Raw genomic sequence first — 57,671 nt, forward strand, 5'->3', positions numbered from 1 at the left:
GCATTACCGCGTCCGTAACCATATTAACGTACCCGTAGGGGCCGCATTAATGCGGCCCTGGCGCGTTCATTGGCCATCAGGGGGTTATACGCGGCCAGGGCGCCATAAATGGCGCCCCTACGGATAGATGGGCATATTCCGCCAATGCATTACCGTACTGCGAAAAACGAAAAAAGCGCCCATTAGGCGCTTTTTTCTGAATCTGGTGGGTCGTGCAGGATTCGAACCTGCGACCAATTGATTAAAAGTCAACTGCTCTACCAACTGAGCTAACGACCCGCTGTGGAAGCGGCTTACAACTTTAAACTTGATGGTGGGTCGTGCAGGATTCGAACCTGCGACCAATTGATTAAAAGTCAACTGCTCTACCAACTGAGCTAACGACCCATCAAGGTTGTGAAGCTAACTGAAGAACCCGCCTGAACCTGTGGTTAAGATGGTGGGTCGTGCAGGATTCGAACCTGCGACCAATTGATTAAAAGTCAACTGCTCTACCAACTGAGCTAACGACCCATCTTCAGCGTCGCCGATACGCATTTACATATGTCCCGGCAACGGCGGCATATATTACTGATTTAGCGGGAGGGCGCAACCCTTATTTTCCCGCAAATGGCTCAACTGCTTACCTTTCAGGCGGCAAGACCAGAAATCAGGCGAAATCTGGTCTTTTTCGTACAAATTACAATCCGGCCAGCCGCTTTTGCGCCTGCTTTGCTGACTCACTATCCGGGAACTGTTTGATCACCTGCTGATAAACCGCTTTGGCTTTTGCCGTGTCTTTTTTATCCTGCATGATCACGCCAACCTTAAACAGCGCTTCCGCCGCTTTCGGTGATTTGGGATAGTTCTTCACCACCGTGGCAAAATAGTAAGCCGCATCATCCTTCTTGCCTTTGTTGTAATGCAGCTGCCCCAGCCAGTAGTTAGCATTTGGCTGATAGGTAGAGTCAGGATACTTCTTCACCCATGCCTGCAGCGCAGAGATAGCCTGATCGTACTGCTTCTTCTCCAGAATCAGCGCGACGGCAGCGTTGTAATCGGTATTTGCATCGCCGGTTTGTGCGGGTGCGGCAGCCGTATTACTGCTACCCGCATCAGCGTTTCCCGCTGCGGCACCGGCAGCATCAGCGTTACCGCCGCTCTGTGCAGCGGACTGGCTGCTGCTTAACGTGTCGAGCTGCTGGTAAAGCTGCTTCTGACGCTCAACCGCCTGGTTAAGCTGATAGCTGTTCTGCTGGATCTGCCCGCGCAGGGAATCGATGTCGCTCTGATTATCGCTCATCTGCTGCTGTAACTGCTGCAGCAGCTGCGCCTGAGCATTGGAGATACGTTCAAGAGTGGTGACACGGTCTTCGACCGAGCCTGAGCCAACGCTACTGATTGACGCCTGGGCATTAGCGGCCCAGGGGGCCGCTACGCCAACCAGTAACGACAGACCCGCAAGGGATAGTCTGAAGTTACTAATCATATGATTCTCTTAGTAAACCAGTACGGCACGACGGTTTTTAGCGTACGCTGATTCGTCATGGCCCAGTACGGCTGGTTTCTCTTTACCGTAAGATACGATAGACATCTGATCGGCAGAGACGCCTTTGCCCTGCAGATACATTTTCACTGCGTTAGCACGACGCTCGCCCAGGGCGATGTTGTACTCTGGCGTGCCGCGCTCATCCGCATGACCTTCGATAGTCACTTTGTAAGACGGGTTGCCGCGCAGGAAAGCTGCGTGCTGATCCAGCATCTGAGCATAGTCAGACTGCACGTCATACTTGTCCAGACCGAAGTAAACGATGTTGTTCTGCTGCAGCTGCTGCATCTGCAGACGCGCCTGCTCGTCAGAAGACATGTTGCCGCCGTTCATGCCAGCGCCAGAGCCCGCACCATACGCACCATCAGCACCCATACCGGACTGATCGTTGTTGTTGTTTTTGTGTGAGCTACAAGCAGCGACTGCAATCACTGGCAGAGCCAGCATTAAACCCTTCAGCATTTTGTTCAGTTGCATTTCTTTATCCTATTATTTTGTTTGCCATACATTGACTCCCCCGCCTGCGAGGCAAGGGAGCGATGCATCACAGATACGGCGACCAGGCAGGTGATTTTACCTGTCCATCAGTTGCCGGAAGACGCGCTTTGAAACGCCCGTCAGTTGAAACCAGCTGCAGCACGGATCCCATCCCCTGAGTAGAGCTGTAGATAACCATGGTGCCGTTTGGTGCCAGACTTGGCGTTTCATCCAGGAACGTGTCCGTTAACGTCTGAACGGCTCCCGTTTCCAGATCCTGTTTGGCGACGTGCTGCGCGCCACCGGCGCTGCTGATCATCACCATGGTTTTACCGTCGGTCGACACATCCGCATCCTGGTTCTGTTTGCCTTCCCAGGTAATACGCTGTGGCGCGCCGCCGTTAATACCCACTTTATAAATCTGCGGTGCACCCGCCTGATCCGAGGTATACGCCAGGGTCTGGCTATCCGGGAACCAGGTTGGCTCAGTGCTGTTATAGCGGCCGTCTGTTACCTGACGGATCTGACCTGAGCCCAGGTCCATTACATAGAGATTCAGGCTGCCCGTTTTAGAGAGGGCGAAAGCCAGCTTAGAACCATCCGGTGAGAACGATGGTGCACCGTTGTGACGCGGGAAGGAGGCAACCTGACGAATAGCGCCATTTGCCAGCGTCTGGATCACCAGCGCTGATTTGCCACTCTCAAACGTAACGTAGGCCAGTTTGCTGCCGTCAGGTGACCAGGCCGGTGACATCAGCGGCTGCGGTGAACGGTGGACCACAAACTGGTTGTAACCATCGTAGTCAGACACGCGCAGCTCATACGGGAACTGGCCGCCGTTGGTCTGCACAACATAAGCGATACGGGTGCGGAACGCGCCTTTAATGCCGGTCAGCTTCTCAAAGACTTCGTCACTGGCAGTATGCGCCGCATAGCGCAGCCACTGTTTCGTTACTTTGAAGGAGTTTTGTGCCAGTACGCTGCCCGGTGCCCCACCGGTGTCGACCAGCTGATAGGCGACCTGATAGCTGCCATCGGCGTTAGGTGAGACCTGACCGACGACCACGGCATCGATGCCCAGCGCGCTCCATGCGGCAGGCTGAACTTCCTGCGCGCTGCCAGGCTGCTGCGGCAGACGTGAGCGATCCAGCGGATTGAATTTACCACTGTTGCGCACGTCAGCTGCCACAATGCCGCCGACATCTTCTGGCGCCGCGCCAGGGCCGGCCCATTTAAACGGTACTACGCCAATCGGACGGGCAGTGTTAACGCCCTGCGTAATTTCAATGCGTACTTCTGCGTGCAACATAGCGGCCCACAGCAGTACAAAAAAACCTAAGGTTACACGAAGTGCCTGCTTCATCTTATCTCCCTTACCTGAACCTGAGTTCACGATAATTCGCACAGTTCCTGAAAAAACACGAGTATTTTATAGAATACGGCAAGCTAACCTTAGTTCAACCTGCCGTACGTTACTGCATTATTGCGGCCTGAAACGCATTGGTGCGTTTTTAAACACTTCATATACCGCCTGCGAAGGTGGCTTAGGAATACGCGCCTGCTTCGCGGCGGCAATGGCAGCCTGGCATAGTGCCGGATCGCCCCCTTCCGATTTCACATCAATCAGCAGCCCATCGGGTGCCAGCTTAATACGTAAATCGCAGCTCTTACCGCGATAGAGATCGGCATCATAGAAGCGGCTTTGAATGGCGCTGGTGATCTGGCCCAGATAGGCATTGACCTCAGCACCCGATGCACCCGCTTTCTTCTGATTGCCCTGCCCTGCTGCACCACCGCCGCCGGCTGCAGCACCACTCTTCGGCGCGTTTTTACCGGAGGAGAGGCCGCCCAGCAGATCGTCAACGTCGCTTTCGCCCTGCGCGGCTTCAGCAGCCGCCTTTTTCTTCGCGTCCGCGGCTGCTTTGGCTTTCGCCGCTGCATCTGCTTTTGCTTTAGCGGCTGCATCCGCTTTCGCTTTGGCAGCGGCGTCTGCTTTCGCTTTCGCCTCAGCGGCCGCTTTCTCTTTAGCCGCTTCAGCTGCTTTCTCTTTAGCGGCTTCCGCAGCTTTTTCCTTTGCCGCCTCTGCTGCTTTCTCTTTGGCTTCCTGCGCAGCTTTGGCTTTCGCCTCTGCCGCTGCTTTAGCTTTGGCATCGGCCGCTGCCTGCGCTTTCGCTTCCGCCTGCGCTTTGGCTTTCGCTTCAGCTGCCGCTTTCGCCTGCTCTGCTGCTTTCTCTTTTGCAGCATCCGCTGCCGCTGCTTTCGCCTGCTCTTCCGCCTGTTTCTTCGCCTCGGCAGCAGCCTGCTTCGCTTCAGCCGCTGCGGTTGCTTTCGCTTCTGCTGCTGCTTTAGCGCGCGCGTCTGCTTCTGCTTTCGCATCTGCTTTCGCCTGTGCGGCAGCCGCTTCAGCCGCTTTTTGCTGCTCCTGAGCCTGCTTTGCAGCTGCTTCGGCCGCTTTCTGCTGCTCAGCCTGCTGTTTAGCCTGTTCTTTCGCTTCCTGCTGCGCCTGCAGCCGCTCTTTTTCCAGCGCTTTCAGACGCTGCTGTTCGGCGGCCTGCTTCTGCTGTAGCTCTTCCGCCTGCTGCTGCGCCTGCTTTTTCCGCTGCTGTTCTGCGCGCTGGCTGTCGCTCTGCTGATTTTGCTGACGATTATATTGTTCAACCACAGCCCCGGGATCGACCATGACGGCATCAATATCGCTACCGCCGCCGCCGCCGCTCGCTTCAATATGTTCGTTTAACGAGCTCCAGATCAGCAGCGCGATCAGCACGATGTGCAGCGCCACCGAAACGATAATTGCGCGTTTCAACTTCTGGTTCTGTTCGGTTGCCTTCGACACTCTCGGTTCCCAAAAACAAGTCGCGTTAAATCGGCTGCGTCATCAGACCGACTGATTTGACGCCAGCCTGATGAAGCAGGTTCAGCGCTTTAATGATTTCGTCGTAAGGCACATCTTTGGCCCCGCCAATCAGAAACACAGTTTTAGGATTGGCCTCAATACGACGCTGCGCTTCACTCACAACCTGCTCAGGCGGCAGCTGGGTCATACGATCGTGATCCACCACCAGGCTGTATTGTCCTACACCAGCTACTTCAACAATCACCGGCGGATTATCATCGCTGGCGACCGTTTTGGAGTCAGTGGCGTCCGGCAGATCAACTTCCACGCTCTGCGTAATGATTGGCGCGGTTGCCATAAAGATAAGCAGCAGCACCAGCAGCACATCGAGCAGCGGAACAATGTTGATTTCCGACTTAAGATCGCGGCGTCCGCGACCACGGGTTCTGGCCATCGTAAACCTCGACTTACTTCGTATTGTCGCTAGAGAAAGCCTGACGATGCAGGATAGCCGTGAACTCTTCCATAAAGTTATCGTAACCCTGCTCCAGCTTGTTGACGCGCTGGTTCAGACGGTTATAGGCCATGACCGCCGGGATCGCGGCAAACAGGCCGATTGCAGTGGCGATCAGCGCTTCTGCGATACCCGGTGCCACCATCTGCAGCGTGGCCTGCTTGACTGCGCCCAGCGCGATGAAAGCGTGCATGATCCCCCATACGGTACCAAACAGACCGATATAAGGGCTGATAGAACCCACGGTGCCGAGGAAAGGAATATGGGTCTCCAGCGCTTCCAGCTCGCGATTCATAGAGATACGCATGGCGCGGCTGGCGCCCTCAACCACCGCTTCCGGCGCATGGCTGTTTACGCGATGCAGGCGGGCAAACTCTTTAAAGCCAGCGTAGAAAATTTGTTCCGAACCGCCCAGCTCATCACGACGCCCCTGGCTCTCCTGATAGAGACGCGAGAGTTCGATACCGGACCAGAACTTATCTTCAAAGGCGTCCGCTTCGCGTCCTGCCGCATTCAGAATGCGCGTACGCTGGATGATGATTGCCCAGGAGGCAATAGAAAAGCCGATCAAAATCAACATGATAAGTTTGACCAGAAGGCTCGCCTTCAGGAACAAATCAAGAACATTCATGTCAGTCACTGCTTGAACTCCGCGACAATAGACTTGGGAAGCGCAATCGGCTTCATCAGGTGTGGGTTAATGCAGGCGATCAGGACATCCGCCTCGTTGAGCACCCTGCCTTCAGCATTGACGATACGCTGGGTAAAGGTCATGGTTGCGCGGGTCATTGAGGTCACTTCGGTCTGTATCTCCAGAAGGTCGTCAAGGCGAGCCGCGGCGATGAACTCCACCGTCATGCGCCGTACCACAAATGCGACCTGCTCTTCTAACAGGACGTGTTGATTGAAATGGCGCTGACGCAGCATTTCGGTACGTGCTCGTTCATAAAAAGCAAGATAGCTGGCGTGGTAAACCACACCTCCGGCATCGGTATCTTCATAGTAGACCCGCACCGGCCAGCGAAACAGCGTTGTACTCACTCTACATCCCGGTCTCATTTTTAAACGTTGCTACTATACGCAAGAGCGATCCGCTTGGGAATGGTCCGCCAGAGCCAGAAGAAAATAATTATCTGACGGTAACAACCAGAAGGAATTACTCAACATTTCCTGACCTGATGCTGACAAAAATCCTTGTCTGCAGTCAGGCATTTTTGCCGTTTACAGGCATAAAAAAGGGCCCGTCCGGACCCCTCTGTTACCGCATGCTAGCGGCCAGCACGCTGACCGTTCAGGCGTTATCATCCTCTGCACGGCTTGCGTCCCTCTGCTCCAGCGCCAGGGCGGTGATCACACCTAATGCGCAGGCCAGCAGCGTGCCGAGGATCCAGGCAAAATACCACATGCAAAAGCTCCTTAATCAGTAGAGAGAGTGCGTGTTGCGTTTAATATCATCTTTGGTAATGCGACCGAACATTTTGTAGTAGCACCAGCTGGTGTAGGCCAGAATGATCGGCACAAAGATGAGTGCGGCGATGGTCATAATCTTCAGCGTCAGCAGGCTGGAGGTGGCATCCCAGAGGGTCAGGCTGCTGCCCGGCACGGAGCTGGAGGGCATGATGAACGGGAACAGCGCGATACCGGCGGTCATGATGACGCAGGCCAGCGTCAGGGAAGAGAAGATGAATGCCCGGGCGCCCCGCTCACCGCGCGAGCAGAGTAGTGTAAGCAGCGGCAGAACAGCGCCCAGCAGCGGAAACGCCCACAGCAGCGGCATCTGCTCAAAATTACGCAGCCAGGCGCCCGCCTCGCGCACCACCTCTTTGCCCAGCGGATTAGAGGCTGCGTGGTGATCGATAACGCTTTTCACCACATAGCCGTCAAGGCCATATTTTACCCACAAGCCCGCCAGCACAAAGGCGATAAGCATCACCAGCGCCCCCGCCTGCGCCGCGCTGCGCGCGCGTAAATGCAGCTCACCGCAGGTGCGCATCTGCAGGTAGGTGGCGCCCTGGGTCAGGATCATCGCCACGCTGATGACTCCCACCAGCAGGCCAAATGGATTGAGCAGCTGGAAGAAATTGCCGGTATAGAACAGACGCAGATAGCTATCCGCATGAAACGGCACCCCCTGCAGCAGATTGCCAAAGGCGACGCCTATCACCAGCGGCGGGACAAAACTGCCGGCAAAGATGCCCCAGTCCCACACGGCACGCCAGCGCCTGTCTTCGATTTTGGAGCGATAATCAAAACCCACCGGGCGAAAAAAGAGCGAGGCGAGCACCAGAATCATGGCGACATAGAAACCAGAGAAGGCGGCGGCATAGACCATGGGCCAGGCGGCAAACAGCGCACCGCCAGCCGTGATCAGCCAGACCTGATTGCCGTCCCAGTGCGGTGCAATCGTGTTGATCATAATACGGCGCTCGGTGTCGCTGCGTCCGAGCACGGGCGTCAGCATCCCAACGCCCATATCAAAGCCGTCCGCCACGGCAAAGCCGATTAGCAGTATGCCAATCAGCAGCCACCAGACAAAACGTAACACTTCGTAGTCAAACATGGTTGCTCTCCTTTAGCCGCGCTCTGGCTGCGTAGCGATCTGCACTGATTCATTGTGATAGCGGCCGGTTTTCAGGCTGCCCGGCCCCAGGCGGGCAAACCGGAACATCAGATACATCTCTGCCACCAGAAACAGCGTGTAGAGTCCGCAAATCAGCGTCATCGAAAACAGCACGTCTCCCGCGGTCAGTGAAGAGTTCGCTACGGCGGTGGGTAACACTTCACCAATTGCCCACGGCTGACGCCCGTACTCCGCAACAAACCAGCCCGCCTCGATAGCGATCCACGGCAGCGGAATACCATACAGTGCGGCTTTCAGCAGCCAGCGCTGCTGACCAATCCGGTCGCGGATTACGCTCCAGAATGAGAGGGCGATAATCGCCAGCAACAGCGCGCCGCACAGCACCATGATACGGAAGGCAAAATAGAGCGGTGCCACGCGCGGAATGGCGTCTTTCACCGCCTGCTGTATCTGCGCTTCGCTGGCATCGGTGACCGTCGGGGTGTAGCGCTTAAGCAGCAGGCCGTAGCCAAGATCCTGCTTGCTGGCTTCAAACGCGCGGCGGACTTCCGGGTCCTGATTGCCATTGCGCAGCGCATTGAGCAGGCCATACGCTTTGATGCCGTTGCGGATCCGCACCTCATGCTGCGCCTGCAGTTCTTTCAGGCCGGTCACGGGTTTATCCACTGAGCGCGTGGCGATAAGGCCAAGCAGATACGGAATCTGAATCGCATATGTGTTATCCTGCGTCTCCTGATTCGGTATACCAAATAGCGTGAAGGCGGCGGGTGCCGGCTGGGTCTCCCACTCCGCCTCAATTGCGGCCAGTTTGGTTTTCTGGACATCCCCCATCTCGTAGCCCGACTCATCGCCGAGCACAATCACCGAGAGCACCGCCGCCATGCCGAAACTGGCCGCAATGGCAAAGGAGCGGCGGGCAAACGCCACATCGCGCCCTTTAAGCAGATACCAGCCACTTATCCCCAGCACAAACATAGCGCCAGCGGTATAGCCCGCCGCCACGGTATGCACAAATTTCACCTGTGCAACCGGGTTAAGCACCAGCTCTGAAAAGCTCAGCATTTCCATACGCATGGTTTCAGCGTTGAATGCTGCGGCGATGGGATTTTGCATCCAGCCATTCGCCACCAGGATCCAGAGCGCAGAAAGGTTGGATCCCAGGGCCACCAGCCAGGTGACCGCCAGATGCTGAACTTTGCCCAGCCGGTCCCAGCCAAAGAAAAACAGGCCGACAAAGGTGGATTCAAGAAAGAACGCCATTAATCCTTCAATGGCCAGCGGCGCCCCGAAAATATCGCCGACGTAGTGGGAGTAATAGGACCAGTTAGTGCCGAACTGAAACTCCATAGTAAGTCCGGTGGCCACGCCCAGCGCAAAGTTGATGCCAAACAACTTGCCCCAGAATTTGGTCATATCTTTATAAATCTGTTTGCCCGACAGCACGTAGACGGTTTCCATGATCGCCAGCAGAAACGCCATACCCAGCGTTAATGGTACGAACAGAAAGTGGTACATCGCCGTCAGGGCAAACTGTAAGCGCGACAGCTCGACAACATCTAACATAAGAACTCCTTGCTCTTCGCATGCCGCTATATTGCCGGACGGTAAACGGCGCAACAGCGTGCAGGAACGGCCGATTATTAATTCCGGTTTTATTATCCGCAGATAGCGCAATCTGCGGCCCGAAATGAGCGAGTAATAGTGGTGATAATTCCCTGAAAATATCGCTTCACATTTCTGTCATGCAGGCGTCAGCGTCAGATGCCACAATATTGATCCGGGGGCATACGACTCAGGCGACTGTTATCAGTGACAAAACTATGAATTGATGCAGCGCAATTTATACCGGCTGGGTTGTTTTTAGCCAGCAGTAAAGTTTGCTATAACACGCTATTATTTGATCTGGATTAAGATATAAAGTTTACGAATATGTAGTCTGAAAGAGTTGTTAAATCGATGTCAAAAGCTGCCGTGTTTAATTAAAATTACGATTACCTTTTCTGTGAGTTATTAACTTTAAAATCCGCCGCATCGGATAATAAATGAAAACAGCTGCGCTGCAGGCATAAAAAAAGCCACCCGCAGGTGGCTTATGCTTATTCAGTCAGCGCAATCAGTTAGCAGGCAGAACCGCTTTTACCGCATCACCGATATCGGCCAGGCTGCGGACGGTTTTCACACCTGCCGCTTCCAGCGCAGCAAACTTCTCGTCAGCCGTGCCTTTACCGCCGGCAATGATGGCGCCAGCATGGCCCATACGTTTGCCTTTCGGCGCCGTTACGCCTGCGATATAGCCGACAACCGGCTTGGTAACGTGCTCTTTGATAAAGGCTGCCGCTTCTTCTTCCGCGCTGCCGCCGATTTCACCGATCATCACAATCGCTTCAGTCTGCGGATCGTCCTGGAACATCTGCAGAATATCGATAAAGTTAGAGCCCGGGATCGGGTCGCCGCCGATACCGACACAGGTAGACTGGCCATAGCCAATATCTGTGGTCTGCTTAACCGCTTCATAAGTCAGGGTACCAGAACGTGATACGATGCCCACGCGGCCCGGCTGATGAATGTGGCCTGGCATAATGCCGATTTTGCATTCGCCTGGGGTGATCACGCCAGGGCAGTTAGGGCCAATCATGCGCACGCCTGCTTCATCCAGCTTCATTTTCACAGTCAGCATATCCAGCGTCGGGATACCTTCAGTGATGGTGATGATCAGCTTGATGCCCGCGTCGATCGCTTCCAGGATACCGTCTTTGCAGAACGGAGCCGGAACGTAGATAACCGTTGCCGTTGCGCCGGTCGCTTCTACCGCTTCACGCACGGTATTGAACACCGGCAGGCCCAGATGGGTAGTGCCGCCTTTGCCTGGCGTTACGCCGCCAACCAGCTGCGTGCCATAAGCCAGCGCCTGCTCAGAGTGAAAAGTCCCCTGTCCACCGGTGAAACCCTGGCAGATGACTTTGGTGTTCTTGTCGATCAGAATGGACATTATTTACCCTCCGCTGCAGCAACAACGCGCTGTGCCGCGTCTGTCAGGCTGGTTGCTGCAATGATGTTCAGACCGCTGTCCGCCAGTTTCTTAGCGCCCAGCTCAGCGTTGTTACCTTCCAGACGTACCACTACCGGCACGTTGACACCCACTTCTGCCACCGCGCCGATGATGCCGTCAGCGATCAGATCGCAACGGACAATACCGCCGAAGATGTTAACGAATACCGCTTTTACCGCGTCGTCAGAGAGGATGATTTTGAAGGCTTCGGTTACGCGCTCTTTGGTTGCGCCGCCGCCGACATCAAGGAAGTTTGCAGGCTGGCCACCGTGATGCTTCACGATATCCATTGTGCCCATCGCCAGACCCGCGCCGTTGACCATACAGCCAATGTTGCCTTCCAGCGCGACATAGTTCAGCTCCCACTGCGTTGCGTGCGCTTCGCGTGGATCTTCCTGGCTTGGATCGCGCATTTCGCGCAGTTCAGGCTGGCGGAACAGCGCGTTGCCGTCTGCGCCCAGCTTGCCATCCAGGCAGATCAGGTCACCCTGTTTGGTGATCACCAGCGGGTTGATCTCAACCATCGCCAGATCGCGCTCCAGGAACATGGTAGCCAGACCCATAAAGATTTTGGTGAACTGGCTGACCTGCTTACCGGTCAGACCCAGTTTGAACGCCAGTTCGCGGCCCTGGTATGGCTGCGGTCCCGCTAACGGGTCGAGCGCCATTTTGTGGATCAGGTGCGGGGTCTCTTCCGCTACTTTTTCAATTTCCACACCGCCTTCGGTTGATGCCATGAAGATCACGCGGCGCGTGGCGCGATCGACGACCGCACCCAGATAGAGTTCCTGATCGATATCCGTTGCTGCTTCAACCAGAATCTGGTTAACCGGCTGACCCAGCGCATCTGTCTGATAGGTCACCAGGCGTTTACCCAGCCAGTGCTCAGCAAATGCACGGATCTCTTCTTTACTTTTCACTACCTTCACGCCGCCCGCTTTACCACGGCCACCGGCATGAACCTGACATTTCACTACCCACGGGCCTGCGCCAATTTTTGAGGCGGCTTCTTCGGCTTCACGTGGCGTGGTGCAGGCATAACCAGTCGGTGCTGGCATACCATACCGTGCAAACAGCTGCTTCGCCTGGTATTCGTGTAAGTTCATGATGTTCTATCCATTCAGATCTGAAACATTTAAATGTGGGCGCGCATCGCTGCGCGCCCGGCGAAAATCAGACATCCAGCAGCAGACGAGCCGGATCTTCCAGCATCTCTTTCACTGCGACCAGATAGCCTACCGATTCACGGCCATCGATCAGACGGTGATCGTAAGAGAGCGCCAGATACATCATCGGCAGGATCACAACCTGACCATTGACCGCCATCGGACGATCTTTAATGGCGTGCATGCCCAGAATGGCGCTCTGCGGCGGGTTGATGATTGGCGTTGACATCAGCGAACCAAATACGCCGCCGTTGGTGATGGTGAAGTTACCGCCGGTCAGCTCTTCAACTGTCAGCTTGCCATCACGGCCTTTCACCGCCAGCTCTTTAATTTTCTTCTCGATATCCGCCATGCTCAGCGCATCCACATCTTTCAGCACTGGCGTGACCAGACCGCGTGGGGTAGAAACGGCGATGCTGACATCGAAGTAGTTGTGGTACACCACATCTTCGCCATCGATAGAGGCGTTCACTTCCGGGAAGCGCTTCAGGGCTTCAACGACCGCTTTGATGTAGAAGGACATAAAGCCCAGACGCACACCGTGGCGTTTTTCAAACGCCTCACCATACTGCTTGCGCAGGTCCATGATGGGCTTCATGTTGATTTCGTTGAACGTGGTCAGCATGGCGGTGCTGTTTTTCGCTTCCAGCAGACGCTCAGCCACGCGTTTGCGCAGGCGGGTCATCGGCACGCGCTTCTCGCTGCGGTTAGCAACCGGAGCCGGAGCTGCCGCTTCAGCAGCCGGCGCCGCTTTCGCCTCTGGCTTTTTCGCCAGGTGCTTTTCAATGTCTTCGCGCGTCAGTCGGCCACCCACGCCGGTGCCTTTGATCTGGCTGGCATCGAGATTGTTTTCCGCAATCAGACGGCGAACAGCAGGACTCAGTGCATCGCTGCTCTCTTCTTCAAGAGACGCGGACTGGCGCTGTGCCGGTGCAGATTCATTGCTCTCAACTTTCGCTGAGGTCTCTTTCCCGCCGCTGTTGCCCTCTTTCAGGCGACCAAGCAGCTGGCGCGAGGTGACGGTAGCACCCTCTTCTTCCAGCACGGCTTCCAGAATACCATCAGCAGCAGCAGGAACTTCCAGCACCACTTTGTCGGTTTCAATTTCGACCAGCACTTCATCACGGCTGACTGCATCGCCCGGTTTTTTGTGCCAGGTTGCAACCGTTGCGTCCGCTACGGATTCAGGTAAATCGGGAACGAGAATTTCTACGCTACTCATTTTCTTTCCTTTTTATTAACCAAGGTTCAGCGCGTCGTTGACCAGGTCTTGCTGCTGTTGTTGATGTACGGACATATAGCCCACGGCCGGTGAAGCAGATGCCGGACGGCCTGCGTAACGCAGCGACGCACCAAAGGGAACCACTTCGCGGAAATGATGCTGACTGCAATACCATGCGCCCTGATTCAGCGGCTCTTCCTGACACCAGACGAAATCCTGGACATGGGCATAATCTTTTAACGCTTCCTGAACCGCTTTGTGCGGGAAAGGATAGAGCTGCTCGATGCGCACAATGGCAACATCGCTCTGCTCGTGTTTGCGGCGCTGCTCCAGCAGATCGTAATAGACCTTGCCTGAGCAGAGCACCACGCGTTTAACCTGCTGCGGATCGAGCGCATCGATCTCGCCAATCGCCGGCTGGAAGCTGCCGTTTGCCAGATCGTCCAGGCTGGAGATCGCCAGCGGATGACGCAGCAGCGACTTCGGCGACATCACAATCAGCGGACGGCGCATACCGCGCAGCGCCTGACGACGCAGCATGTGGTAAACCTGAGCCGGAGTAGATGGCACGCAAACCTGCATATTCTGCTCAGCGCAGAGCTGCAGATAACGCTCCAGGCGCGCTGAGGAGTGCTCCGGACCCTGACCTTCATAACCGTGCGGCAGCAGCATTACCAGGCCACACATACGGCCCCACTTCTGCTCGCCCGAGCTGATGAACTGATCGATAACAACCTGTGCGCCGTTGGCGAAGTCACCAAACTGCGCTTCCCAGATGGTCAGCACGCGCGGCTCTGCGGTGGCGTAGCCATATTCAAACGCCAGTACCGCCTCTTCCGACAGCACGGAGTCCCAGACTTTGAACTCTCCCTGACCATTATGAATATGGTGCAGCGGCGTATAGGTAGAGCCATTCAGCTGGTTGTGGATCACCGCATGGCGGTGGAAGAAGGTGCCGCGTCCGGAATCTTCGCCAGAGAGACGCACCGGAATGCCCTCATCTACCAGCGTGGCGTAGGCCAGATTCTCTGCCCCGCCCCAGTCAAACGGCTTGTTGCCTTCCGCCATCTCTTTGCGGTCGTTGTAAATTTTGGCCACGCGCGACTGCACGTCAACCGCTTCCGGTACCGTGCTGATACGACGCGCCAGCTCCTGCAGGCGTTTCAGCTCAACCGTTTCCGGGTAGCTCTCATCCCACTCGTGGTTGAGATAAGGCGACCAGGTAAACGAGTGCAGGCTCATCGGGCGCCATTCCGGCACCACGCACTCACCGGCATCCAGCGCATCGCGATAGAGGTTAACCAGTTCAGTGGCATCTTCCTGCGAGGCTACGCCCTGGCTCTGCAGCCGGTCGGCATACAGTTTACGCGGCGTTGGATGCTTTTTAATCTTCTGATACATCAGCGGCTGCGTTGCACTTGGCTCATCCGCTTCGTTATGGCCATGGCGGCGATAGCAGACCAGATCGATAAAGACATCGCGCTTAAAGGTGTTGCGGTAGTCGAGCGCCAGACGGGTAACAAAAGCAACGGCTTCCGGATCGTCCGCGTTCACGTGGAAAATAGGCGCCAGCACCATCTTACCGATATCGGTACAGTAAGGCGTGGAGCGCGCATCTCTTGGATTTGACGTGGTAAAGCCAACCTGGTTATTGATCACGATACGCACCGTACCGCCAACCTCATAACCACGCGCCTGCGACATGTTCAGGGTTTCCTGCACCACACCCTGACCAATTACCGCTGCGTCACCGTGAATGGTGATAGGCAGAACTTTGTTGCTGCCCGGCTCAGAGAGACGATCGAGGCGGGCGCGTACGGAGCCCATGACAACCGGGCTGACAATCTCCAGATGCGACGGGTTAAACGCCAGTGCCAGATGCACCAGGCCCCCTTCCGTTTCTACATCGGAAGAGAAGCCCATGTGGTATTTCACATCACCGGTACCCAGATGCTCTTTGTGCTTGCCGGCGAACTCATCAAACAGATCCTGCGGCTTTTTGCCCAGTACGTTAATCAGCACGTTCAGACGTCCGCGGTGCGCCATACCCAGCACCACTTCGCGCGTACCGCTTTTCCCGGCGTGGCGAATCATTTCGCGCAGCATAGGCACCAGCGCATCGCCACCTTCCAGTGAGAAGCGTTTAGCGCCGGGGAATTTCGCTCCAAGATATTTTTCCAGACCTTCGGCTGCGGTCAGCTCTTTCAGGAAGCCTTTTTTCTCTTCCGCGCTGAATGAAGCCTGTCCAGCCACTGATTCAAGACGCTGCTGGATCCAGCGCTTCTCTTCAGTGTTGTTAATGTGCATATACTCTGCGCCAATCGATCCGCAGTAGGTCTGCTGCAGGGCGGCGTAGAGATCGGCCAGCTTCATCGTCTCTTTGCCAATCGCAAATGAGCCTACGTTGAAGCTTTCCTGAAAATCGGCGTCGGTCAGATCGTGAAAGGCCGGGTCGAGATCGGCCACGATATCCTGTTTCCACAGGCCAAGCGGATCAAGATTAGCGTGCTGATGGCCGCGGAAACGGAACGCGTTAATCAGCTGCAGGACTTTAACCTGTTTGGAGTTAGCGGCCGGATCGGTAACGGTAGAGGTGTAGCGGGTGGCATCCTTCGCCAGGCGGCGGAAATAGTCACGCGTCGTGGAGTGAAACTGCTCTGGTTTTACGCCGGTACCTGGCAACTGCTGGAACAGGTCGCGCCACACTTCATCAACAGAGTCAGGATCGGTCAGGAAATCCTCATAGAGTTGCTCTATGTAAGACTGGTTCGCGCCGGCCAGCCAGGAGGAGTCCAGCCAGGGTTTCATCGCGCTGTTCTGCATTGTGATCCCTTAAGCATTAAGCTGCTTTTTATGAGGTTTCATTTGTTGCCGCTTTCACGGCTTGCCGTAGTGAGTTCAGCGATACGAACCTGTGCGCTACCGGCGCCGGGCCCGTAAGGGAACCTTTATAAGCGTGGTCAGCACCGCGCTTATAGAGGCTTCCATACGCTGCCGGGAACCTGAGTTCCCGGCAGGACTTCTTAGCTTTACGCCCCGCGCTGCAGCAGCATCGACTTGATATGGCCGATGGCGCGCGTCGGGTTCAGCCCTTTCGGACATACGCTCACACAGTTCATAATGCTGTGACAGCGGAATACGCTGAAAGCATCACTCAGATTGTCGAGACGCGCGTCCGTTTCCGTGTCGCGGCTGTCAATCAGGAAACGATAAGCAGCCAGCAGACCGGCCGGACCGATAAACTTATCCGGATTCCACCAGAACGACGGGCAGGAGGTTGAGCAGCAGGCGCAGAGAATACACTCATACAGGCCATCCAGGTGCTCACGCTCCGACGGGCTCTGCAGATGCTCACGCGCCGGCGGATTCTCACCGTTATTCAGCAGGAACGGTTTGATTTTCTCATACTGCGTATAGAACTGGCTCATGTCGACCACCAGGTCGCGCACAACCGGCAGACCAGGCAGCGGGCGAATCACGATCTTTTTGCTGCCGTTACCCAGTGCTGAGACCGGAGTAATGCAGGCCAGACCATTTTTGCCGTTCATGTTCAGACCATCTGAACCGCAGACACCCTCGCGGCAAGAGCGACGAAACGCCAGCGTTGGATCCTGCTCTTTCAGCCGAATCAGCGCATCCAGCAGCATCATGTCGCGCCCGTCTTCCGACTCCAGGGTGTAATCCTGCATGCGCGGCTTGTCATCGACGTCCGGGTTATAACGGTAGATTGAAAATTCGAGTTTCATCATGACCTCCGCAATTAATAGGTACGCGCTTTCGGCGGGAAGGCCGCGCGCAGTTTCGGCTGCATGTTCACCTCACGGCGCGTCATGCTTTCCGTTTGCGGAACATAGAGACTGTGACACAGCCAGTTTGCATCATCACGCTCCGGATAGTCGAAGCGGCTATGTGCGCCACGGCTTTCCGTGCGGAAGTTTGCGGCAACCGCGGTTGCATAAGCGGTTTCCATCAGGTTATCCAGCTCCAGACATTCGATACGCTGCGTATTGAAATCGGGTGAGCGGTCATCCAGACGCGCACTCTTCAGACGCTCGCGAATCGATTTCAGCTCGGCCAGGCCTTCACGCATGGCGTCACCTTCGCGGAACACCGAGAAGTTGTTCTGCATGCAGCGCTGCAGCGCTTTGCGGATTTCCACCGGATCTTCACCCGTGGTGTTATTTTCCCAGCGATTAAAGCGCGCCATGGCCGCATCGATCTCTTCCGCGGTAGCATCGCGCAGTTCGCCCTGCTCAGCGATACACTCCATCAGATGCACACCTGCTGCACGGCCAAACACCACCAGATCCAGCAGTGAGTTACCGCCCAGGCGGTTAGCACCGTGAACCGATACGCAGGCGATCTCACCGACCGCAAACAGGCCCGGGATCACTTCATCTTCGCCCTGCTCGTTCACGCGCAGCGCCTGTCCGGTTACGCGGGTCGGAATACCGCCCATCATATAGTGACAGGTTGGAATGACCGGAATCGGCTCTTTAACCGGATCGACATGCGCAAAGGTGCGCGACAGCTCAAGAATACCTGGCAGACGCGATTCAAGCACTTCAGCGCCCAGATGATCGAGCTTCAGTTTGATATGCGGACCCCACGGGCCATCGCAGCCACGACCTTCACGGATCTCAACCATCATCGAACGCGCAACAACATCGCGGCCCGCCAGATCTTTGGCGTTTGGCGCATAGCGCTCCATGAAGCGTTCGCCATGTTTGTTCAGCAGATAGCCGCCTTCCCCACGGCAGCCCTCGGTGACCAGCACGCCCGCACCCGCAATGCCGGTCGGGTGGAACTGCCACATCTCCATATCCTGCATCGGTACGCCGGCACGGATTGCCATGCCCACGCCGTCGCCGGTATTGATATGCGCGTTAGTGGTGGACTGGTAAATACGGCCCGCACCGCCGGTTGCCAGAATAGTTGCTTTCGCTTTGAAGTAGACGGTTTCACCGGTTTCAATACAGATAGCGGTACAACCCACAATCGCACCATCTGCGTTTTTCACCAGATCCAGCGCATACCATTCGGAGAAGATGGTGGTTTTGTTTTTCAGGTTCTGCTGATACAGCGTATGCAGCAGCGCGTGACCGGTACGGTCAGCGGCCGCAGCGGTACGTGCGGCCTGCTCGCCGCCAAAGTTTTTGGACTGGCCACCAAATGGACGCTGATAAACGCGGCCATCTTCTAAACGGGAGAACGGCAGTCCCATATGCTCCAGTTCCAGAATCGCTTCCGGGCCGGTTTTACACATATATTCGATCGCGTCCTGGTCACCGATGTAATCGGAACCTTTTACGGTATCGTACATATGCCATTCCCAGTTATCGTCATGGGTGTTACCCAGCGCAACGGTAATGCCGCCCTGCGCCGATACGGTATGGGAACGGGTTGGAAAAACTTTCGATAACAGGGCACAGCTCTGGCCCGACTGGGAGATTTGCAGTGCCGCGCGCATACCCGCGCCACCTGCGCCGATCACCACGGCATCAAATTCTCTGACTGGCAAATTCATTTACACACCCCACACAACAACAGTGCCATAAACGGCATACGACAACAGCGCGACCACAATAACCAGCTGCAGCAACAAACGCGGCGCCAGCGCTTTCACGTAGTCAGTCAGCACCTGCCACATACCGATCCAGCCGTGAACCAGAATGGAGAACAGCGTCAGCAGCGTAAACACTTTGGTGAAGGAGGAGGCGAAAAAGCTGCGCCAGACATCATAGGTCAGCGTGTCGGTCATGACGACAAAGCCGAGCAGATAGATGATGTAGAGCGTAATCAGAATTGCGGAAGCACGGACCAGAAGCCAGTCGTGGATACCGTTGCGTCCTAAAGCAGAAGCATTGCTTACCATACGAGGACTCCAGCCAGAATTGAGAGCACGACAGTGATAACAAAAACCGCCTGCGCGGTACGGGTTCCCACCTGCAGGGTCTCTGCGGTAAAGCCAAAATCTGCCAGCATATGACGGATACCGCTTGCCGCATGATAGGCCAGCGCGGTCAGAATGCCCCACATAATGAATTTGGCAAAGAAGCTATCCATGATGGATGCCGCCTGCTGAAAACCTTCGGGAGAGGAGAGAGAGAGACCCAGTAACCAGAGCAGAATTCCGAGAGCGACAAACGTAATCACGCCGGAGACGCGGTGGAGAATGGACGATATTGCAGTAACGGGAAACCGGATCGTCGTGAGATCCAAGTTAACAGGTCTTTGTTTTTTCACGGTTTTGCCCACACAGCTCTTTTTTATTTTGCTTCCTCCGGTCCTGAGTTGCAGCAGAGCACTGAGCGTGTTCAGACGACAACCGCCACCAAAATAGCAACATCCAGTGTTATATGAAGCGGGTAAAACGCTGGGTGGCTCCTGGTGTCAGGGTATTCCGGAGACCTGGCGGCAGTATAGGACGATCACATTCTGATTACAATTCCCCTACAATCTGTTTGGTCACATTTAAGCTAAACAGTGATCAGACTCACGATTTTCACAAAATATACATTTTTAATTATCTGATTTGACAATAGATCAACATTTCAGTTACAAACAATCGCACTAAAGCCCTATGATGCACAAAAGTTATGGGGATACACTTTCCCCTAAGCTCAAGTTATGTAACATTGCCCTAACGAGCAACATAAACCGTCAGGTTATTGGTTACCAAGAAGTTATGTCGTGACAGGATCTTTAACATCTGCGATGAGCGCCATGTCATGTCCGAATATCCTTGCCCCGGATGCCTTAGTACTGCGTAACCTCATTACGTGCAGGTTATTGCCAGGTGATAATCTGAAGCGAGTGGTGTTACGCAACATGCGAACTATTCTGGTGTCTAAAGATCCTTACTTACCCAGGCGCTATGGAGACGAAAAATGACAGATAAAAAAGTGACGCTGACCCTACAAGACAACAACACGCTTGAACTGGATGTGATGCAAGGCACGCTGGGACAGGATGTTGTTGACGTCCGCGCCCTTGGCTCACAAGGCCTGTTTACATTTGACCCCGGCTTTACCTCTACCGCGTCGTGTGAATCCAAAATAACGTTTATTGATGGTGATGAAGGCATTCTGCTGCATCGCGGTTTCCCGATTGATCAGCTGGCGACCCACTCAAATTATCTGGAAGTCTGTTATATCCTGCTGTACGGCGAAGCGCCTACCCAGGAGCAGTTCAAAGAGTTCTGCACGACCGTTACCCGTCACACCATGATCCACGAGCAGATTACCCGTCTGTTCCACGGTTTCCGTCGTGACTCACACCCGATGGCCGTTATGTGCGGCGTAACCGGTGCGCTGGCCGCGTTCTATCACGACTCGCTGGATGTAAACATCGAGCGCCATCGCGAAATCGCTGCGTTCCGCCTGCTGTCGAAAATGCCTACCATGGCAGCCATGTGTTACAAATATTCTATCGGTCAGCCTTTTGTTTATCCGCGTAACGACCTCTCCTATGCCGGTAACTTCCTGCATATGATGTTTGCCACACCGTGTGAAGAGTACAAAGTGAATCCGGTGCTTGAGCGCGCGATGGACCGTATTCTGATCCTGCACGCCGATCATGAACAGAACGCTTCCACCTCTACTGTACGTACCGCAGGGTCATCCGGGGCTAACCCGTTTGCCTGTATCGCGGCCGGTATCGCCTCACTCTGGGGACCGGCACATGGCGGCGCCAACGAAGCTACCCTGCGTATGCTGGAAGAGATCAGCACCGTAGAGCACATTCCGGAGTTTGTGCGCCGTGCTAAAGATAAGAATGACTCATTCCGCCTGATGGGCTTTGGTCACCGCGTTTACAAGAATTACGATCCGCGCGCCACCGTGATGCGTGAGACCTGCCATGAAGTGCTCAATGAGCTGGGTATGAAAGATGACCTGCTGGAAGTGGCGATGGAGCTGGAACACATTGCGCTGAACGACCCCTACTTTATCGAGCGTAAACTCTATCCAAACGTCGATTTCTACTCCGGCATCATTCTGAAAGCGATGGGCATTCCTTCCTCAATGTTTACCGTGATCTTTGCGATGGCGCGTACCGTTGGCTGGATTGCGCACTGGAAAGAGATGCACGATGAAGGCATGAAAATTGCCCGTCCGCGTCAGCTCTATACCGGTTACACCGAGCGTCCGTTTGAGTCAGCGCTGAAAAAATAAGCGCCGTCACGCCATAAAAAAGGGCAGATTCTTCTGCCCTTTTCTTTTGCCCGCAATCTGCCCGCGTCTGACTACAGCTGGCACCCCGGACACCAGTAAAAAGGACGTGATGAGAGCACGCCTTTCTCAATCAGCGTACCGCAGCGCCGGCACTTTTTGCCCTGCCGGTGAAAGACTTCAAAGCGAAACGCCGCCTCTTCATGATACTTCTTCATGCTGCCACGCATTTTGTAAGAGAGACGCGGGATCGCCAGCAGTGCGTCACTGAGCCTGTCGAGCTGAACGTCGTCCAGATCCTGCGCCCGGTGCTGCGCGCGCAGGCCGGCGTGCCACAGGATCTCAACCCGCAGATAGTTACCCAGTCCGGCCAGAAAAGCCTGGTCGAGCAGCAGGCCGCTGAACTGCCGGCGCCGGAACCGCGGCGAAAGCAGGCGCTCGCGCACCTCCGCCACGGTCAGCGTGGCATCCAGCACATCCGGCCCGACGCGCTGCAGAAACGGGTGTGCACCGAGCGTGTCCGCATTCAGCAGCTCAATATCAGACGCGCTGTAAAGCAGAATAGCTTTATCGGCGCTCTCCAGCCGCACCCGCAGCTGTCGGGTGGTCGCGGGCTGCGTGCCTGCGGCCACGACCCGCCAGACGCCGTAGAGCTGATTGTGACTGTAAAGCGTCAGGCCATTAGAGAAGTGGGTCAGCAGCGCCTTACCGCGCGTTTCAATGGCGTTAACCGTTTCGCCCAGCAAGGCGGGCTCATAGGTTTTCAGCGATGGAAAAGCAAACCACACATCGGTAAGGGGCTTGCCCACGATAGCGGCTTCCAGCTGATCCGCCGCCCGGCGGATCTCCGGTCCCTCTGGCATACAGACTCCTGATTAGTGTGTTGCGCCACCCGCAACACGGATGTCGTCATGGGTGTTCATCATGACCTGAATGGCGATTTCCAGCGCCTGCGTCACGCTGCTAACAGACATGCTGGGCGCACCAGGATGATTCACCGCCTGCTGCGGCATCCAGGGAATGTGCATAAATCCGCCGCGTGCCGGGCTGCCGTGGGTATGCAACCAGTGCAGCAGAGAGTACATCACGCTGTTACAGGTAAAGGTGCCGGCCGTTTGCGAAACCGAGGCGGGAATGCCCGCCTCCCGCAGCGAGGCGACTATCGCTTTAATGGGCAGCGTGGCAAAGTAGGCCGCCGGACCTCCTGCTACGACCGGCTCATCCACGGGCTGCTGCTGCTGGTTATCGGGGATACGCGCATCGTGAATATTGATCGCTACCCGCTCCAGCGTAATATCGCAGCGCCCGCCCGCCTGCCCCACGCAGAGAACGCCATCGGGCTGCAGCGTGGTCAGCGCGTCAGTCAGCACCGCACCGCAGGTTGCAAACACCACCGGCAGCTGGCGTACCACCACCCGCACGCCAGCCAGCGTTTTACCGTCAAAGTCGCGTACCGCCTCCCAGGAAGGATTGAGACGCTCACCGCCAAACGGCTCAAAAGCCGTTAACAACACCGTTTTCATTACTGCCTCACAAAAACATCAGGAAGTAGAGCAGGAAAATATTCACTAACAAGAGTAGTACACCGGTAGGAACCTGAGCCTTGATCACCGCATTCCGATCCGGCAGCTCCAGCAGGCGCGCGGGCACGATGTTGAAGTTTGCTGCCATCGGTGTCATCAGCGTGCCGCAGTAGCCGGAAAACATGCCGATCGCCGCCATGACGGCCGGGTTGCCGCCATGCTGCAGGACCAGAATCGGAATGCCGACGCCGGCCGTCACAATCGGGAACGCGGCAAAGGCGTTGCCCATCACCATCGTCAGCAGCGCCATTCCTCCGGCATAGACCGCCACCGCAATCAGCCGGTTATCCACCGCCAGATAGTGTTCAGTGAGGTGCGAAATCGCGCTGCCGACACCGGCGCTGGTAAACAGCAACCCCAGCGTGGCGAGGATCTGCGGCAGAATAAACGCCCAGCCTACCGCATCCAGCAGGCGCCGTGTCTCCTGCATCGACTGCAGCGGTTTTTCCCGCGTAAACGCCAGCGCAATCAGCCAGCCCAGAATACAGCCCACCATCATTGAAAACAGCGTCACCAGCGTAGCGTGGTTACCCGCGCCAAACACCTGTTCCTGCAGGCCGGGAATATGATTAAACGCCAGTACGCCAATCACCGTAACCAGCGGTATCGCCAGCGCGGGTAAGAACAGCTTATTGCCCAGCCGTCTGGCGCTGGCCTGTTTCTCTGCCTCAGTACGCTGATGATAGCGCCCGAGGCGCACCCCGCCACAGCCAGCGATCAGCGCCATCACAACCACGACCACCCCGGTGGCGATATGCAGCCAGCGGCGGCCCAGCTCAGCGTCACCGGCCCACTGCCCCGCCAGCTGATAAGCGCCATCACCAATCAGAAAAATCAGGCCATAGAGCGCCCAGAAAAGACCGGTTGTCAGACGACGCGGATTGGCGCGGTCTCCCCAGGAGAGCAGCGCAACCACCAGCAGAATCGCCCCTGCCAGCCACATCAGATATTGTTGCTGAAACATTACTTCTCCTCCCTGGCGTGCAGCGCCTGCTGATTCAGCGCACCCAGCTCACGCGACAGCTGACGATCCAGCCGCACCAGACGAGCCGAGTGGATAAGAAAGGCGCACAGCGCGGTCGGGATACCCCACAGTGCAATATGCAGCGGCTCGGTGGTAATGCCCGCTGATTCCTGCATAAAGTTATGCATAAAGATAATCGCGCCAAACGCGACAAAGATATCCTCACCAAAGAAAAGACCGACGTTATCCGTCGCGGCAGACATGGCGCGCAGCCGGTGACGTATCTCTGGCGAAACCTCACCGTAGCGGTTTTCCGTCGCCCCTTCCGCCATTGGTGCCAGCAGCGGACGCACCATCTGCGGATGGCCGCCAAGACTGGTCAGCCCGAGCGCAGCAGTTGCTTCGCGCACAAACAGGTAAACGATAAGCAGACGGCCGGCGGTGGCAGTTTTGATCTGCGCAATCCAGCTCTGGGCACGCTCTTTCAGCCCGTGGCGTTCCAGCAATCCGATTACCGCCAGCGGCAGCAGCAGGATCAGCGGCAGATTGCGCGTATTGAGAAAGCCGGAACCGAGTTTTTCCAGAATGTCGCCGAGTGGCATCTGCGCCGCAAGACCGGTGACAAAGCCCGCGACGATCACCACCAGCACCGGATTAAAGCGTAATAAAAAACCAATAATAATGGCCAGGATCCCCAGCAGGGGCCAGAGGTTGACAACGTTCTCCATGATTTTCCTCACTGAAAACAAAAAGCCCGGCCATAGCAGGCCGGGCGAAAAAGGGACGTTATGCGCTGCTGACAGCAATCTGCTCAGCAGCAAACGCGGCACGCAGCGTGCGGGCAAACTGCAGCGCGTGTGCGCCATCGCCGTGCAGACAGACCGTCTCCGCGTTGACGGCGACCCACTCACCGCTCACGCTTTGCACCTGCTGCTGCTTTACCATAGTCAGCGTCTGCGCCAGCGCCTGACCGGCATCATCAATCAGCGCGCCTGGCTGGCTGCGCGGCACCAGCGCCCCGCTTGCCAGATAGCCCCGATCGGCAAACACCTCTTCGCGGGTGCGCAGGCCATACCGGGCGCCTGCCGCAATCAGCTCGCTGCCTGCCAGGCCAACCAGAATGAGCTGAGCATCCACCGCCCGTACTGCCCGGGCAATCGCGTCAGCGAGCTGCGGATCGGCGGCAGCCTGGTTATAGAGCATGCCGTGCGGCTTAACGTGAAACAGCCGCGCGCCTTCACTTTCCGTCATGCTTTTCAGCGCGCCAATCTGATAGATCATCTGGGCATAGACTGTCTCCGGCGGCAGCTGCATCGCCGTGCGGCCGAAATTCTCGCGGTCGGGAAAGCCCGGATGGGCGCCAATCGCCACCCCTGACGCATTGGCCCAGCGCACCGACTGCAGCATGGTCTGCGCATCACCGGCGTGAAAACCGCAGGCGATATTGGCAGAACTTACCAGCGTCAGCAGTTCCCGATCGCTGCTGCTGCCTTCGCCGAGATCGGCATTCAGATCAATTTTCATGCGTAAGCCCCCAGGCTATCTGATCCAGCGCGCGCTGCTGCTGCTGTTTCGCCAGCAGCGCCTCCTCCAGCGTGCAGGGAATAAAGTGAATCGGTTCGCCGAGCCTGATTTGCGCCAGCTGATAAATATCCGCCTCGATAATGCAGGCGATCCGCGGATAGCCGCCGGTGGTCTGTGCATCCGCCATCAGCACAATAGGCTGGCCGTTTGGCGGCACCTGCACCACGCCAGGCACCAGACCATGTGAGAGCAAATCGCGCGTGGCGGTCCGCTGCAGGCTGTCGCCCTGCAGGCGATATCCCATACGGTTACTCTGCGGGCTGAGTTTCCACGGGTTACGCCAGAATGCCTCCTGCGCCTCCTGGGTAAATTCGCTATATTCCGGACCCGGCAGCGCACGAATGCGGTTTCCCCACAGCAGCTGGCGCACACCCGCCGGCTGGCTGAAGTGGCGGGTTGGCTCGCCCAGCGGCAGACGATCGCCATCCTGCAGCCTGCGGCCCTGCCAGCCGCCAAACGCAGCTTTCAGATCGGTGCTGTGCGAGCCCAGCATTTCTGCTACCGCAAACCCGCCGTTTACCGCCAGATAACTGCGCATGCCGCTGGTTGGCATGGATAGCGTAAGCACCTGACCACGCTGCACCGGCAGGCGCCATCCGGTCCAGACCGGCTTGCCATCCAGCTCAGCGTTACAGGCGGCTCCCGTCAGCGCAAACCAGCCGTCGCGCTGAAACTCCGCCCTGAACTGACCCAGCACAATCTCCAGTACCGCGCTGTTCTCGCTGTTACCCACCAGCATATTTGCGGTACGCATGGAGGGTTCATCCAGCGCACCGCTCAGGCTGACGCCCAGCTGACGCCAGCCGTGCCGCCCGCGATCCTGTACCGAAGTCATTAGGCCGGCGCGTAAAATATTCAGCATATGCCCTCCTTCTGCGGCACAAACCGCACGCGATCCCCGGGACGCATCAGCGTGGGCGGCTGCTTAAGCGGATCAAACAGGCTAAGTGGCGTATGGCCAATCAGCTGCCAGCCGCCGGGGGCAGCCAGCGGATAGATACCGGTCTGACTGCCGCCAATCCCCACTGAACCAGCCGGGACAGCCACGCGCGGCTCGGCGCGACGCGGCGTATGCAGTCGCGTATCCAGGCCGCCCAGATAGGGAAAACCAGGCTGGAAGCCAAGAAAGTAGACAATGTAATCTGCGCTGCTGTGCAGCTCTACCACCTGCGGCGGCGTCAGCCCGGCGCGATCTGCCACTTCTGACAGATCGGGTCCGGCGCTGCCGCCATACACCACCGGGATCTCAATCAGCCGGGGATTATTTTGCGGCTGCTCTTCACTCTCTTCCCACCAGCGCTGCAGACGCTCTATGGCGTCCTGCGCATCGATTTGTGACTCGCGCAGTATCAGCGTGAGGTTGTTCATGCCGGGGATCGCCTCCTGCACCTGCTCATCCTGCTGCAGTCGCTCACATAATCCCCAGATGCGCTGCTGACTGGCGAGCGAAACCGGCGGCGCCAGTTCCAGTACCACCGCCCGCTCTCCCAGTAAATAACAACGTGCCTGTTGCAAAACCCACCTCCCGATCGTGAATAACGCGCGCCGGCAGACGTGCTGCGGCACGATAAACCTTTCACATAGCTGCTCAGGTTCAATAGGTTATGCAAAAGTGGCGGAGATGTGTCAACCAGTTTGCGCCCGGCGAGCGGACGCAGAGAGAGAAAAATCAGGCAGGATTGTCGATATCAATAAAGGTAACATCGAGGTGGTGATGCTGCGCCAGCCACTCACCCAGCGCTTTGATACCGTCGCGCTCGGTCGCGTGATGGCCCGCAGCGAAAAAGTGCAGCCCCTGTTCGCGCGCGCTGTGAATGGTCTGCTCAGAGACTTCGCCCGTAATAAAGGCGTCAACGCCGGCCGCGGCCGCGCTGTCGATAAAGCCCTGACCACCGCCGCTGCACCAGGCCACGCGTTTGATCAGCGCGGGTGCGTTATCACCGCAGTGCAGCGGCGTGCGTCCCAGGCGCTGCGCGATTTTTTCTGCCAGGTCGCTGCCGCTGAGCGGCGTGCGCAGCTCACCCCAGGGCAGCAGCGGCTCGATTTCACCCCTGACGTCGATATCAAACAGGCGCGCCAGCTGTGCGTTATTTCCCAGCTGTGGATGCGCATCCAGCGGCAGATGCCAGCCATAGAGATTAATATCGTTAGCCAGCAGCGTGCGCAGACGCTGTCGTTTCATGCCTTTTATTGCCGGGGCTTCGTTTTTCCAGAAGTAGCCGTGGTGTACCAGAACGGCATCTGCATTCCGCTTTACCGCTTCATCCAGCAGCGCCTGGCAGGCGGTAACGCCGGTAACCACTCTCCTGACTTCACTGCGTCCCTCAACCTGCAGTCCGTTAGGCGCGTAGTCGCTAAACGCGCTGCTGTTTAGCTGCTGGTTAACGATCTTTTCCAGCTCAATGTTATTCATAAAGGCTCCGTAATCGCCTCAGGCCGCGCCACGTGCGCGTTCAAAAGCGTCTAATGTCTTTTTGCGTGCCGCCTTATGTTCCACGATCGGCTGGGGATAATCGAGTTTCTTGTTGTTTTTCTTCGCCCAGACGTGCGGCTGATGAATATCGCTGTCGGGCACCTCTTTCAGCTCAGGCAGCCACTGCCGGATAAATGCGCCCTGCTTATCGAACCGTTCACCCTGGGTTGTCGGGTTAAAGATACGGAAATAGGGAACGGGATCGGTGCCGGTAGAGGCTGCCCACTGCCAGCCGCCGTTGTTGGCAGCGAAATCACCGTCAATCAGCTGTTCCATAAAGTAGCGCTCGCCCTGCCGCCAGTCGATAAGCAGATCTTTTACCAGAAAGCTGGCGGTGATCATGCGCAGCCGGTTGTGCATCCAGCCAATGCTGTTCATCTGGCGCATACCTGCATCGACGATGGGATAGCCGGTTTTGCCCGCTTTCCAGGCGTCAAAATGAGCGCTGTCTTTCTGCCAGCTGACGTGATGAGTCCAGTCGATAAACGGCTGATGTTTACAGAGCGCCGGATAGGCCACGATCAGATGGCGATAGAATTCCCGCCAGATCAGCTCACTGATCCAGGTAAAGGCTTTTCCTCCTTTCAGCGCATCAGCATGCTCTTTCACAATCCGGTGCAGACACTGCCGGGGTGAGAGTACGCCGGTTGAGAGATAGGCTGACAGCTGGCTGGTCCCGTCGCTGGCAGGCGTATCGCGCTCTGAGGGATAATCCAGCACCGGCTGTCTGGCAAACGCGCGCAGGCGTTTCAACGCCGCCTGTTCGCCGGCGGGAAAGAGCTTTTCATCGGGTTTTTCAGTCGGATAATCAAATGCGGGGATCTTTTTCAGGTTTTTCAGCGGAGCATCACCGCGTGCGGCAGGAGCGCTATGGCACTCTGGCAGCCCCTGCTGCAGCCGTTTTACAAACGCTTTGCTGAACGGCGTGAAGACTTTGAACGTCGTATTATTGCCGGTCTGCACGCTGCCCGGCGGCAGCAGCAGGCTGTCATCAAATCCCTGACAGGTAATGCCCTGCTCATCCAGCTGCTTTTCGACGGCAGCGTCGCGCTCGCGCTCGTTAATTTCATACTGATAGTTGTAAAACAGCGCATCCACCCGATGCGTTTTGCAGAAGTCGCTCAGATAATCAACTGAAGCAGCAAAATCATCGCACTGATGAAAATGCAGCGGAATGCCGCGTTCCGCCAGCGCCTGCTGCAGCTCGCACAGATTCTGATGAATAAAGGTCGCCTGTTTTGCTGACATGCTGTGCTGCCGCCACTGTTTCGGCGTGGCGATAAACAGCGCCATGACGTCAGCTTTTTTATCATGACACGCTGCCGCCAGCGCGCTGTTATCGTTAATACGCAGATCGTTGCGCAGCCAGAGCAGGTGTGTGGTCATGGGGCCTTGTCCTTATTGTCCGTAACGCAGGCGCAGTGCTTCCGGGTAGGGATCGAAATAGCGCTGCTGCGCCAGCCAGGGATGCGGATACTCAGCCATGTAGTGTTTCAGCATGGTGATAGGAGCCAGCAGCGGCTGAACGCCACAGCGATAGCGATCGATCAGCTGCGCCAGTTCCTGACGCTGAGGAGAGCTGAGTTTTGGCCGGAAATAGCCCTGTACATGCATCAGCACATTAGTGTGATTGCGGCGCGATGCGCGATGCGACATCAGCTGCATCAGCCGGTTGCGGTACTCAAACGCATACTCCTCCAGCGACGCCCATTTATCCATAGCGGCCACGAAGCGTCCCAGTTCGCGATAGGCATCCTGCGCGTGCGACAGCAGCAGCAGTTTATACCGGCTGTGAAAGGCGATCAGTTTGTGCCGCGTCAGTCCACTGCGCCACATTTCGTTAAACTCATGCAGCGCAAATACGCGCCCGGTGAAATTTTCGCGCAGAACCGGATCGTGCAGGCGGCCATCCTCTTCCAGCGGCAGCCAAGGCATCTCCTGCTGCAAAAAAGAGGTGAAGATGCCGATGCCCGATTTGCGATTATTGTTTGTGGCAGGATCGTAAACGCGCACCCGCTCCAGACCGCAGCTGGGTGATTTGGCGCAGAGAATATAGCCGCAAAGATGGTGCAGCGATTTGACACGCTCCGCTGACCAGCTGCGCATTTCGCTGGTGACTTCCTGATTATCATCTTTGCTGAAACAGATATGGATCTGATCGTCGCCCTGCTTCACCAGTCTCAATGCCGGACGCGGTGTGGGCAGGCCGATAGCCATCTCAGGACAGACCGGCTCATAGCGCACAAATTGCGCGAGTTCGTCCGTTGCAAAGGCAAAACGCTTGTGGCCGCCATCAAATCGGACGCTATCCCCGAGCAGGCAGGCACTGATGCCGACAGGAATTTTCTCGCTCATACTTGTACAACCTCCAAAATCTTGTAGAGGTTTAAGTGTAGCGCAAATGGCGATGAATGGCAGGATATAGCAGGCGCTATAAGCAAAATTTTGTCAAAAAAAGCGGGCGCTTCGGGTAAAAGCGTCCGCCTCGGTCAGAAAAATTCTGTTACCAGTAAATACCGCCTGCCACCTCGGACTGCGCCAGCCATACCGGCTTGGTACTGGTTTTGCACCAGATACGGTGCAGGTAGCTATAAAAACGCGCACGATCGCGGCGAAATAGCATAAAAGGAAGTGCCGCAACGCCTGCAATCAGCACCAGCGTGCGCCGTATAACGATTTTTGGCAGTGAATAGCGTTTATCCATTGCGTTCCTCCTGAGCAATCTGTTGTAAAGTGTGATCTACCGCAAATACTACGCCTGACTGCTCACTTTTGCTACTCATCAGACCACTTATTCTGAACTTTTTTTAGCCGTTTTCCCGTTCCGCAGAATGGCGTTACAACGGTGTGAATAACGGGTTATTTTACTGTGGTAAATCGCTGCGCGGACGCCGCTGCGGTTTATTGCTAAAGTAGAGAAAACCGTGTCGCAGGAGCCCACGTGACAACCATTTTGATTGTGGAAGATGAAAAAGAGATCCGCCGTTTTGTACGCCTGGCGTTAGAGAGCGAAGGCGTAAAAATTGTCGAAGCTGAACAACTGCAGCGTGGTCTGATTGAAGCGGCAACGCGCAAGCCCGATCTGGCGATCCTCGATCTCGGTCTGCCTGACGGTGATGGCATCGCGTTTATTCGCGAAGTACGCCAGTGGAGCACGATGCCGGTTATTGTGCTTTCAGCCCGCAGTGACGAGCAGGATAAGATCGCAGCGCTGGACGCAGGTGCGGATGATTATCTGACCAAACCGTTTGGCATTGGCGAACTGCTGGCCAGGGTGCGGGTGGCTTTACGTCGTCATCAGGGCAGTCAACCCGATGCGCGCGTGCTGTTTGGTGAAGTCTGCGTTGACCTGGCTGCACGCCGCATCACCCGCCGCGGCCAGGAAGTGCATCTGACGCCAACCGAGTTTCGCCTGCTCAGTCTGCTGCTGAATAACGCCGGCAAGGTGCTGACGCAGCGCCAGCTGCTGAATCAGGTCTGGGGACCCAATGCGGTGGAACACAGCCACTATCTGCGCATCTATATGGGCCACCTGCGTCAGAAGCTCGAAGAAAATCCGACGCAGCCTGCTCACCTGCTGACGGAAACCGGTATCGGCTACCGTTTTATGCCATAAAAAAAGGGCCGCAGCAGCGGCCCTTTTCACGGTATCACTCTCAGGCGTTCTTCAGAACTTCGCTGACAATTTCCACCGCTTCTTTCTCAATCAGCTCGCGATGCTCAGCGCCAAGGAAGCTTTCGCAGTAAATCTTGTAAGCATCTTCAGTGCCGGACGGACGCGCGGCAAACCAGCCGTTCTCCGTCATGACTTTCAGTCCGCCAATGGATGCGCCGTTACCCGGAGCGGCCGTCAGGCGTGCAGTGATCGGATCGCCCGCCAGCGTATCAGCGCTGACCATTTCTGGTGACAGCTTTGACAGCGCGGCTTTCTGAGCCGAGGTCGCCGACGCCTGCAGACGATTGTAGCTTGGCGCGCCAAAGCGCTCTGCCAGCTCATCATAATGCTGCTGCGGATTTTTTCCGGTCACCGCTGTAATTTCAGCGGCCAGCAGGCAGAGAATGATGCCATCTTTATCCGTGGACCAGGCTGAACCATCAAAACGCAGGAAAGATGCCCCCGCGCTCTCTTCGCCGCCAAAGCCAAAGCTGCCGTCGAACAGACCATCAACGAACCACTTAAAGCCCACCGGTACTTCTACCAGCTTGCGACCGATATCATTAACCACGCGGTCAATCATCGCGCTGGAGACCAGCGTTTTGCCCACGGCAACATCACTGCCCCACTGCGGACGATGCTGGAAAAGATAGTTGATAGCGACGGCCAGGTAGTGGTTAGGATTCATCAGGCCAGCTGGCGTGACAATACCGTGACGGTCATAATCGGGATCGTTGCCGAAGGCCAGATCAAACTTGTCTTTATATGCCAGCAGACCCGCCATCGCGCACTCTGATGAACAGTCCATGCGCACCACGCCATCTTTATCCAGATGCATAAAGCGGAAGGTCTGGTCGATAGCGTCATTAACGATGGTCAGATCGAGGTTGTAATGCTCAGCGATACGCTGCCAGTAAGCCATACCTGAGCCGCCAAGCGGATCTACGCCAATTTTCAGTCCCGCTTTCTGAATCGCCGGGAAGTCGATAACCTGCGCCAGTCCTTCAACATAAGGCTGAATCAGATCCTGCTCGACAATGTGGCCGCTCTGCCACGCCTGATCCAGCGGCAGACGTTTCACATCCTGCAGACCGCCTTTGATCAGCTGGTTAGCGCGATCTTCCACCACTTTTGTGACGTTGGTATCAGCCGGCCCACCGTTTGGCGGATTGTATTTAATGCCGCCATCTTCCGGTGGATTGTGTGAAGGGGTGATCACAATGCCGTCAGCCTGCGCGCCGCCGCGTTTGTTATGCTCCAGAATAGCATTGGAGATAGCGGGCGTTGGCGTGTAGCCGTTATCCTGCTGCACGATGACATCTACACCGTTCGCCGCCAGCACTTCCAGTACTGACAGAATAGCGGGCTCAGAGAGCGCGTGCGTATCTTTGCCCACGTAGCATGGACCCGTGATACCGTTCTTTTTGCGCTCTTCGGCGATCGCCTGTGCGATAGCCAGAATGTGCTCTTCATTGAAGCTGTGACGTCCCGCGCTGCCGCGGTGGCCAGATGTGCCAAATTTCACCGCATGGTCCGGGTTAGCCGCATCCGGCTTCAGGACGTAATACTGCGAGGTTAATTGTGCAACGTTAATCAAATCGCTCTGCTGGGCAGGCTGCCCGGCACGGGGGTGATTGGCCATTGGCGCTTCTCCCTGACGCTTCAGTTTAAATGGTGCCGCAAACTTTCTCTGTCAGCTCCGGAGGGAACTGCATAGCCAGCATGATGTGCTCCACCATGCTGCATTTACGGCCTGTATTGGTGTTTGTGATGACCCAGTAAGGTGTACCTGGCACATGCTTGGGTTTGGTATGCGTGCCATTTTGCAGCAGCGTATGCTCATCACCGGCAAAATAGACGCGCGTACGTCCCTGCAGCGATGCGGTAGCATCGGCGAATGCATCAGGATCGAGACGATAGAGCGTTGACAAAATCAGCATAAAGCGGTTAACCGCTTTTTTCTGCTCGGCATACTCATCTGACAGCATCAGCTCGCGCATGGCACGCACGCGGTCCTGCGGACGCGCTTCAGGCTCTGCTGCTGTCGCCTCTTTTACCGGGGCCGTCACTGCTGGCGCTGCTGCAGCGCGCGAGCTGGCGGTAAATTTCAGCATGCGACGCAGTATGTCTGAGGCGCTTTCACCGATGTGCTGCGTGTGGCTGGCAATATAACGGTAGAGTTCTTCGTCAACTTCAATCGTTTTCATCTTATTCCGTACGAGTCTGGCAACTAGCAGAATCCCGCATTCTGCAACGCCCTTACCGGTAGCGGGCACGCAGAGAGCCTGGGATCTGACATATTGATTATAAAGTTAAATCCGCAATAGCTGATAGCGCTGGCAACGTTTACGGGCAAAAGTCAGAATATGCCCTAATACCTGGCGACCGCCACCCGGACAGGTAGAATCATGATACCCTAACCCACGCTCTCAACTGTAAGAACTTTAGCCATGATTTTGAATGCCCGTCTGCAAACTGCACAATCTGATTCTCACAGCGCACCGGTTTTACTTATCCATGGTCTGTTTGGCAGCCTGGATAACCTTGGCGGGCTGGCACGTGGCGTAGCCGATGCACGTACTACGCTGCAGGTCGATGTGCGCAATCACGGTTTATCGCCGCGCAGCAATAGCATGAGCTATGCTGCAATGGCGCAGGATATGGTGGATACGCTGGATGCACAGCAGATCTCGCAGGTTGATGTGATTGGCCACTCGATGGGAGGCAAGATCGCTATGGCACTAAGTGCGCTGGCGCCTGAACGCGTTGGCAAGCTGGTGCTGATTGATATCGCTCCCGTCGACTATCAGACGCGCCGGCATGATGAGATCTTTGCAGCGATTCGCGCGGTCTCCGCAGCCGGCGTGACGCGCCGCAGTGAAGCCGCAGCGGTGATGCGACAGTTTATCCCTGAAGAGGGGATCATTCAGTTTATCCTGAAGTCCTTTGCTGAAGGAGAGTGGCGGTTCAACGTGCCGGTATTATGGGATAACTACGCGACGATATCGGGCTGGGAACCTATTCCCCCCTCGGCTCACCCGGCGCTGTTTATTCGCGGCGGCGACTCTCCGTATCTGGATAACCACTATCGGGCCCCGCTGCTGGCTCAGTTTCCTGAGGCGCGGGCGCAGGTCATTGCCGGTGCCGGGCACTGGGTGCATGCAGAGAAACCTGATGCCGTATTACGTGCCGTACGGCGCTTTTTTACACTCTGAAAGCAAAAGCTTATTGCGCTATGTTTAAGATTGGCGTCCCGTCTGACGCTGGAGTATGATGTCGCGCTAAAATTTTGCCGCGGTGGTTACACACTGTGGCTGGCCGATAATGTGTTTAATCGCGCGGCGCCGTTCGCGCCCACTCAGTTTCGCAAATCATGGCAAAAGAACAGACAGACCGTACCACGCTTGATCTCTTTGCAGACGAGCGACGACCGGGCCGCCCGAAAACCAGCCCGCTGTCGCGCGATGAGCAGTTGCGCATTAATAAGCGCAACCAGCTTAAACGCGATAAGGTTCGTGGGCTACGGCGCGTAGAGCTCAAAATGTCCGGCGAAGCGGTTGACGCGCTCAATACGCTGGCTGAGCAGCAAAATATCAGTCGCAGCGAGCTGATTGAGCAGATGCTGCTGACGCAGCTCAAACTCATATAATTTATGCAGACCGCACACAGGAACACAAACTCTGCGCTTTGCGCGTTCCGCGCTTTTTCAGGGTCTGCTATCATTCGCTTATCTGTATAGTCTGTTGACTTACTCTCACATTCAGGATTTAAGAGGTTACCTAACCCATGGCAATCGTAGGCATTTTCTTCGGCAGCGATACCGGCAACACTGAAAACATTGCAAAGATGATCCAGAAACAACTGGGTAAAGATGTCGCCGAAGTGCATGACATTGCTAAGAGCACGAAAGAAGATCTGGAAGCGTTTGATATCCTGCTGCTGGGTATTCCTACCTGGTATTATGGTGAAGCGCAGTGCGACTGGGATGATTTTTTCCCGACGCTGGAAGAGATTGACTTCAATGGCAAGCTGGTTGCGCTGTTTGGCTGTGGTGACCAGGAAGATTACGCTGAGTACTTCTGCGATGCGCTGGGTACAATTCGCGACATTATTGAGCCAAATGGCGCAATTATCGTGGGTCACTGGCCTGTTGAAGGTTACCACTTTGAAGCCTCCAAAGGCCTGGCTGATGAGAAGCATTTCCTCGGGCTCGCCATCGATGAAGATCGTCAGCCAGAGCTGACAAATGCGCGCGTCGAGGGCTGGGTGAAGCAGATTTTTGATGAGCTGCAGCTCAAAGAAATTATTGAGGCATAATGTGTTGCCGTTACCCGATGCAGGCGCGGTTAACATCGGGTAACGGAATTGCCTATAAAAATAATAGCTACGCTTTTTTAACTTTTCCCTGCAATTCTGTAGAATACCCGCAACGGTTAACGGCTTATTCCTCTGTCAGCAGGCTGAGGCTGAGTGAACTGAGAACCCAGCACTGTATAATCCCGCCGGCGACAGCAAGAGCTTACTCCCGCCTCTGGTGATTTCTTTAACATTTGCCTGGTTTCTATTCGCCTGTCCCGGTTCTATAATGAGACGCAAATGAGAATGCGCGTTAACCACACATTCAAGGCTGTTAAGCCGCAAATGACTAGCAAAGTAACAGGACAATATCCGCATGACTGACAACAATTCCGCATTGAAAAAGGCTGGCCTGAAAGTCACGCTGCCCAGATTAAAGATTCTGGAAGTGCTTCAGGAACCCCAGTGCCATCACGTCAGCGCGGAAGATTTGTACAAACGCCTGATCGATATGGGCGAAGAGATTGGTCTGGCCACGGTATATCGCGTTCTGAACCAGTTTGACGACGCGGGCATTGTAACCCGTCATAACTTCGAAGGCGGCAAGTCCGTTTTTGAATTAACGCAGCAGCAGCATCACGATCATCTTATCTGCCTGGACTGCGGTAAAGTGATTGAGTTCAGCGATGAGTCGATCGAAACGCGCCAGCGCGAAATCGCGACCCGCCACGGTATCAAGCTCACCAACCATAGCCTCTATCTGTATGGTCACTGCGAAGTGGGTGACTGCCGGGAAGATGAAACGCTGCATAACGATAAATAACGCAGTTACGCTGTAAAATAAAAAAACCGGTGCCTGCACCGGTTTTTTTGTTGCTGCAATTCAGGCGACCAGCGTCTCCTGCAGGTAGCGCCAGCGCGGATTTTCCGTTGTGCAGTCCAGCACCGCCAGCGAAATACGGCTGTGGCTCTCGCCGTTCAGTATCTGCAGTTCGCGATACTGAATGGTGACCTCTTTTTGCTGCTCAGAAATGATCGCATGTTCGCTGGTCGCGATGCGCATTCCTTCACGCTGTCCGCACAGGCGGCGAAACAGTTCTTCAACGTCATTCAGAGTCAGCTGCCTTCCCTGTGGCGTAACCATCCGGAAATCAGGATGGAAATGCGACAGCAGCAGCCCCATGGTATCGTTGCTGACATCCGCATGATTAAAAATACGTTCAATGAGCTGATGTAAAACCACAACGCTATGTTTGGCTTCCTGAGCGAGGCTTGTCATTATTTTTCCCTTTTTGCTAGCCACAGACCAAGTCCGGAGTGCGCATAGCCTACCTGAAAAAAAGGATTTAACACGGTCAAATGCGTTAATTTTTTTAAAGTCAGACAAGTCGTAAACCTGCGTATCTGCACAATTTTATTTAACGCAGAATAAATGTTTGCCGGGGAGCAAAAGAGGATAATAAAAAAGGGCGAATGCTCGCCCTTATATAATTTTATGATGCCGGAAGCGGTTATTATTCGCTGCCGATCTTCGCCCAGGTATCACGCAGGCCTACCGTGCGGTTAAATACCAGCGCTGATGGCTGCGAGTAGACGCTATCCGCGCAGAAGTAGCCTTCACGCTCAAACTGATATGGCGAGGTTGCCACCGCTTCGCGCAGTCCTGGCTCCACAAAGCCCTGCTTAATCTGCAGCGAGTCCGGATTCAGGGTCGCGAGGAAATCCTCTGCCGCGCCCGGGTTAGGCACGCTGAACAGGCGATCGTAGAGGCGGAACTCAGCGGGCAGCGCATGAATTGCGGAGACCCAGTGGATCACCCCTTTTACTTTGCGGCCATCAGCCGGGTCTTTGCTCAGCGTATCCACATCGCAGGTCGCATAGATGCAGGTGATGTTGCCCGCCTCATCTTTTGCCACACGCTCAGCGCGGATCACATAGGCGTTGCGCAGGCGCACTTCTTTACCCAGTACCAGACGCTTATACTGCTTGTTAGCTTCTTCACGGAAATCTGCGCGGTCGATCCATACTTCGCGGCTGAAAGGCACGTCGCGCGTACCCATCTCCGGCCGGTTAGGATGATTTGGCATGGTGATGATCTCATCATGCCCGGCAGGCAGGTTTTCAATCACGACTTTAAGCGGATCGAGCACGGCCATAGCACGCGGCGCATTTTCGTTGAGGTCGTCACGAATGCATGACTCCAGCGAAGCCATCTCAACGATATTGTCCTGTTTGGTAATACCGATGCGGCGGCAGAACTCACGAATTGATGCCGCGCTGTAACCACGACGGCGCAGGCCTGAAACGGTCAGCATGCGCGGATCGTCCCAGCCTTCTACCCGCTTTTCGCTCACCAGCTGCGTCAGCTTGCGCTTCGACATCACCGCATATTCCAGATTCAGGCGCGAAAATTCATACTGCCGCGGATGCACCGGAATCGTGATGTTATCCAGCACCCAGTCATACAGGCGACGGTTATCCTGAAACTCCAGCGTGCAGAGCGAATGCGTGATCCCTTCCAGCGCATCGGAGATGCAGTGCGTGAAGTCATACATCGGATAGATGCACCATTTGTTGCCGGTCTGATGGTGTTCGGCAAACTTAATGCGGTAGAGCACCGGATCGCGCATCACGATAAAGCTGGAAGCCATATCGATTTTGGCACGCAGGCACGCCTTACCCTCTTCAAAGCCACCGTCGCGCATTTTCCGGAACAGCGCCAGGTTCTCTTCAACGCTGCGATCGCGATACGGGCTGTTTTTGCCCGGCGCCGTCAGCGTGCCGCGATACTCGCGGATCTGCTCGGGTGACAGTTCGTCAACGTACGCCAGCCCTTTGTTGATCAGCTCGACAGCATAATTAAACAGCTGATCAAAATAGTCGGATGAGTAACGAATGTTGCCGCTCCACTCAAAGCCCAGCCATTGCACATCATTTTTGATCGACTCGACGAACTCCATATCCTCTTTCACCGGATTGGTATCATCGAAACGCAGATTGCATTCCCCCTGATAATCCTGTGCGATTCCAAAGTTCAGGCAGATCGATTTTGCATGGCCAATATGCAGATAACCATTGGGCTCTGGCGGGAAACGGGTATGCACAGTACTGTGCTTACCGCTCGCCAAATCTTCGTCGATGATCTGACGAATAAAGTTCGTTGGGCGGGCTTCAGCCTCACTCATCTCAAAATCCTCAAACAATAACGGGTGATTTTACCTCGAAGTAACGGAGTATGATCCACAAAGCGCTGAAGGGAAACAACCGTTTGTTGGCGCTTTTAAAACAAAAAAGGCAGGAATCGCTTCCTGCCTGATTGGTTAAACGCCTGGGGTTAGTTTTTCACCTCATAGAGCGGCGTTTCACCGGCAACAACCGTGCCGGTTGCCAGCAGCGTAAGACCTGCGAAGTCGTCGCTGTTGCTGACCACCACCGGACTGATCATCGAGCGCGCGTGAGCGTTCAGATAGTCCAGATCTATCTCCAGGATCGGCTCGCCAGCGGTAACGGTCGCGCCCTCTTCCACCAGCCGGGTAAAACCGCGCCCTGCCAGCGCAACGGTGTCCAGCCCCATATGCACCACTATCTCAACGCCGCTCTCTGTTTCCAGACAGAAGGCGTGATTGGTGTTGAAGATTTTCACTATAGTACCGGCAATCGGTGCCACCACGCGGCTATCCGACGGCTGAATGGCCAGGCCATCACCTACCGCTTTGCTGGCGAACGCTTCATCCGGCACCTTATCCAGCGCCACTACATGACCTGATACCGGTGCCAGCAGCGTGGCAATCGCCTTATGTGTCGCCGCCGGCGCAGGCGCGGCTGCCGCCACAACCGGTTTAGCCACAGGCGCAGCGCTGGCGGCCGCCACCGGGCCTTTAGTCAATACGGACTTCATCGCAGTAGCGATACTCTCCGCCTGCGTACCCACAATAATTTGCACGCTCTGCTTATTAAGACGGATAACGCCTGAAGCGCCGATGCGTTTTGCCACACCTTCGCTGACCTGTGCGGAATCTTTCACGTTCAGACGCAGGCGCGTGATACAGGCATCGATATGCGTCAGGTTTTCAGAGCCGCCAACGGCAGCAATATAGCGACGCGCCAGCGATTCAGTGGCCGTTTCACCGCTATTTTCCTGCATGACATTCACATCATAACCATCGGTTTCATCATCCGCTGCCAGTTCGCGGCCCGGCGTCAGCAGGTTAAATTTGCGGATAGTGAAACGGAAGACGACGTAGTAGATCACGAAGAAGACCAGGCCCTGCGGGATCAGCATCCACCAGTGCACCGCCAGCGGGTTACGCGACGAGAGCACCATATCTACCAGGCCGGCGCTGAAGCCAAATCCGGCAATCCACTGCATGCTGGCCGCAATAAACACTGAAATACCGGTCAGTACCGCGTGGATCACATAGAGCACCGGGGCCACGAACATAAAGGAGAATTCCAGCGGCTCAGTGATACCGGTAAAGAATGCTGCGAAAGCGGCCGCCAGCATAATGCCACCCACTTTTGCGCGATTTTCAGGACGCGAGCAGTGATAGATAGCCAGTGCCGCACCCGGCAGGCCAAACATCATGATCGGGAAGAAGCCCGCCTGATAGCGACCCGTAATGCCCGGAATGCCGCTGCCGTTAGCAATAGACTGCGCGCCGCCGAGGAATTTTGGAATGTCGTTAATACCCGCAACATCAAACCAGAACACGGAATTGAGCGCGTGGTGCAGGCCAACCGGGATCAGTAACCGGTTAAAGAAGGCGTATACCCCTGCTCCGACAGAACCCAGTTTCTGGATATGTTCTCCAAAGCTTACCAGACCACCAAAGATCACCGGCCAGACGTACATCAGGATAAACGCCACGACAATCATCAGGAAGGAGACCAGAATCGGTACCAGGCGACGCCCGCTGAAGAAAGAGAGCGCTTTAGGCAATTCGACATGGCTGAAGCGGTTATACATCTCAGCCGAAAGGATACCCACCATGATACCGACAAACTGGTTTTCAATTTTGCCAAACGCCGCAGGCACCTGCTCAAGCGGCATTTTCTGTATCATAGCGACGGCAGCAGGCGAACAGAGCGTGGTCACCACAAGAAAGCCAACAAAGCCGGTCAGGGCCGCGGCGCCATCTTTATCCTTAGACATACCGTACGCGACACCAATCGCAAACAGTACCGACATATGGTCGATAATCGCAGAGCCTGACTTTATCAGCAGTGCCGCCAGCGCGTTACCTGCCCCCCAGCTGTCGGGATCGATCCAGTAGCCTACCCCCATCAGGATAGCGGCCGCCGGCAGCGTGGCCACCGGCACCATCAGCGCACGGCCGACTTTTTGTAAATAGCCTAATATACTCACCTTGTTCTCCCCCTATGAGACTGGCGTATCCCCTGGTACGGGTTGGTTTTATTATCCCGGCACCTGGCGTGTTGATAAGACGATTCTCTGCGAGATGCAGTGTAAAGATAAATTAATTCGCCTCGCAAATTAAAACCGCTCCGGTTGTGACTTTTATCACTTTAATAGCCAAATTAAGTCGCTTAATACTGGTCACTGCTACAAACTTATTTTATGATAAAAAATATCAACCACTCTTTTTCGCTGTAGCCTGCTGATAAACGCGTTAACCTCATTCACACTTGATCACGGCTGCTACAGCATATTCTTTTTATCTGTTTAACCGAGGTGCACTATGAGACTGATTCCGCTGGCTACACCTGCTCAGGTTGGCAAATGGGCAGCCCGCCATATCGTCAACCGGATTAACGCCTTCAACCCAGGCCCTGAGCGTCCCTTTGTTCTGGGATTGCCTACGGGCGGCACGCCGCTGGAAGCTTACAAGCATTTGATTGAGATGCACAAAGCGGGCCAGGTCAGCTTTAAGCATGTCGTCACATTCAATATGGATGAGTATGTTGGTCTGCCGAAAGCGCACCCGGAAAGCTATCACAGCTTTATGTATCGCAACTTTTTCGATCATGTTGATATTCCGTCAGAAAACATCAATCTTCTGAATGGCAATGCGGAAGATATTGACGCAGAATGTCGCCAGTATGAAGAGAAGATTCGTGCGTTTGGTAAAATCCACCTGTTTATGGGTGGTGTAGGCAATGATGGCCATATTGCGTTTAATGAACCCGCCTCCTCGCTCTCATCGCGTACACGTATAAAAACGCTGACGCATGATACGCGTGTCGCTAATTCACGCTTTTTTGATGGCGATGTCAGCCAGGTTCCTAAATATGCGCTGACCGTTGGCGTGGGTACGCTGCTGGATGCCGAAGAGGTGATGATTCTCGTGACAGGCCATGTCAAAGCGCTGGCGCTTCAGGCCGCGGTAGAAGGTAACGTAAACCATATGTGGACCATCAGCTGTCTGCAGCTGCATCCAAAAGCGGTTGTGGTATGCGATGAGCCAGCGACAATGGAACTGAAAGTTAAAACGGTAAAATATTTCCGCGAGCTTGAAGCGGAAAATATGCAGGGCGTCTGAGAGGACGATGTAGAAGCCTGCTGTCGCTGACAGCTGGCGCAGCCGGGAGAGAGATAATGTACGCATTAGTAAACGGTCGGATTTTTACCGGCTATGACATTCTGGACGATCACGCGGTAGTTATCGCGGACGGTATTATTGATCGGGTTTGCCCGCGCGCCATGCTGGATGCAGCGCTACCGCAACAGGATATGGCCGGCGCGTTTATCGCTCCCGGCTTTATCGACCTGCAGCTCAACGGCTGCGGCGGTGTGCAATTCAACGATTCGCCTGAAGCGCTGAGCGTGGAAACGCTGGAGATAATGCAGCGTGCTAATGAAAAGTCAGGCTGTACCAGCTTTCTTCCCACGCTGATTACCAGCAGTGATGAACTGATGAAGCAGGCGGTGGAAACCATGCGCGCCTGGCTGACAACGCGGCAGAATCAGGCGCTGGGTTTGCACCTTGAAGGTCCGTGGCTCAACCGGGAGAAAAAAGGGACGCACAATCCGGCTCTGATACGCCAGCCCGATCCCGCACTGGTTGACTACCTTTGTGCCAACGCGGATGTCATTACTAAGGTTACGCTGGCGCCTGAACAGGCAGGCAGCGAGGTTATTCGTCAGCTCAGCGCAGCCGGTATCATCGTCTCTGCCGGTCACTCTAATGCGACCTATGCCGAGGCAAAAGCCGGATTCAGCGCCGGTATTACTTTTGCGACCCACCTTTATAATGCGATGAGCCCTTTTAGCGGCCGTGAACCTGGACTGGTCGGTGCGCTGTTTGATTCGCCTGATGTATACTGCGGCATCATTGCAGATGGCTTACATGTCAATTACGCTAACGTGCGCATGGCAAAGCGGCTTAAAGGCGAACGGCTGATTCTGGTTACTGACGCGACTGCGCCAGCGGGTGCCGCGATTGATAAATTTATTTTTGCAGGTAAAACAATATACTATCGCAATGGCCTGTGCGTGGATGAGCATGGAACCCTGAGCGGTTCAGCACTGACAATGATTGAAGCAGTGCAGAACAGCGTAGAGTATTGCGGCATTGCCCTGGATGAGGCGTTACGTATGGCAACGCTTTATCCGGCAAGAGCCATGGGCGTGGAAAAACAGCTGGGCACGGTAGCAGCAGGAAAAGCCGCCAACCTCACTGTTTTTACCCGCGATTATCAAATCATCAAGACGTTCGTCAATGGAGAGAGCGTCCTCAGCGAGTAAGCATTGAATGACCACTGGCGGCCAGACTCAAATAGGAAATGTCGATCTTGTCAAACAACTCAATAGCGCAGCCGTTTATCGGTTGATCGATCAACAGGGGCCGATTTCGCGCATTCAGATTGCCGATCTCAGCCAGCTTGCGCCCGCCAGTGTCACTAAAATTACCCGTCAGTTGATTGAACGCGGTCTGATCAAAGAGGTCGAGCAGCAGGCCTCTACCGGCGGTCGCCGCGCCATCTCCATTATCACGGAAACCCGTCATTTTCATACCATCGGCGTCCGTCTCGGACGCAACGACGCCACGCTTACCCTGTTTGATCTAAGCGGCAAATCGCTGGCGCAGGAAGATTATCCGCTACCAGAGCGCACGCAGGAGACGCTGGAGAACGCACTGTTTAATGCTATCAGCGCGTTTATCAACGTGCATCAGCGGAAAATTCATGAGCTGATCGCTATTGCCGTGATCCTGCCCGGGCTGGTTGATCCGGTTAAAGGGATTATTCGCTATATGCCGCACATTGCCGTCAGCCACTGGCCGCTGGTCGCCAGCCTGCAGCAGCGGTTCAGCGTGACCAGCTTTGTAGGGCATGATATCCGCAGTCTGGCGCTGGCTGAGCACTACTTCGGTGCAAGCCGCGACTGCGCTGACTCGATTCTGGTGCGGCTGCATCGTGGAACCGGTGCCGGCATTATTGCTAACGGGCAGATTTTCCTCGGCAGTAACGGTAACGTGGGTGAAATTGGCCATATCCAGGTCGATCCGTTAGGCGAACGCTGCCACTGCGGCAACTTCGGCTGTCTGGAAACCATCGCCGCAAATGGCGCCATTGAAAACCGCGTACGCCATCTGCTGAATCAGGGATATCCGAGTGTGCTGTCGCTGGATAACTGCCTGATGCCGCAAATCTGTCACGCCGCTAATCAGGGCGACGCGCTGGCGTGTGAAGTGATTGAGTATGTGGGGCGTTATCTTGGCAAAGCGATTGCCATTGCAATCAACCTCTTTAACCCGCAAAAGGTGGTGCTGGCGGGCGAAATCACCGACGCCGACAAAGTGTTGTTTCCCGCCATTGAGAGCTGTATCAATACGCAGGTGCTGCGTGAGTTTCGCAAAAACCTGCCGGTGGTGCGCTCACAGCTGGATCATCGCTCCGCGATTGGTGCGTTTGCGCTGGCAAAACGCGCTATGCTGAATGGCATTCTGCTGCAGCATCTGCTGGAAGATTAATTGTAACCTGCCTGAGACGGCCTGACGGGATCTTGTATGACCATTAAAAGCGTAATCTGTGATATCGATGGCGTGTTGATGCATGACAACACGGCCGTGAAAGGGGCTAATGAATTTCTGCAGCGTATCCTGGAAAAAGGCATGCCGCTGGTCGTGCTGACTAACTATCCGTCGCAGACTGCTCAGGATCTGGCTAACCGTTTCTCCAACGCCGGCGTCGACATTCCTGACTCGGTATTTTATACCTCAGCCATGGCCACCGCTGATTTCCTGCGGCGTCAGGAGGGGAAAAAAGCGTATGTAATCGGGGAAGGTGCGCTGGTTCACGAACTCTACAACGCCGGCTTTACCATTACTGACGTCAATCCTGATTTTGTTATCGTCGGTGAAACCCGCTCGTTTAACTGGGATATGATGCATAAAGCCGCATTTTTTGTGGCTAACGGCGCGCGCTTTATTGCGACCAATCCGGATACCCATGCGCGTGGATTTATTCCCGCCTGCGGCGCACTCTGTGCCGGTATCGAAACCATTTCGGGCCGTAAGCCCTTTTACGTTGGCAAGCCCAGCCCCTACATTATGCGGGCTGCGCTGAACAAAATGCATGCGCACTCTGAAGAGACAGTGATCGTGGGTGATAACCTGCGCACCGATATCCTGGCGGGCTTCCAGGCGGGGCTGGAAACCATTCTGGTGCTCTCAGGTGTCTCTACCCTGAGCGATATCGACGCTATGCCGTTCCGCCCCGACTGGATTTTCCCTTCCGTCGCCGATATCGATCTGTTCTGACCGGCGCCGTGCATCTGCTGACGCCCTGCCCACCTGCCGGTGTGCGGGGCGTTACTGTTTTGGACGCCTGATGATAAAAAGAGCTAAACCGGAAAATTATTAGATATCATCTAAAAAAACAGCATTTATTTTGATTAATATTTAATTTATTCACCTGTGCAACACTCTATTTATCATAAAAACGTTATTTTGCTTGCGCAACCACCATCAATTAGCGCATTTTCTTATACATCACGCAGCGCAGGCTGCCGGACAAATGCAAAATAACATCGCCACAGGGTGAGATCAGGAGTCAGTTATGTGTTCGATTTTTGGTGTGCTGGATCTGAAAAGCGATCCTGTTGAACTGCGCAAGAAAGCGCTGGAGTCTTCCCGTCTGATGCGTCACCGCGGCCCGGACTGGTCCGGAGTGTTTGCAGATGATAAGGCTATCCTGGTGCATGAGCGCCTCTCAATCGTTGACGTTAACAACGGCGCGCAGCCGCTGTATAACGCTGACCACACCCACGTACTGGCCGTGAACGGCGAAATTTATAATCATCAGGCGCTGCGCGCTGAGCTGAGCGATCGTTACGCGTTTCAGACCGGCTCCGACTGCGAAGTGATTCTGGCGCTTTATCAGGAAAAAGGCGTCGATTTCCTCGATGACCTGCAGGGTATGTTCGCTTTCATCCTGTGGGACAGCGTTAAACAGCAGTACCTGATTGGTCGCGATCATATCGGTATCATTCCGCTCTATATGGGCAATGATGAGCACGGCAACCTTTACGTTGCATCTGAAATGAAAGCGCTGGTTCCGGTCTGCCGCTCTATTAAAGAATTTCCGCCGGGAAGCTTCCTCTCCAGCACTGACGGTGAGATCCGTCGTTACTGGCAGCGCGACTGGATGGATTTTGCAGCGGTTGCGCAGAACACCACGGATGCTGCAGGCCTGAAACATGCGCTGGAAGAGTCAGTAAAAAGCCATCTGATGTCGGATGTCCCTTACGGCGTGCTGCTCTCAGGCGGACTGGACTCTTCGATCATTTCGGCCGTTACCAAGCGTTTTGCGGCTAAACGGGTGGAAGATGCTGATAAGAGCGACGCCTGGTGGCCACAGCTGCACTCGTTTGCTGTGGGTCTGGAAGGCTCGCCCGATCTGAAAGCTGCGCAGGCGGTCGCCGATCATCTCGGTACCGTGCACCACGAAATTCATTTCACGGTACAGGAAGGTCTGGACGCCATCCGTGACGTGATTTACCACATCGAAACCTATGATGTCACCACGATTCGCGCTTCAACGCCGATGTATCTGATGTCGCGCAAAATCAAGGCGATGGGTATCAAGATGGTGCTTTCTGGTGAGGGCGCAGATGAAGTGTTTGGCGGCTATCTCTACTTCCATAAAGCACCAAACGCCCGTGAGTTTCATGAGGAGAACGTGCGTAAGCTGCTGGCGCTGCATATGTTTGACTGCGCGCGTGCGAACAAAGCGATGTCAGCCTGGGGCGTAGAGGCACGCGTGCCGTTCCTGGATAAAAAATTCCTGGATGTGGCAATGCGCATCAACCCGGAAGATAAACTGTGCGGCAGCAACGGAAAGATGGAAAAGCATATTCTGCGTGAATGCTTCTCATCGTACCTGCCGGAGAGCGTGGCGTGGCGTCAAAAAGAGCAATTTTCTGATGGCGTCGGTTACAGCTGGATCGATACGCTGAAAGAAGTGGCGGCGAAGCAGGTCAGCGATCAGCAGCTGGCGACCGCACACTTCCGCTTCCCGCACAACACGCCTGTCTCAAAAGAAGCGTATCTCTATCGCGAAATCTTTGAGGAGCTGTTCCCGCTGCCGAGCGCGGCAGAGTGCGTGCCTGGCGGACCTTCTGTGGCCTGCTCTTCTGCTAAAGCGATTGAGTGGGACGAGGCGTTCAAATCCATGGACGATCCTTCCGGCCGTGCCGTTGGCGTACATCAGTCCGCTTACAAATAAGCGCATCGCCGGATAGAGTAAGGGACCCGCTGCGGTCCCTTTTTAGTTGCAACTGACGCGGATGCGATCGAAAATTGCTGAATAAAGCGCCAGCCTGGTTACAAGCCAGACAAACAGGCGCCGCAAGGTAAAAAACGGCAAAAAAACTGTTGACGCTACAAAGCTCAATACGCATAATGCGCCCCGCAACGCCGTTGAAGGTAACGCGAAAAAAGATGGCTACGTAGCTCAGTCGGTTAGAGCACATCACTCATAATGATGGGGTCACAGGTTCGATTCCCGTCGTAGCCACCATCTTTTTTGCGGGAGTGGCGAAATTGGTAGACGCACCAGATTTAGGTTCTGGCGCCGCAAGGTGTGCGAGTTCAAGTCTCGCCTCCCGCACCATTTCAGTCTTCGGCAGCCGGATGGGGTATCGCCAAGCGGTAAGGCACCGGTTTTTGATACCGGCATTCCCTGGTTCGAATCCAGGTACCCCAGCCAATCCGATATGTTTTCGTGGATACGCGTTAACAGATGGGATATCGCCAAGCGGTAAGGCACCGGTTTTTGATACCGGCATTCCCTGGTTCGAATCCAGGTATCCCAGCCAGCATCGGGAAAAGCAGTAAAGCAGTATTATGGCTACGTAGCTCAGTCGGTTAGAGCACATCACTCATAATGATGGGGTCACAGGTTCGATTCCCGTCGTAGCCACCAGATAATTGGGGTGTCGCCAAGCGGTAAGGCACTGGTTTCTGATACCAGCATTCCGGGGTTCGAATCCCTGCACCCCAGCCATACAAAGACAATTTGATCAAACACCTATTGGGGTGTCGCCAAGCGGTAAGGCACTGGTTTCTGATACCAGCATTCCGGGGTTCGAATCCCTGCACCCCAGCCAAATTGCACAACAGGCCCGCTTTTGCGGGCTTTGTTGTTTCTGACGTTCTGAAACGACAGGGCTTACTGCCGGCGCGCCAGCAGTAAGCGTGAGTCAGGTCAGAGTCCCAGCGCGTAGCGCAGCGCACGACGCTTCAGGCCGCCGGCGCGTTCTGCCGCCATCAACCCCAGATTACGCGCCAGGCGCAGCGGCGGCAGTGAGTTACTGAACGCAAAATAGAACAGATCCATACCACCCTGCATCAGCAGATTATCGCGATAGCGTTCACGCTGATAGCGCTGCAGCACCGCCATTGCTGACCACGTCTGCGCCTGACTGCGCGCCTCAGTCAGCACATTAATCAGCGCATCCACGTCGCGATAGCCCAGATTGACACCCTGCCCCGCCAGCGGATTGATCGTATGCGCAGCATCTCCCACCAGCGCCAGCCCCGGCATGACGTAGCGCGTGGCATGACGCCGCACCAGCGGGAACGACGCCGCACTCTTTATCTGAAAGCGGCCGAGACGGGCCGGGAAATTCAGCTTTACCTCTTTCTCCAGCTGGCTCAGCGGCAGCGCCTGCAGCTGACGGATACGCGCGGGTGCGTCATACCACACCAGCGATGCATGCTGGTCAAAAAGCGGCAGAAAAGCTCGCGGCCCCTGCGGCGTAAACTGCTGCCAGGTAGCATCACCCGCCGGATGCTCACACTCAGTACTGATAAGCATGCAGGATTGCGCATAGTTCCAGCCGTGCACGCCAATGCCTGCCAGCTGCCGCACCCGCGAGTTTGCGCCATCCGCGCCAACCACCAGCCGGGCATCAAGCGGTGCGCCCTGGTCCAGGGTGATGTGCCAGCCACCGCTATGCGGCTGCAGATCCTGAAGCGTTGCCGGGCACAGCAGCGCGACACCATCCTGCTGCATCTGCTCCCACAGCGCCCGCTGCAACACGCGATTTTCCACCATATAGCCAAGCACCGGCAGCCCCAGCGATGCTGCATCAAACGTGACGTGCGCGCTCTGCCACTCCCAGGTTTCCAGTTTGCGATAGGGCGCACTGCGCATCGCCTCTACGCGCGTCCAGGCACCCAGCTGCTGCAGTAGCGCAACTGAAGAAGCACCAATCGCAGAGATGCGGATATCAGGCTCGCCGCTGTTATCAAACGGCTCAGGCTCTGCACGCTCTATGACAGCGACGCGGAACTGCTGCTGCGCCAGCCCGCACGCCAGCGCCGCCCCCACCATGCCACCTCCGACGATGACCACGTCATACTGTCTCTCCTGCATCGATCCTCACCTTTCCTGTTGCCCTGACGCCCTACGGCGTTTGCTGATAAACAAAGTGTACCGGAAATCATCCGTAATGGGGGGGCTGACCCGCTGCCACATCTTTTTGTGCCTGCGCGGCCCGCAGCAGCCTGGCTGTCACGCTGGTGCGCGAAGTATGACGGGTACGCTGGTCACATCCCCCCCAAAGCATTACACTATGCCCCCTGCACTTTCCTGCTCAGATTCAATGGCTGGTTCAATGACCAAAAAACTGCATATCAAAACCTGGGGCTGTCAGATGAATGAGTATGATTCATCCAAGATGGCTGACCTGCTGAACAGCACGCACGGCTACACCCTGACGGAGGAAGCCGAAGACGCAGATGTTCTGCTGCTTAATACCTGCTCTATCCGTGAGAAAGCGCAGGAAAAAGTCTTTCACCTGCTGGGGCGCTGGAAAAAGCTCAAAGCGGTCAATCCCGATCTTATCATCGGCGTGGGCGGCTGCGTGGCGTCGCAGGAAGGCGATAAACTGCGCCAGCGTGCGCAGTGTGTTGATATCGTCTTTGGACCGCAGACGCTGCATCGCCTGCCGGAAATGATCAATCAGGTACGCGGTAATAAAAGCCCGGTAGTTGACGTCAGCTTCCCGGAAATTGAAAAATTTGACCGCCTGCCGGAACCGCGCGCTGAAGGCCCGACGGCTTTTGTCTCTATCATGGAAGGCTGCAATAAATATTGCACTTTCTGCGTGGTGCCTTATACCCGCGGCGAAGAAGTCAGCCGTCCCTGCGACGATATCCTGCTGGAAATCGCCCAGCTGGCCGCTCAGGGTGTGCGCGAGGTCAACCTGCTGGGTCAGAACGTCAACGCCTATCGCGGCGCGACCTTTGATGACCAGATCTGCACGTTTGCTGAGCTGCTGCGCCTCGTCGCCGCCATTGATGGTATCGACCGCATCCGCTTCACCACCAGCCATCCGATTGAGTTCACCGATGACATCATTGATGTCTATCGCGATACGCCAGAGCTGGTGAGCTTTCTGCATCTGCCGGTTCAGAGCGGCGCTGACCGTATTCTGACGCTGATGAAGCGGGCGCACACTGCCCTGGAGTACAAAGCAATTATTCGCAAGCTGCGTGCAGCACGTCCTGATATTGAAATCAGCTCTGATTTTATCATCGGTTTCCCGGGTGAAACTCAGCACGACTTCGAACAGACCATGAAGCTGATTCACGACGTTAACTTTGACACCAGCTACAGCTTTATCTACTCCGCCCGTCCGGGTACGCCTGCGGCTGACCTGCCAGACGACGTGCCGGAAGAGGAGAAAAAGCAGCGCCTCTATATTCTGCAGGATCGTATCCAGCAGCAGGCGATGGCGATCAGCCGCCGTATGGTGGGTACCGTTCAGCGTATTCTGGTTGAGGGCACATCACGTAAAAATGTGATGGAACTGACCGGCCGTACTGAAAATAACCGCGTGGTGAACTTTGAAGGCTCAGTGAACATGATTGGCAAATTTGTCGATGTTGAAATCGTTGACGTCTATGCCAACTCACTGCGCGGCGTGGTCGTACGCACTGAAGATCGCATGGGGCTGCGCGTGGCGCAGAGTCCGGCGGCCGTCATTGCCCGTACCCGCAAAGAGGATGAAACCGGCGTCGGCCTGTATCAACCCTGACAGTTAATCACTGTGCGGCAGCACGCAGCGTGCTGCCGCCTGTTTCATTCGCCACCCCTTGCATTCTGCAGCGGTCGCCCAAATATCTTTCCCTGCGCTTGCGTCCTGATGCTGTCCCATAAATAATTTTGTCATACGCTTATGACGCGCACGCGTGGCATCCATACATCTTTTCAACTGGCCCTGTGTGACCCAAAGGATTCAATTGAATATCGAAACTCGTGAAATCGCCCTGGAACCCGCCGACAACCAGCGTCTGATGAGCCTGTGCGGTCCGTTTGATGACAATGTGAAGCAGCTGGAACGCCGTCTGGGCATCGAAATCAACCGCCGCGACAACCATTTTAAGCTGGTGGGCCGCGCGCTCAGCGTGGAGGCCGCCGCGCATATCCTGCGTACGCTGTATGTGGATACTGCCCCGGTTCGCGGCCATATTCCGGATATCGAACCGGATCACATTCATCTGGCCATTAAAGAGAGCCGGGTGCTGGAGCAGACCGCCGAAAGCGTGCCGGAGTATGGCAAAGCGGTAAACATTAAAACCAAACGCGGTGTGATTAAGCCGCGCACGCCGAATCAGGCGCAGTACATCGCCAACATCCTCGACCACGATATCACCTTTGGTATCGGCCCGGCGGGTACCGGTAAAACCTATCTTGCGGTTGCCGCCGCGGTTGATGCCCTGGAGCGCCAGGAGATTCGTCGTATCCTGCTGACCCGCCCGGCGGTAGAGGCGGGTGAAAAGCTGGGCTTTCTGCCTGGCGATCTGAGCCAGAAGGTTGATCCCTATCTGCGCCCGCTTTATGACGCGCTGTTTGAGATGCTCGGCTTTGAACGGGTTGAAAAGCTGATGGAGCGTAACGTGATTGAGGTGGCACCGCTCGCCTATATGCGCGGTCGTACGCTGAATGATGCGTTTGTGATCCTCGATGAGAGCCAGAACACCACCATTGAACAGATGAAGATGTTCCTGACGCGCATCGGCTTTAACTCCAAAGCGGTGATCACCGGTGACGTAACGCAGATTGACCTGCCGCGCAGCACCAAGTCGGGTCTGCGCCACGCGATTGAAGTGCTGGCTGACGTCGAAGAGATCAGCTTTAACTTCTTCCACAGCGAAGATGTGGTACGCCATCCGGTAGTGGCACGTATTGTGAACGCTTATGAAGCCTGGGAAGAGGCGGATCAGAAGCGTCGTGATAAACTGGCGGAAGAGCGTAAACGGGAGTCGCTGGCCGCTCAGGCTATGCACTCCACACCACCACAGGAGCCGTCATGAGTACGGTAGTACTGGATTTACAGCAGGCCTGCGCCGACGCGCACGGCCTGCCGGAAGAAACCGCTTTTCAGCGCTGGCTGGAAGCGGCCATTACCCCCTTTCAGCCAGAAAGTGAGGTCACGATTCGCCTGGTTGATGAAGCGGAGAGTCACGAGCTAAACCTGACTTATCGCGGCAAAGACAAGCCGACCAACGTGCTCTCTTTTCCTTTTGAAGCGCCGCCGGGCATTGAGCTGCCGCTGCTGGGTGATTTAATTATCTGTCGCCAGGTGGTTGAGCAGGAAGCGGCTGAACAGGGTAAAAGCACTGAAGCACACTGGGCACACATGGTTGTACACGGCACGCTGCATCTGCTGGGCTATGACCATATTGAAGACAGTGAAGCCGAAGAGATGGAGGCGCTGGAGACTGAGATAATGCTTGCTCTTGGTTATCCTGACCCGTACATTTCGGAGAAAGAAGACGCCTGAGCCGTGGGTTCAGGCTACTGTGCTGCCGGCGGGACGCGGGCAGCTATCCTTATCTAACAGCGAGATCGTAATTAAAACGCCATGAGCGACGACCATTCTCAAAACAACGATGCCCCCAGTAGTAAAAAGGGCTTCTTTTCCCTGCTGCTTAGCCAGCTGTTTCACGGTGAACCTAAAAATCGTGATGAACTGCTGGGTCTGATCCGTGATTCTGAACAAAAAGAGCTGATTGACCAGGATACCCGCGACATGCTGGAAGGGGTGCTCGACATCGCTGAGCAGCGCGTACGCGATATCATGATCCCACGCTCACAGATGATCACCCTGAAGCGCAATCAGAGTCTGGAAGAGTGCCTGGCCGTGATTATTGAATCTGCGCACTCCCGTTTTCCGGTTATCAGCGAAGATAAAGACCACGTTGAAGGCATTCTGATGGCGAAAGATCTGCTGCCGTTTATGAGCAGCAGCGCTGAGCCCTTCAGTATGGAAAAGGTGCTGCGTCCTGCGGTAGTGGTACCGGAAAGCAAGCGCGTTGACCGCATGCTGAAAGAGTTTCGCTCGCAGCGCTATCATATGGCGATTGTTATTGATGAGTTTGGTGGCGTATCTGGCCTGGTGACCATCGAAGATATTCTGGAGCTGATTGTCGGCGAAATCGAAGATGAGTATGACGACGAAGAAGATCGCGACATCCGTCAGCTGAATCGCCATACCTACACGGTACGCGCGCTGACGCCGATTGAAGATTTCAACGAGGCGTTTGGCACCGATTTCAGCGATGACGAAGTGGATACGATTGGCGGTCTGGTTATGCAGGGCTTTGGCCACCTGCCGGCTCGCGGCGAGAGTATCACTATTGATGACTACCACTTCAAAGTCGCTATGGCGGACAGCCGTCGTATTATTCAGGTGCATGTGAAAATTCCGGAAGATTCTCCACAACCGCAACTCGAAGACGAATAACTTTATGGCATCTGCCTCTCTTTTTTCCCGCCAGCGGGTGCGTCTGCTGCTGGCGCTGATAGCGGGTGCCACCGGCACCCTCGCCTTTTCTCCTTACGATTTCTGGCCTGCGGCGCTTATCTCCCTGGCGGGTTTGCAGGTATTACTGCTAAACCGTCGTCCTGCACAGGCTGCAGCGCTTGGCTTTACATGGGGCTTTGGCCTGTTTGGCAGCGGCATTAACTGGGTCTATGTCAGCATCGCTACCTTTGGCGGTATGCCCGGGCCGGTAAACGTTTTTCTGGTGCTGCTGCTGGCAGCATATCTGGCGCTCTATCCGCTGCTGTTTGCCGTGGTGCTCAACCGCTTCTGGCCGCGCGCTACCCTATGGCGGCTGGCGCTGGCGGCGCCGGCATTATGGCAAATCAGCGAGTTTCTGCGCGGCTGGGTCCTGACGGGTTTCCCCTGGCTGCAGTTTGGCTACAGTCAGATTGACGGTCCGCTGAAAGGTATTGCGCCGCTTGCGGGCGTAGAGACCATTACCTTCCTGCTGATGATGATTGCCGGCCTGCTGGTCTTTGCCCTGCATCAGCGCAGTCTGAAAAGCCTGATTGTTGCCGCAGCCCTGCTGCTGCTGCCGTGGCCGCTGCGTATGCTGCACTGGTATCAGCCGCTGCCGGCACGCAGCGTGGATGTGGCGATGGTACAGGGTAATATCCCGCAATCGATGAAGTGGGATCCACAGCAGCTGCGCGACACGCTGCGCGTCTATACCAGTTACAGTCAGCCCTATATCGGCAGTGCGCCGCTGATTATCTGGCCTGAATCGGCTATTACCGATCTTGAAAGTAACCAGCAGCCCTTTTTACAGGCGCTGGACGCGGAACTGCGCGCGCGCGGCAGCAGTTTGATCACCGGCATCGTTGACTCACGCATTGAGGGTGATAACCGCTATCACGACTATAACTCCGTCATCGTGCTCGGTGGCAAACAGCCTTATAGCTACCAGAGCCGTAACCGCTATCAGAAAAATCACCTGGTGCCGTTCGGCGAGTTTGTGCCGCTGGAGAGCCTGCTTCGTCCGCTGGCGCCGTTCTTCGATCTGCCCATGTCCTCTTTCAGCCGCGGTGCATACATCCAGCCACAGCTGAACGTGGCGGGTTATAACCTCACCAGCGCCATCTGCTATGAAATCGTTCTGGGCGAACAGGTACGTGCCAACTTCCGGCCAGATACCAACTTCCTGCTGACGGTTTCAAATGACGCCTGGTTCGGCCACTCGATCGGCCCGTGGCAGCATTTTCAGATGGCGCGCATGCGTGCGCTTGAGCTGGGACGCCCGCTGCTGCGCTCGACAAACAATGGCGTTACGGCCGTGGTCAACGCCGACGGTGACGTTGAAAAGATGATCCCGCAGTTTACCCGCCGGGTACTGGAGGCGCGCGTAACGCCTGCTGCAGGCGAAACGCCCTATGCGCGCAGCGGTATCTGGCCGGTCTGGTTACTGACGCTGGCAGCGATCACCGCCGCCATTGCACGCCGGCGCGTCTGACGACCGCGTCTCCCTGAAAGCGAAGCCACGGCTTCGCTTTTTTTTTGTCTTTCCGCTGAAACATTCTCCTGCAATGCTGCGTAATGTGGCACGAAGCTTGCTGCTAATCATAACGACAAGGGCGAATGCCGGCAGCAGGCTTGCTGTGATGAATTTCACGCACTGTTAACGGGCATGATTGCGCACTGAAACAGCGCAAGGCAGCTACATTGCCTTGTAATGGTGCGGAGCGGCTCGCAAAAAACAAACTTTTTTGTTTCATTACGTTAACATTTCGCTATGTTAGTCCCCTATCCTGCGCGCAGTTGCGCTAAAGGATTATTAAAAAAGCAGCAGGACACAGACATAACATCACGCTCTGCGCAGTTTTATTCTGCGCGACATTCACACGAAGGAGTTGGAACATGCAAATGCGCAAAGTGGCTTTATCACTTCTGCTGTTGGGAGCAGCAGCGGGCGCGGCTCAGGCAGAAGATTTCACCGGCACGCTGAAAAAGATTAACGACAGCGGCGTTATTGTCGTCGGCCATCGTGAGTCATCCGTTCCCTTTTCTTATTATGACAACCAGCAAAAAGTCGTCGGCTATTCGCAGGACTACTCCAGCGCCATTGTGGCAGCGATCAAAGCCAAACTGAATAAACCCGATCTGCAGATCAAGATGCTGCCAATTACCTCGCAGAACCGTATTCCTCTGCTGCAGAACGGCACTTACGATTTTGAATGTGGTTCCACGACAAACAACGTTGAGCGTCAGCAGCAGGCGGCCTTCTCTGACACCATCTTTATCATCGGCACCCGTTTACTGGTGAAAAAAGGCGGTGACATTAAAGATTTCACCGATCTGAAAGGCAAAACGGTTGTGGTCACCTCCGGTACCACCTCTGAAATTCTGCTGCGCAAGCTGAATGATGAGAAAAAGCTCGATATGCGCATTATCAGCGCTAAAGATCATGGCGATTCGTTCCGCACGCTGGAAACCGGACGTGCCGTCGCCTTTATGATGGATGATGCCCTGCTGGCCGGTGAGCGCGCCAAGGCGAAAAAGCCTGATAACTGGGAGATTACGGGTACCCCGCAATCCAAAGAGGCTTACGGCTGCATGCTGCGTAAAGACGATCCACAGTTCAAACAGCTGCTGGATGAGACCATTGCTAAGGCACAGACCTCCGGTGAAGCGACCAAATGGTTTGATAAATGGTTTAAACAGCCTATTCCGCCAAAAAACCTCAATCTGAATTTTGAACTCTCCTCCGATATGCAGGCCCTGTTTAAATCACCTAACGACAAGGCGCTGTAACGTAACAACGATAACAAGGGCGGCCAGGCTGCCCTCCTGATTGCTGAACATGCGGTACGGACAGACAGACTGCTGCGGGTCGTTCCCCTGCGGCAGGAAAAAAGAGACCGCTCAACAATCTTATGGGTAGCCTGGCTACCCTTTTTTACCGGAGCTCGTTATGGGTATCGACTGGAACTGGGGCATCTTTTTACAGCAGGCTCCGTTCGGCAATACGACCTACCTTGGCTGGCTGTGGTCCGGATTTCAGGTGACCGTCGCGGTCTCCTGCTGCGCCTGGATTATCGCCTTCCTGGTGGGATCGCTGTTTGGCATTCTGCGTACCGTACCGAATCGCCTGCTGGCTGCGATTGGCACCTGCTATGTAGAGCTGTTTCGTAATATCCCGCTGATTGTGCAGTTTTTCTTCTGGTATCTGGTGGCGCCGGAACTGGTTGGTGAGAAGCTCGGCATGTGGTTTAAGGCGGAGCTTGATCCAAACATTCAGTTCTTCCTCTCCTCCATGATCTGTCTCGGACTTTTT

At 55.4% G+C, this 57,671-nt stretch carries 53 protein-coding genes and 10 tRNA genes (1 of these 63 running past the window's edge); 25 read left to right on the plus strand and 38 right to left on the minus strand.

Annotation, left to right across the window (positions count from 1 at the left end; genetic code table 11):
- Nucleotides 1-203 precede the first annotated feature (203 nt).
- The 21 genes from F3I15_RS08610 to sdhC all read right to left on the minus strand — a co-directional run bounded on the left by F3I15_RS08610 (nt 204) and on the right by sdhC (nt 19,631).
- Nucleotides 204-279: transfer RNA gene (locus tag F3I15_RS08610), tRNA-Lys, on the minus strand.
- Between the two features lie 32 nt (nt 280-311).
- Nucleotides 312-387 (minus strand) — tRNA-Lys (locus F3I15_RS08615).
- Nucleotides 388-437: 50 nt separating this feature from the next.
- Nucleotides 438-513: transfer RNA gene (locus tag F3I15_RS08620), tRNA-Lys, on the minus strand.
- A 166-nt stretch (nt 514-679) separates the two neighbouring features.
- Complete coding sequence (cpoB, locus tag F3I15_RS08625; RefSeq protein WP_071668993.1) at nt 680-1,468, minus strand: cell division protein CpoB; 789 nt, start codon at nt 1,466-1,468, stop codon at nt 680-682.
- Between the two features lie 9 nt (nt 1,469-1,477).
- Entirely contained in the window at nt 1,478-2,005 is a 528-nt protein-coding gene (gene pal / locus F3I15_RS08630) for a peptidoglycan-associated lipoprotein Pal (protein ID WP_039383250.1), read from the minus strand.
- Nucleotides 2,006-2,072: 67 nt separating this feature from the next.
- Entirely contained in the window at nt 2,073-3,368 is a 1,296-nt protein-coding gene (tolB, locus tag F3I15_RS08635; RefSeq protein WP_150017481.1) for a Tol-Pal system beta propeller repeat protein TolB, read from the minus strand.
- Between the two features lie 117 nt (nt 3,369-3,485).
- Entirely contained in the window at nt 3,486-4,841 is a 1,356-nt protein-coding gene (gene tolA / locus F3I15_RS08640) for a cell envelope integrity protein TolA (protein ID WP_150017483.1), read from the minus strand.
- A 25-nt stretch (nt 4,842-4,866) separates the two neighbouring features.
- Nucleotides 4,867-5,295 carry a colicin uptake protein TolR gene (gene tolR, locus F3I15_RS08645; protein ID WP_039383244.1) on the minus strand — a complete coding sequence of 143 codons (429 nt, stop codon included), beginning with the start codon at nt 5,293-5,295 and terminating at the stop codon, nt 4,867-4,869.
- A gap of 13 nt (nt 5,296-5,308) precedes the next feature.
- Entirely contained in the window at nt 5,309-5,995 is a 687-nt protein-coding gene (gene tolQ, locus F3I15_RS08650; RefSeq protein ID WP_039383242.1) for a Tol-Pal system protein TolQ, read from the minus strand.
- The gene (gene ybgC, locus F3I15_RS08655) at nt 5,992-6,396 is read right to left on the minus strand and encodes a tol-pal system-associated acyl-CoA thioesterase (RefSeq protein WP_039383240.1); all 405 of its coding nucleotides are present in this window, start codon (nt 6,394-6,396) and stop codon (nt 5,992-5,994) included. Before ybgC ends, tolQ begins: the two co-directional genes overlap by 4 nt.
- Nucleotides 6,397-6,646: 250 nt before the next feature.
- Nucleotides 6,647-6,760 (minus strand): cytochrome bd-I oxidase subunit CydX, encoded by a 114-nt coding sequence (cydX, locus tag F3I15_RS08660; RefSeq protein WP_150017485.1) that lies wholly within the window; start codon nt 6,758-6,760, stop codon nt 6,647-6,649.
- A gap of 15 nt (nt 6,761-6,775) precedes the next feature.
- A complete protein-coding gene (gene cydB / locus F3I15_RS08665) occupies nt 6,776-7,915 on the minus strand; it encodes a cytochrome d ubiquinol oxidase subunit II (RefSeq protein ID WP_150017487.1) in 1,140 nt (379 codons plus the stop codon).
- A 12-nt stretch (nt 7,916-7,927) separates the two neighbouring features.
- The gene (gene cydA / locus F3I15_RS08670; RefSeq protein WP_150017489.1) at nt 7,928-9,499 is read right to left on the minus strand and encodes a cytochrome ubiquinol oxidase subunit I; all 1,572 of its coding nucleotides are present in this window, start codon (nt 9,497-9,499) and stop codon (nt 7,928-7,930) included.
- A gap of 550 nt (nt 9,500-10,049) precedes the next feature.
- On the minus strand, nt 10,050-10,925 hold the full coding sequence (sucD, locus tag F3I15_RS08675) for a succinate--CoA ligase subunit alpha (RefSeq protein ID WP_039383236.1): 876 nt from the start codon (nt 10,923-10,925) through the stop codon (nt 10,050-10,052).
- Nucleotides 10,925-12,091, minus strand: a complete 1,167-nt coding sequence (gene sucC / locus F3I15_RS08680; RefSeq protein WP_039383235.1) for an ADP-forming succinate--CoA ligase subunit beta — start codon at nt 12,089-12,091, stop codon at nt 10,925-10,927. The genes sucD and sucC overlap by 1 nt, the downstream gene beginning before the upstream one ends.
- Before the next feature lie 67 nt (nt 12,092-12,158).
- A complete protein-coding gene (gene odhB / locus F3I15_RS08685; protein ID WP_039383234.1) occupies nt 12,159-13,373 on the minus strand; it encodes a 2-oxoglutarate dehydrogenase complex dihydrolipoyllysine-residue succinyltransferase in 1,215 nt (404 codons plus the stop codon).
- Between the two features lie 15 nt (nt 13,374-13,388).
- Entirely contained in the window at nt 13,389-16,196 is a 2,808-nt protein-coding gene (gene sucA, locus F3I15_RS08690) for a 2-oxoglutarate dehydrogenase E1 component (RefSeq protein ID WP_150017491.1), read from the minus strand.
- A 206-nt stretch (nt 16,197-16,402) separates the two neighbouring features.
- Nucleotides 16,403-17,119, minus strand: a complete 717-nt coding sequence (locus F3I15_RS08695) for a succinate dehydrogenase iron-sulfur subunit (protein ID WP_039383229.1) — start codon at nt 17,117-17,119, stop codon at nt 16,403-16,405.
- A 14-nt stretch (nt 17,120-17,133) separates the two neighbouring features.
- Nucleotides 17,134-18,900, minus strand: coding sequence for a succinate dehydrogenase flavoprotein subunit (gene sdhA, locus F3I15_RS08700; RefSeq protein ID WP_150017493.1), 1,767 nt, complete (start codon nt 18,898-18,900; stop codon nt 17,134-17,136).
- Nucleotides 18,901-19,248 carry a succinate dehydrogenase membrane anchor subunit gene (gene sdhD, locus F3I15_RS08705; RefSeq protein ID WP_065649844.1) on the minus strand — a complete coding sequence of 116 codons (348 nt, stop codon included), beginning with the start codon at nt 19,246-19,248 and terminating at the stop codon, nt 18,901-18,903.
- Nucleotides 19,242-19,631, minus strand: a complete 390-nt coding sequence (sdhC, locus tag F3I15_RS08710; protein ID WP_039383221.1) for a succinate dehydrogenase cytochrome b556 subunit — start codon at nt 19,629-19,631, stop codon at nt 19,242-19,244. The genes sdhD and sdhC overlap by 7 nt, the downstream gene beginning before the upstream one ends.
- A 632-nt stretch (nt 19,632-20,263) precedes the next feature.
- Here sdhC and F3I15_RS08715 point away from each other — a divergent pair.
- Entirely contained in the window at nt 20,264-21,547 is a 1,284-nt protein-coding gene (locus tag F3I15_RS08715) for a citrate synthase (protein ID WP_039383219.1), read from the plus strand.
- Between the two features lie 71 nt (nt 21,548-21,618).
- On the opposite strand, the gene nei is transcribed toward F3I15_RS08715, so the two are convergent.
- The 11 genes from nei to F3I15_RS08770 all read right to left on the minus strand — a co-directional run bounded on the left by nei (nt 21,619) and on the right by F3I15_RS08770 (nt 30,852).
- Complete coding sequence (nei, locus tag F3I15_RS08720; protein ID WP_150017495.1) at nt 21,619-22,407, minus strand: endonuclease VIII; 789 nt, start codon at nt 22,405-22,407, stop codon at nt 21,619-21,621.
- A 12-nt stretch (nt 22,408-22,419) separates the two neighbouring features.
- Complete coding sequence (gene pcp, locus F3I15_RS08725) at nt 22,420-23,067, minus strand: pyroglutamyl-peptidase I (protein WP_150017497.1); 648 nt, start codon at nt 23,065-23,067, stop codon at nt 22,420-22,422.
- A 7-nt stretch (nt 23,068-23,074) separates the two neighbouring features.
- A complete protein-coding gene (locus F3I15_RS08730; protein ID WP_150017499.1) occupies nt 23,075-24,091 on the minus strand; it encodes a DUF979 domain-containing protein in 1,017 nt (338 codons plus the stop codon).
- Nucleotides 24,091-24,819: a DUF969 domain-containing protein gene (locus F3I15_RS08735; protein WP_039383210.1), complete on the minus strand. Its 729-nt coding sequence runs from the start codon at nt 24,817-24,819 to the stop codon at nt 24,091-24,093. The genes F3I15_RS08730 and F3I15_RS08735 overlap by 1 nt, the downstream gene beginning before the upstream one ends.
- A gap of 58 nt (nt 24,820-24,877) precedes the next feature.
- The gene (pxpA, locus tag F3I15_RS08740; protein WP_150017501.1) at nt 24,878-25,615 is read right to left on the minus strand and encodes a 5-oxoprolinase subunit PxpA; all 738 of its coding nucleotides are present in this window, start codon (nt 25,613-25,615) and stop codon (nt 24,878-24,880) included.
- A complete protein-coding gene (gene pxpC, locus F3I15_RS08745; protein WP_150017503.1) occupies nt 25,605-26,537 on the minus strand; it encodes a 5-oxoprolinase subunit PxpC in 933 nt (310 codons plus the stop codon). Before pxpC ends, pxpA begins: the two co-directional genes overlap by 11 nt.
- On the minus strand, nt 26,531-27,190 hold the full coding sequence (pxpB, locus tag F3I15_RS08750; RefSeq protein ID WP_150017505.1) for a 5-oxoprolinase subunit PxpB: 660 nt from the start codon (nt 27,188-27,190) through the stop codon (nt 26,531-26,533). The genes pxpC and pxpB overlap by 7 nt, the downstream gene beginning before the upstream one ends.
- Before the next feature lie 154 nt (nt 27,191-27,344).
- Nucleotides 27,345-28,088, minus strand: a complete 744-nt coding sequence (locus F3I15_RS08755; protein ID WP_150017507.1) for a type 2 GTP cyclohydrolase I — start codon at nt 28,086-28,088, stop codon at nt 27,345-27,347.
- 18 nt (nt 28,089-28,106) lie between these two features.
- On the minus strand, nt 28,107-29,534 hold the full coding sequence (gene phrB, locus F3I15_RS08760) for a deoxyribodipyrimidine photo-lyase (protein WP_150017509.1): 1,428 nt from the start codon (nt 29,532-29,534) through the stop codon (nt 28,107-28,109).
- A gap of 12 nt (nt 29,535-29,546) precedes the next feature.
- Entirely contained in the window at nt 29,547-30,503 is a 957-nt protein-coding gene (locus F3I15_RS08765) for a 2-thiouracil desulfurase family protein (RefSeq protein ID WP_039383196.1), read from the minus strand.
- Nucleotides 30,504-30,651: 148 nt separating this feature from the next.
- A complete protein-coding gene (locus tag F3I15_RS08770; protein WP_094111652.1) occupies nt 30,652-30,852 on the minus strand; it encodes a YbfA family protein in 201 nt (66 codons plus the stop codon).
- 237 nt (nt 30,853-31,089) lie between these two features.
- Between F3I15_RS08770 and kdpE the strand changes: the two genes are divergently transcribed.
- Entirely contained in the window at nt 31,090-31,764 is a 675-nt protein-coding gene (gene kdpE, locus F3I15_RS08775) for a two-component system response regulator KdpE (RefSeq protein ID WP_150017511.1), read from the plus strand.
- A 40-nt stretch (nt 31,765-31,804) separates the two neighbouring features.
- Here kdpE and pgm read toward each other — a convergent pair whose 3' ends face one another.
- Nucleotides 31,805-33,445, minus strand: a complete 1,641-nt coding sequence (gene pgm / locus F3I15_RS08780) for a phosphoglucomutase (alpha-D-glucose-1,6-bisphosphate-dependent) (RefSeq protein WP_039383189.1) — start codon at nt 33,443-33,445, stop codon at nt 31,805-31,807.
- Between the two features lie 25 nt (nt 33,446-33,470).
- Nucleotides 33,471-34,010: a replication initiation negative regulator SeqA gene (gene seqA / locus F3I15_RS08785; protein ID WP_150017513.1), complete on the minus strand. Its 540-nt coding sequence runs from the start codon at nt 34,008-34,010 to the stop codon at nt 33,471-33,473.
- Between the two features lie 243 nt (nt 34,011-34,253).
- Here seqA and ybfF point away from each other — a divergent pair, with 243 nt between their 5' ends.
- The 4 genes from ybfF to fur all read left to right on the plus strand — a co-directional run bounded on the left by ybfF (nt 34,254) and on the right by fur (nt 36,922).
- A complete protein-coding gene (gene ybfF / locus F3I15_RS08790; protein ID WP_150017515.1) occupies nt 34,254-35,018 on the plus strand; it encodes an esterase in 765 nt (254 codons plus the stop codon).
- A gap of 158 nt (nt 35,019-35,176) precedes the next feature.
- Entirely contained in the window at nt 35,177-35,452 is a 276-nt protein-coding gene (ybfE, locus tag F3I15_RS08795; protein WP_039383184.1) for a LexA regulated protein, read from the plus strand.
- 137 nt (nt 35,453-35,589) lie between these two features.
- Nucleotides 35,590-36,120 carry a flavodoxin FldA gene (fldA, locus tag F3I15_RS08800; RefSeq protein WP_039383182.1) on the plus strand — a complete coding sequence of 177 codons (531 nt, stop codon included), beginning with the start codon at nt 35,590-35,592 and terminating at the stop codon, nt 36,118-36,120.
- Between the two features lie 355 nt (nt 36,121-36,475).
- Nucleotides 36,476-36,922 carry a ferric iron uptake transcriptional regulator gene (gene fur / locus F3I15_RS08805; protein ID WP_039383181.1) on the plus strand — a complete coding sequence of 149 codons (447 nt, stop codon included), beginning with the start codon at nt 36,476-36,478 and terminating at the stop codon, nt 36,920-36,922.
- 60 nt (nt 36,923-36,982) lie between these two features.
- Here fur and F3I15_RS08810 read toward each other — a convergent pair whose 3' ends face one another.
- The 3 genes from F3I15_RS08810 to nagE all read right to left on the minus strand — a co-directional run bounded on the left by F3I15_RS08810 (nt 36,983) and on the right by nagE (nt 41,458).
- Nucleotides 36,983-37,378, minus strand: coding sequence for a hypothetical protein (locus F3I15_RS08810; protein WP_150017517.1), 396 nt, complete (start codon nt 37,376-37,378; stop codon nt 36,983-36,985).
- Between the two features lie 235 nt (nt 37,379-37,613).
- Complete coding sequence (glnS, locus tag F3I15_RS08815; protein ID WP_150017519.1) at nt 37,614-39,284, minus strand: glutamine--tRNA ligase; 1,671 nt, start codon at nt 39,282-39,284, stop codon at nt 37,614-37,616.
- A 149-nt stretch (nt 39,285-39,433) separates the two neighbouring features.
- On the minus strand, nt 39,434-41,458 hold the full coding sequence (gene nagE, locus F3I15_RS08820; protein ID WP_150017749.1) for an N-acetylglucosamine-specific PTS transporter subunit IIBC: 2,025 nt from the start codon (nt 41,456-41,458) through the stop codon (nt 39,434-39,436).
- Nucleotides 41,459-41,798: 340 nt separating this feature from the next.
- Here nagE and nagB point away from each other — a divergent pair, with 340 nt between their 5' ends.
- The 12 genes from nagB (at nt 41,799) to F3I15_RS08880 (ending at nt 48,670) form a co-directional block, all read left to right on the plus strand.
- Entirely contained in the window at nt 41,799-42,599 is an 801-nt protein-coding gene (nagB, locus tag F3I15_RS08825) for a glucosamine-6-phosphate deaminase (RefSeq protein WP_150017521.1), read from the plus strand.
- A gap of 56 nt (nt 42,600-42,655) precedes the next feature.
- Nucleotides 42,656-43,804, plus strand: coding sequence for an N-acetylglucosamine-6-phosphate deacetylase (gene nagA / locus F3I15_RS08830; protein ID WP_039383172.1), 1,149 nt, complete (start codon nt 42,656-42,658; stop codon nt 43,802-43,804).
- A gap of 7 nt (nt 43,805-43,811) precedes the next feature.
- On the plus strand, nt 43,812-45,032 hold the full coding sequence (locus F3I15_RS08835) for an N-acetylglucosamine repressor (protein ID WP_150017523.1): 1,221 nt from the start codon (nt 43,812-43,814) through the stop codon (nt 45,030-45,032).
- Nucleotides 45,033-45,068: 36 nt separating this feature from the next.
- On the plus strand, nt 45,069-45,821 hold the full coding sequence (locus tag F3I15_RS08840; RefSeq protein WP_039383168.1) for an HAD-IIA family hydrolase: 753 nt from the start codon (nt 45,069-45,071) through the stop codon (nt 45,819-45,821).
- A gap of 298 nt (nt 45,822-46,119) precedes the next feature.
- Complete coding sequence (gene asnB, locus F3I15_RS08845) at nt 46,120-47,787, plus strand: asparagine synthase B (protein ID WP_150017525.1); 1,668 nt, start codon at nt 46,120-46,122, stop codon at nt 47,785-47,787.
- A 217-nt stretch (nt 47,788-48,004) separates the two neighbouring features.
- Nucleotides 48,005-48,081 (plus strand) — tRNA-Met (locus tag F3I15_RS08850).
- An 8-nt stretch (nt 48,082-48,089) separates the two neighbouring features.
- Nucleotides 48,090-48,174, plus strand: a tRNA-Leu gene (locus F3I15_RS08855).
- Between the two features lie 21 nt (nt 48,175-48,195).
- Nucleotides 48,196-48,270: transfer RNA gene (locus F3I15_RS08860), tRNA-Gln, on the plus strand.
- Nucleotides 48,271-48,304: 34 nt separating this feature from the next.
- A tRNA-Gln gene (locus tag F3I15_RS08865) sits at nt 48,305-48,379 on the plus strand.
- Nucleotides 48,380-48,409: 30 nt separating this feature from the next.
- Nucleotides 48,410-48,486 (plus strand) — tRNA-Met (locus tag F3I15_RS08870).
- 6 nt (nt 48,487-48,492) lie between these two features.
- Nucleotides 48,493-48,567: transfer RNA gene (locus F3I15_RS08875), tRNA-Gln, on the plus strand.
- Nucleotides 48,568-48,595: 28 nt separating this feature from the next.
- Nucleotides 48,596-48,670 (plus strand) — tRNA-Gln (locus F3I15_RS08880).
- A gap of 98 nt (nt 48,671-48,768) precedes the next feature.
- Here F3I15_RS08880 and ubiF read toward each other — a convergent pair.
- Nucleotides 48,769-49,941, minus strand: coding sequence for a 3-demethoxyubiquinol 3-hydroxylase (gene ubiF, locus F3I15_RS08885; RefSeq protein ID WP_150017527.1), 1,173 nt, complete (start codon nt 49,939-49,941; stop codon nt 48,769-48,771).
- Nucleotides 49,942-50,182: 241 nt separating this feature from the next.
- Here ubiF and miaB point away from each other — a divergent pair, with 241 nt between their 5' ends.
- The 7 genes from miaB to F3I15_RS08920 all read left to right on the plus strand — a co-directional run.
- Entirely contained in the window at nt 50,183-51,607 is a 1,425-nt protein-coding gene (gene miaB / locus F3I15_RS08890; protein ID WP_150017529.1) for a tRNA (N6-isopentenyl adenosine(37)-C2)-methylthiotransferase MiaB, read from the plus strand.
- 205 nt (nt 51,608-51,812) lie between these two features.
- The gene (locus F3I15_RS08895; protein WP_150017531.1) at nt 51,813-52,886 is read left to right on the plus strand and encodes a PhoH family protein; all 1,074 of its coding nucleotides are present in this window, start codon (nt 51,813-51,815) and stop codon (nt 52,884-52,886) included.
- A complete protein-coding gene (gene ybeY, locus F3I15_RS08900; protein ID WP_150017533.1) occupies nt 52,883-53,356 on the plus strand; it encodes an rRNA maturation RNase YbeY in 474 nt (157 codons plus the stop codon). The genes F3I15_RS08895 and ybeY overlap by 4 nt, the downstream gene beginning before the upstream one ends.
- Before the next feature lie 81 nt (nt 53,357-53,437).
- Nucleotides 53,438-54,319: a CNNM family magnesium/cobalt transport protein CorC gene (gene corC / locus F3I15_RS08905; RefSeq protein WP_150017535.1), complete on the plus strand. Its 882-nt coding sequence runs from the start codon at nt 53,438-53,440 to the stop codon at nt 54,317-54,319.
- A gap of 4 nt (nt 54,320-54,323) precedes the next feature.
- Entirely contained in the window at nt 54,324-55,850 is a 1,527-nt protein-coding gene (gene lnt / locus F3I15_RS08910) for an apolipoprotein N-acyltransferase (RefSeq protein ID WP_150017537.1), read from the plus strand.
- A 404-nt stretch (nt 55,851-56,254) separates the two neighbouring features.
- Nucleotides 56,255-57,148, plus strand: coding sequence for a glutamate/aspartate ABC transporter substrate-binding protein (locus F3I15_RS08915; RefSeq protein WP_150017539.1), 894 nt, complete (start codon nt 56,255-56,257; stop codon nt 57,146-57,148).
- Nucleotides 57,149-57,308: 160 nt separating this feature from the next.
- Nucleotides 57,309-57,671, plus strand: partial view of an amino acid ABC transporter permease gene (locus F3I15_RS08920; protein WP_039383152.1) — the beginning only. 378 nt of this gene lie beyond the right edge of the window; only the first 363 of its 741 coding nucleotides appear in the window; the start codon lies at nt 57,309-57,311; its stop codon lies off the right edge, out of view.

This window comes from Pantoea sp. M_9 (assembly GCF_008631385.1).
GTDB classification, from domain to species: Bacteria; Pseudomonadota; Gammaproteobacteria; order Enterobacterales; family Enterobacteriaceae; genus Pantoea; species Pantoea eucrina.

Excerpts from the sequence above, each read along its gene's own strand:
- F3I15_RS08735 (WP_039383210.1), bottom strand. The coding sequence starts at position 24,819 with ATGGAGAACGTTGTCAACCTCTGGCCCCTGCTGGGGATCCTGGCCATT.
- phrB (WP_150017509.1), bottom strand. The coding sequence starts at position 29,534 with ATGACCACACACCTGCTCTGGCTGCGCAACGATCTGCGTATTAACGAT.
- sucD (WP_039383236.1), bottom strand. The coding sequence starts at position 10,925 with ATGTCCATTCTGATCGACAAGAACACCAAAGTCATCTGCCAGGGTTTC.
- glnS (WP_150017519.1), bottom strand. The coding sequence starts at position 39,284 with ATGAGTGAGGCTGAAGCCCGCCCAACGAACTTTATTCGTCAGATCATC.
- pcp (WP_150017497.1), bottom strand. The coding sequence starts at position 23,067 with ATGAAAACGGTGTTGTTAACGGCTTTTGAGCCGTTTGGCGGTGAGCGT.
- miaB (WP_150017529.1), top strand. The coding sequence starts at position 50,183 with ATGACCAAAAAACTGCATATCAAAACCTGGGGCTGTCAGATGAATGAG.
- ybfF (WP_150017515.1), top strand. The coding sequence starts at position 34,254 with ATGATTTTGAATGCCCGTCTGCAAACTGCACAATCTGATTCTCACAGC.
- sdhD (WP_065649844.1), bottom strand. The coding sequence starts at position 19,248 with ATGGTAAGCAATGCTTCTGCTTTAGGACGCAACGGTATCCACGACTGG.
- asnB (WP_150017525.1), top strand. The coding sequence starts at position 46,120 with ATGTGTTCGATTTTTGGTGTGCTGGATCTGAAAAGCGATCCTGTTGAA.
- tolB (WP_150017481.1), bottom strand. The coding sequence starts at position 3,368 with ATGAAGCAGGCACTTCGTGTAACCTTAGGTTTTTTTGTACTGCTGTGG.
- pal (WP_039383250.1), bottom strand. The coding sequence starts at position 2,005 with ATGCAACTGAACAAAATGCTGAAGGGTTTAATGCTGGCTCTGCCAGTG.
- ubiF (WP_150017527.1), bottom strand. The coding sequence starts at position 49,941 with ATGCAGGAGAGACAGTATGACGTGGTCATCGTCGGAGGTGGCATGGTG.
- cydB (WP_150017487.1), bottom strand. The coding sequence starts at position 7,915 with ATGTTTGACTACGAAGTGTTACGTTTTGTCTGGTGGCTGCTGATTGGC.
- sdhA (WP_150017493.1), bottom strand. The coding sequence starts at position 18,900 with ATGAATTTGCCAGTCAGAGAATTTGATGCCGTGGTGATCGGCGCAGGT.
- F3I15_RS08715 (WP_039383219.1), top strand. The coding sequence starts at position 20,264 with ATGACAGATAAAAAAGTGACGCTGACCCTACAAGACAACAACACGCTT.
- corC (WP_150017535.1), top strand. The coding sequence starts at position 53,438 with ATGAGCGACGACCATTCTCAAAACAACGATGCCCCCAGTAGTAAAAAG.
- fldA (WP_039383182.1), top strand. The coding sequence starts at position 35,590 with ATGGCAATCGTAGGCATTTTCTTCGGCAGCGATACCGGCAACACTGAA.
- nei (WP_150017495.1), bottom strand. The coding sequence starts at position 22,407 with ATGCCAGAGGGACCGGAGATCCGCCGGGCGGCGGATCAGCTGGAAGCC.
- nagA (WP_039383172.1), top strand. The coding sequence starts at position 42,656 with ATGTACGCATTAGTAAACGGTCGGATTTTTACCGGCTATGACATTCTG.
- cydA (WP_150017489.1), bottom strand. The coding sequence starts at position 9,499 with ATGTTAGATGTTGTCGAGCTGTCGCGCTTACAGTTTGCCCTGACGGCG.
- F3I15_RS08915 (WP_150017539.1), top strand. The coding sequence starts at position 56,255 with ATGCAAATGCGCAAAGTGGCTTTATCACTTCTGCTGTTGGGAGCAGCA.
- lnt (WP_150017537.1), top strand. The coding sequence starts at position 54,324 with ATGGCATCTGCCTCTCTTTTTTCCCGCCAGCGGGTGCGTCTGCTGCTG.
- F3I15_RS08770 (WP_094111652.1), bottom strand. The coding sequence starts at position 30,852 with ATGGATAAACGCTATTCACTGCCAAAAATCGTTATACGGCGCACGCTG.
- F3I15_RS08810 (WP_150017517.1), bottom strand. The coding sequence starts at position 37,378 with ATGACAAGCCTCGCTCAGGAAGCCAAACATAGCGTTGTGGTTTTACAT.
- sucC (WP_039383235.1), bottom strand. The coding sequence starts at position 12,091 with ATGAACTTACACGAATACCAGGCGAAGCAGCTGTTTGCACGGTATGGT.
- ybeY (WP_150017533.1), top strand. The coding sequence starts at position 52,883 with ATGAGTACGGTAGTACTGGATTTACAGCAGGCCTGCGCCGACGCGCAC.
- seqA (WP_150017513.1), bottom strand. The coding sequence starts at position 34,010 with ATGAAAACGATTGAAGTTGACGAAGAACTCTACCGTTATATTGCCAGC.
- fur (WP_039383181.1), top strand. The coding sequence starts at position 36,476 with ATGACTGACAACAATTCCGCATTGAAAAAGGCTGGCCTGAAAGTCACG.
- F3I15_RS08730 (WP_150017499.1), bottom strand. The coding sequence starts at position 24,091 with ATGTTTCAGCAACAATATCTGATGTGGCTGGCAGGGGCGATTCTGCTG.
- ybfE (WP_039383184.1), top strand. The coding sequence starts at position 35,177 with ATGGCAAAAGAACAGACAGACCGTACCACGCTTGATCTCTTTGCAGAC.
- F3I15_RS08835 (WP_150017523.1), top strand. The coding sequence starts at position 43,812 with ATGACCACTGGCGGCCAGACTCAAATAGGAAATGTCGATCTTGTCAAA.
- pgm (WP_039383189.1), bottom strand. The coding sequence starts at position 33,445 with ATGGCCAATCACCCCCGTGCCGGGCAGCCTGCCCAGCAGAGCGATTTG.
- cpoB (WP_071668993.1), bottom strand. The coding sequence starts at position 1,468 with ATGATTAGTAACTTCAGACTATCCCTTGCGGGTCTGTCGTTACTGGTT.
- F3I15_RS08755 (WP_150017507.1), bottom strand. The coding sequence starts at position 28,088 with ATGAATAACATTGAGCTGGAAAAGATCGTTAACCAGCAGCTAAACAGC.
- sucA (WP_150017491.1), bottom strand. The coding sequence starts at position 16,196 with ATGCAGAACAGCGCGATGAAACCCTGGCTGGACTCCTCCTGGCTGGCC.
- cydX (WP_150017485.1), bottom strand. The coding sequence starts at position 6,760 with ATGTGGTATTTTGCCTGGATCCTCGGCACGCTGCTGGCCTGCGCATTA.
- pxpC (WP_150017503.1), bottom strand. The coding sequence starts at position 26,537 with ATGCTGAATATTTTACGCGCCGGCCTAATGACTTCGGTACAGGATCGC.
- pxpA (WP_150017501.1), bottom strand. The coding sequence starts at position 25,615 with ATGAAAATTGATCTGAATGCCGATCTCGGCGAAGGCAGCAGCAGCGAT.
- odhB (WP_039383234.1), bottom strand. The coding sequence starts at position 13,373 with ATGAGTAGCGTAGAAATTCTCGTTCCCGATTTACCTGAATCCGTAGCG.
- nagB (WP_150017521.1), top strand. The coding sequence starts at position 41,799 with ATGAGACTGATTCCGCTGGCTACACCTGCTCAGGTTGGCAAATGGGCA.
- tolR (WP_039383244.1), bottom strand. The coding sequence starts at position 5,295 with ATGGCCAGAACCCGTGGTCGCGGACGCCGCGATCTTAAGTCGGAAATC.
- F3I15_RS08840 (WP_039383168.1), top strand. The coding sequence starts at position 45,069 with ATGACCATTAAAAGCGTAATCTGTGATATCGATGGCGTGTTGATGCAT.
- F3I15_RS08765 (WP_039383196.1), bottom strand. The coding sequence starts at position 30,503 with ATGAGCGAGAAAATTCCTGTCGGCATCAGTGCCTGCCTGCTCGGGGAT.
- F3I15_RS08695 (WP_039383229.1), bottom strand. The coding sequence starts at position 17,119 with ATGAAACTCGAATTTTCAATCTACCGTTATAACCCGGACGTCGATGAC.